Below are 57,671 nucleotides of genomic sequence, written 5' to 3'. Positions count from 1 at the left end.
CAAGTGAGACAACAATGCCTGCACCAAGGATTGCGAATGTAATACCGAGCGACCATGCCGGTGGGAACTTCTCCCAACCCATCAGGTCGGCAATGAACATCTTGGAGCCGATGAAGATCAGCAGAATGGACAATGCGTATTTGAGATAGGCAAAACGATGAAGGATCGCTGACAAGGCAAAGAACAAGGCTCTGAGACCAAGGATCGCAAAGATATTTGACGTATAAACGATGAAGGGATCCGTCGTGATTGTGAAGACAGCAGGCACCGAGTCTACCGCAAAGATAAGATCAGCAAATTCAATCATTACCAGTGCCAGGAAAAGCGGTGTCGCAAAACGAACCATCTTGCCTGTTTTGCCATCTTTGATGCGGACAAAGAACGAGTTACCATGCAGCTCATCCGTGACGCGCATATGCTTACGGGCAAAGCGCAACAATGGATTGCGGCTCAGATCAGGCTCTTCGTCATCCTTGGAGAACAGCATCTTGATACCCGTTACGATCAGGAAGACCGCAAAGATATAAAGCACCCAGTGGTAATTCGCGACAATAGTGGCACCAAGGCCAATCATAATACCGCGCAGGATAATGACGCCGAGGATACCCCAGAACAGCACGCGGTGCTGATACTTTCTCGGAATTGCAAAGAAACTGAAGATGAGCGCAATGACGAAGATATTATCAAGTGCCAGCGTCTTCTCAACAACGAAGGCTGTCAGATACTGAGCCGTTGCCTCACTGGTCATCTGCCACCAGACGAAACCCGAGAAAGCCAGTCCCAGCGTTATATAAAACGCTGACATTTTGAGACTTTCACCAATTTCAATCTCGTGGTCTTCTTTGTTGAAGACACCAAGATCCAGCACAAGAAGTGCCAGAACAATGCCGATAAACACCAGCCACATCCAGACCGGTGTTCCCATAAAGAGTGTAGTGAAAATTTCCATTTCCGACCTCTGTTTCATCTGACAAGGTCGGCGGGGATTTGTCCGGGCTGACCTCGAGCTTACTCGAAGTGGTCCGACATCACGGCTTCTAAGAAGCCGCCAGAGGGGCCCGGTCCACAGTGGTTAATTAGTAAGTGAAAATGACGTTTCAAGTTGGTCATGCGATTTTTTAGAAAAGAACCGTGTTAAAGGCGAAATCCCGGCACATTCTTAATTTTATAATGCGCCGGGCCGTTTAATCAGAAGCTCAAATCATCAAACGCCCGGATAATCGCATCTTTTGGGCTTTTGCTTGCAATGAGGCTCGCCAGAAGAATGCGCGCCTGACCGGGACGCAAAGTCTGCGAATGAACAGCACCCGCTGACACCAGATCATGTCCGCCACCGCCGCCACCATAGCCCGGCACCAGAACACCGGTTGGAACACGGCTTGAAACCACCACCGGGATATTCTGCTCGGTGCATTCCTTTACAGCTGCAACGATCGTTGCGTTCGCATTGCCAGAGCCCAAAGCGGCCAGCACAATGCCTTGGCTTTTAGCCTGAATGCTCGCCCGAAGATGCAGGTCGTCGCAACCGGGATGAATGGCAACAATATCGACCCGTGTTGTGCTGACAGATGCGGGCAGGCGGATAGCATCCGGTCTTTCCAGATCGCGCACTTCCCGAAATGCATCGGCGTGGTCACTGCTGAACTTGAATGCGCCCCATGCAGGCACGATCCTGCCGCCAAAGGAGATCAATACGCCTCTTTTGGCATTGGCCGGGTCTGTTGCGAGATTGATTGCAGTCGTCAGATTGTGTGGACCATCCGCATCGGGATGATCGGCAGTGAACTGCGCGCCGGTGAAAATCACCGGCTTGGAAAGATGGCGTTGCAAATGAACAAGCAGTGCCGTTTCTTCCATAGCATCCGTGCCATGCAGCACAACAACACCTTGAATTTCAGGATCGGCAATCTGGGTTGCAACCGCATCGGAGATTGTCTGCATATCGATCAGTGTCAGGCTGGATGAATCCTTGGCCATCAGATCAATGGGACGCAGCTGCGCGCCCACTTGCCCAAGCGTTGCAAGCAGATCGTCGCCATTGAGCGTCGGCGTGCTTGCGCCATCTTCCCCACGCTTGCTTGCAATAGTTCCACCGGTGGCGATGACCGCCACCAATGGTTTGAATTGCGAATTATTCACTCTGCCCCTCAATCAGTTATTTTTTGCGTCTCAGCTGCGCGTTCTGCCGCCAGACGATAGATTCGGTCACGCAAACTATACCAGCCAATAATAAGCGCGGGCACAATGATAATAAGCGAACCTATGGTGTAAGAGCCAACAGGATAATCTGCTGCCATCAGAACCAGAACGCCGAATAGGAAAAACAGCGTCAGAATGCCGGTGTAAGGTGCGCCAAACATACGAAAATCCGGGCGTGCAATCTCGCCTTTGCGCGACAAATGCCAAAGTTTGAGCTGGCAAAGAATGATAACGCCCCATGCCGTAATGATACCGAGCGAAGCGAGGTTCAACGCGATTTCAAAGGCAGCGGCTGGCACATAGGCATTGAGGACAACGCCGAACGCAGTCACGACCGCTGTGACAGCAATGCCGCCATAAGGCACACCGCTCTTGTTCATCTTGGCAAGCGCTGCCGGTGCCGAACCCGAAACTGCCATCGAATGCAGAATGCGTCCGGTCGAGTAAAGGCCCGCATTCAACGATGACAGAACCGCTGTCAGCACGACGAGATTCATGATGACGTCCGCACCCTGAACGCCAATCTTGCTGAAGAATGTTACGAACGGGCTTTCGCCACCCGAATAAAGCGTATGCGGCAGCAGCAAGGTGAGCAGTAGAACCGACCCGACATAGAAGACCAACAGGCGGAAGACGACTGTTTTAATCGCACCTGGCATGATCTTGCGCGGGTCCTCTGTTTCGCCAGCGGTGGTGCCGATCAGCTCGATTGAGGCATAGGCAAAGACGACGCCTTGTATGATCACAAGGGCGGGTAGAATACCGTTCGGAAAGAAGCCGCCGCTTTCACGAATGAGGTGGAACCCTGGCTGATGGCCATCAATCGGCGTGCCGGACACTACGAAATAAATGCCCACAACCAGAAAGATTACCAGCGATAGCACTTTGACAAGACTGAACCAGAATTCCAGTTCGCCGAAAACCTTAACCGAGAGCAGGTTCATCGACAGCACGAGAATGAGTGCGGTCATCGCAAACATCCACTGGTCGATACCTTCGAGCCAAGGCACGTAATGCTTGAAGAAATTCATGTAGAGTGCGACGGCTGTCACGTCTGCAATCGATGTCATGGCCCAGTTGAGCCAGTACATCCAGCCCGCGGCAAAGGCCATTTTCTCGCCGTAGAATTCACGGGCATAGGAGACAAATGAGCCGGAGCTCGGGCGATGCATGATCAGCTCGCCAAGCGCGCGTAGCACCAGAAATGCGAAAAAGCCACAGACAGCATAAACGAACACAAGGGATGGACCAGCCTGGGCCAGACGTCCGCCGGCACCGAGAAACAGACCCGTACCGATTGCTCCCCCGATGGCAATCATCTGAATCTGACGCGGCTTCAGCGCCTTGTGATAGCCGCGATCCTCTTCTGTGAAGAGTTCACGTTCGGCTGGTGTGACCTTGAAATTTTCCGTTGTCATCGCTCCTCCCTGAGAGCTCAGTTTTGAACAAGTTCTATAGCTTTTGCAGTGATCGCAATGAGTAACGGTAATGTTGAAACAGTCAGATACATGGAGCGCGCACGCGGCGCGGCAATGCATCTTTTGTTTTAATTGAAAGCATTGTTGAGAAAAGAAACCTCAGCACCATTATGGGCAGATTTCTTGTCACGCTTCAATTCGTTCCCATTGCATTTTCTGTAAAGCTGCATGACAGATTTAATGAAAGTCTTAACGCATATCAGAAAACGCGAGTCAAGTTCACAAGTGAGTTGACGATTGTCGCAGGGAGGAGTAACCGATTTCAATCTGTCATGCTGTCAGACAGATTTATCGTTTCGAGTTCAGGAGGACAAAGTGGTCGGAACGCGCATTGAACATGATCTGCTTGGTGCAAAGGAGGTGCCCGCAGATGCTTACTGGGGCGTCCATACGGCGCGAGCAGTGGATAATTTCCAGATCACCGGCGTCACCATTGGACGCTATCCCTATCTCGTGCGCGGCCTGACTTTCGTCAAAGAAGCCGCAGCACTGGCCAATCATGAGCTCGGCCTGTTGAGCGGCCAGCATCTGGATGCAATTGTAAGCGCCTGCCGCGAAATCCGCGATGGTGCGCTGCATGATCAGTTCGTGGTCGATGTCATTCAGGGCGGTGCGGGCACTTCCACCAACATGAATGCAAACGAGGTTATCGCCAATCGTGCGCTGGAATTGCTTGGGCATGAAAAGGGCGATTACGCGCATCTGCATCCCAACGACCATGTCAATCTCAGCCAGTCGACCAATGATGCCTATCCGACCGCAATTAATGTCGGTCTGATTGAAGCCATTGATGAGCTGGCTGATTGCATGGAACTTCTTCAGGCATCGTTTGAGCGTAAAGCGCGCGAATTCGACAAGATGCTGAAGGTTGGGCGCACACAGCTTCAGGATGCTGTGCCGATGACACTTGGTCAGGAGTTCCGCACCTTTGCAGTGATGCTTGGAGAAGATCGCCTGCGGCTGCTTGAATCGGCAAAGCTTCTGCACGAAATCAATTTAGGCGCCACGGCAATCGGCACCGGGCTTAATGCACCAAAAGGCTATGCGGCGCTAGCCTGTGAGCATCTTTCGCGACTGACAGGTCGCCCGCTGGTCACCGCCAGCGATCTGATTGAAGCAACGCAGGATCCGGGCGCTTTTGTGCATCTTTCAGGTGTTTTGAAGCGCGTTGCGGTCAAGCTTTCCAAGACCTGCAACGATCTGCGGCTTTTGTCGTCCGGTCCGCGTGCCGGTATCGGCGAAATCAACCTGCCAGCCGTTCAGGCAGGCTCCAGCATCATGCCGGGCAAGATCAATCCGGTGATCCCGGAAGTAGTCAATCAGGTGGCTTTTGCGGTCATCGGCAGCGACATCACGATCACCATGGCAGCCGAAGGCGGTCAGTTGCAGTTGAATGCGTTTGAGCCAATTATTGTGCGCTCACTCTCGGAAAGTATCAGCCATCTGGGTGCTGCCTGCCGCATTCTTGCAGAACGCTGTGTGGATGGTATAACCGCCAATCCGGAAATCATGGCGCGGCGTGTGGAGGAATCCATCGGTCTTGCAACAGCGCTTAATCCGCTGATCGGCTATTATGCGGCGACCAAAGTTGCACAGGAAGCGCTTGCCACTGGTCAGACGGTGCCGGAGGTCGTGCTTGCGCAGGGCCATATGACAGTGGAACAATTGCAGCAGGCGCTGAAGCCTGAGCACCTTGCCAATCTGGCGATTGAAGCCTGAGAATGAAGCGCATCGGACATTTAGTCTGATGCGCTTTTTTCTTTCGCCATAATGGTTGTGACAGCCAGCTTCACCTGACCGAGATGGCTCTGCATGGCCAGACGCGCCTGTTCTTCGGAGCCACTCTTTATCGCCTCGGCAATCTGGCGATGCTCGATGTTGGAAGCCTCGCGGCGGCCGGCCATCAGATTGACAAGTTCCGACTGGCGCGAAAGGGCCACGCGGGCATCAGCCACAATTTTCGCAAACATTGCATTGCCGGAAGCAGCCGCAATCATGCTGTGAAATTCGGTGTCGAGCAGCACCCATTTATACGGATCGGTCTGCTTTTCCATGCGATCGCAAAGATCAATGAGCTTTGCCATCTGATCATCCGTGTGGCGGATTGCGGCCCATCCGGCTGCTGGCACTTCGATGAAGGGGCGGGCCTCGATCAGATCGCGCGCCGAATAGCCGCCATAGCTCAGTTCCGGGCCGGGCGATGCTTTAAGAACATAGGTACCGCTTCCGGTGCGTGTATGAGTGAGGCCAAGCGTTTGCAGCGAGCGCAGAGCCTCGCGGACGATCGGGCGGCTTACACTGTATTTTTCAGCGAGTTGGGCTTCTGATGGCAAGCGCGTTCCTATGGTCAGTCGTCCATTAGCAATGGCCGAACGAATATCCTCGAAAACGATTTCCGTAGCACTTTTCCGGCTTACCGGACTGGAATCTGCCAGCCATTCAGTGACCACCTAAAACTCTCCCGCTTTTTAGCAACCTGTCTTACAGCTAGGCAATTTATGACAGCAGAGCAACAGTTGTTTGGGCAACTTCGTATTTAGTAGCAACTAAAAGAGGCTTGTTTCACGAGCTTGGTTCTGTATCAAAGGTACTCTAAGTGCTCAGATACGAATCCAGCTATCCGTTTGCGGATAAATTGGTAATGTCTGATTTACGAGCGTGCGGGTGGACGACGACCGCGCGGGATGAGGGACAACTACAGAAGAGTAACATTCATGTCTGTTCGGTTTAATCGGCTTTTACTAGCCTTTACGACTGCGTTCTGCTTTGCGACATCGTTAGGCGCTCATGCCGCAGAAACCCGGAAAATCGAGACCACGCAGGACGCTGATTATTTCGGCTTTGATCTGCGGACCGAAAAGAACGTCTCGCTCGCTCAATGTAAAAGCACCTGTCTTGGCGATAATGCCTGTCTGGCCTTTACCTATAATCCGAAGGTCAAGTGGTGCTTCCTGAAATCCGATTTCAATACGTTGAATGAATCTGTCGGCTCCATTGCTGGCAAGGTTGTGACAGAGGAAGCTGCCGCTGTTGCTGAAGCCGCAGCGGTCGCCGTTGAAGATATTGGCGCTGCACCTGCCATCTCGTTCTTCGCCGCTAATCTGGTTGACGAAGCCCGTCGCCTCAAGCGCGAAATGGCGGGATTGGAAAGCTCCGAAAGCCTGCGCACTTTGCGCAACGAAGCGGGGTCTGCTGGCCTGAATGGTGATCCACGCACCGCAATGGAAAAGTTCCGTTTGGCTGCCAGCATGTCGCCGGATGAAAGCCAGCTCTGGGCTGGATATGCGCTGTCAGCGCTTTTGACTGAACCGTCCAACGGACAGGAACGTTCCAAGTTCCAGCGCGATGCGACGTCGGCTTCATGGTTTGCCTATCAGACCTCGCGCACGAAAGATGACCGCGCACAGGCGCTTGCCGTCATGGCGCAGGCACTCGAAAAGCGCGATGCATCGCGCCCGGCCTTGCAAGCCTATGAAGCAAGCCTTGATCTCGTCAATTCCGCATCGGTTCGTGCCGTTTATGAAGATCTGAAAGCCCGCAAAGGCTTCCGCATCATCAATAATACGGTCGATAATGATAATGCCGCGCCGCGCATCTGCGCGCAATTCTCGGAAGAGCTGGTGAAAAGCGGTGTCGATTATTCGAGCTTCGTTACACTCGATAATGGCGCGCCAAAAGCCGTTGACGCCAAGGACCGCCAGATTTGCGTCGAGGGTTTGGAACATGGCCGCAATTATAATGTGACGTTCCGTCAGGGTCTGCCATCGGCTGTTGGTGAAGTGCTGCCAGCACCGGTCACATTGTCGATTTATGTGCAGGATCGTGCACCATCGGTGCGCTTTACCGGCGACAGTTTTGTGCTGCCTGCGAAAGCCCGTCGCGGCATTCCGTTGGTCAGCGTCAATTTGAATGCAGCCAAGGTCAAGCTTTATCGCGTTGGCGACCGTTCGCTGGCACAGCTTCTCTCCGGCTATCAGTTCCTACGCCAGTTGGACAGCTATGACATCAGCACGGTTTCCGAACAGATGGGTGCGCCTGTCTGGCAAGGCGAAATCGATATTGCAGGCAATGAGCTGAACAAGGAAGCAACGACCAGTTTCCCGGTTGATGAAGCACTGCCGGAACGCAAGCCCGGCGTCTACGTGCTGACTGCTGAGCCGCTGGTTCAGAAGTCCGATGATGAATATGGCACTAAGGCAACGCAGTGGTTTGTCGTTTCCGACATCGGCCTTTCGACTTATACCGGACAGGACGGCATCAATGTGTTTGCCCGCTCGCTGGAAAGCGCAGAGCCGCTTAAAGGCGTGAAGCTGACGCTGCTTGCACGCAACAATGAAGTGCTGGGCGAAGCGACCACCGACAGCGATGGCCGGGCGACGTTTACGCCGGGACTGACACGCGGCACAGACGGTATGGTGCCAGCGGTGCTGATGGCAAGTAGCGATGATGAGGATTTCACATTCCTCGATATGGCTCGCGCCGGTTTCGATCTTTCCGATCGTGGTGTGACGGGCCGTGCCGTGCCGAAAGCGCTTGATCTTTATGCATGGACAGAGCGCGGTATCTACCGCGCGGGCGAAGTTGTGCATGTAGGCGCGCTTGCACGTGACGATACCGCAACGGCAATTGACGATCTGCCGCTCACCTTCATCTTCTCGCGTCCTGATGGCGTGGAAGATCGCCGTCTCGTTTCCGATAGCAAATTGGCCGGTGGTCATGCCATCGACCTGACCTTGCCGTCGAACGCCATGCGTGGCACATGGTCGGTGTCGATCTATACCGATCCCAAGCAGCCAGCGATTGCCACGCAGATGTTCCTGGTTGAAGATTTTGTGCCGGACCGGATCGAGTTCGATCTGACGTCTGACAAGCCGGAAATCGCTGTGGGCGAAACCGCAAATATCACCGTGGACGGTCGTTTCCTCTATGGTGCGCCTGCCGCCGGTCTTGCGCTTGAAGGCGAAGTCACGCTTTCGACCAAGCGTCAGTGGGACCGCTTCAAGGGCTATTACTTTGGCCTCGCCGATGAAGAACAGGGCGAAGCCACACGCCTGCCGCTCGATGGCCTGTCAAAAGTCGATGACAACGGCAAGGCGACTTTCCCGGTTACAATCGATGAAATGCCGTCAACAACGCGTCTCGTAAACGCAGCCGTGACCGTTCGTATGCGCGAAACCGGCGGTCGCGCGGTTGAGCGCAAGATCGATGTTGCCATTCAGCCGGAAACCGATCTCATCGGCATTCGCCCGGATTTTGCTGGCGATGAAGTTCCGCAGGGCGGAACTGCAAAGTTCAGCATGATCGCCTCTGACAGCAAGGGTGATCGCAAGGCGCTTGATGGCGCACAATGGTCGCTGGTCAAGATCGAGCGTAATTATCAGTGGTATCGCAGTGGCAACAGCTGGAACTATGAGCCGGTCACTTTCACCAAGGCGATTGCCAACGGCAAGATTGACCTTACAACCGATAGCGAGGCTGAAATCAGTCTGCCGGTCGATTGGGGTCGCTACCGTCTGGAAATCGAAACAGCTGATGCTTCGGGTCCGGTCACAAGCTATGAATTTGATGCGGGCTGGTTTGTCAGCTCAACCTCGACCGAAACACCGGACGGGCTCGAAATCGCGCTCGACAAGGAACATTATGCGGCGGGTGACACGGCAGAACTGAAAATCTCCCCGCGTTTTGCAGGTGAGGTGCTCATCACCATTGGTGCGGAAAAGCTGCTTAAGACAATCACCGCAAGCGTGCCGGAGGGTGGCACGACCATCGATATTCCGGTGGGTGAGGATTGGGGTGCGGGTGCCTATGTAACAGTAACGCTGTTCCGTCCGGGTGAGGCTATTGAAAGCCGTATGCCTGCGCGTGCGATTGGCCTTAAATGGCTGAAGGTCGATCCTGCCGACAAGCAGCTTGCAGTCAAGCTGACCCCGCCTGAAAAGATCACACCGCGTTCCACACTTTCCATCCCGGTTTCGGTTGAAAATGCGGGTGGCGAGCAGGCCTATGTCATGGTGGCAGCGGTCGATGTCGGCATTCTCAATCTGACACGCTATCAGCCGCCGAACCCTGAAAACTGGTTCTTCGGCCAGCGTCAGCTGGGCCTTGAAATGCGCGATATGTATGGTCGCCTGATCGATGGTTCGCTCGGCGTCACCGGCAAGCTGCGCACAGGTGGCGATGGTGGCAATATGGCAGCGGAAGGCAGCCCGCCCACCGAAAAACTGGTTGCGCTGTTCTCCGGTCCGGTTGAACTCGACAGTGACGGCAAGGCAACAATTACTTTCGACATACCGCAGTTCAACGGCACCGCGCGCGTCATGGCGGTAGCATGGACCAAGAAGGCAGTCGGCCATGCGGTTGCGGATGTTATCATCCGCGATCCTGTGGTCATCACCGCTGGTCTGCCACGCTTCATGGCCCCTGGCGATCAGGCCAATATCCGCTTCGATATTGCCAATACGGATGCACCGGACGGCGATTATCGTGTGAGCCTTGAGACCACTGATAATCTCGGTGTTGAGGTTGGCTCCTATCCTGAAAGCATCGCGCTTAAAGGTGGCAAACGGCAGTCGATTACCGTTCCACTCAATGCTGTGGCCACGGGTGCGGGTGGTGTGACGATCCGGCTTTCCAACGATGCAGGCCTCAATGTTGAGCAGGCTTTGGCATTGCCGGTGCGTCCGGTCGATCTGCCGGTCACAAGCCGCCATGTCGTCAATCTCACGGCCAATGGCGGAAGTGTGAGAGTCGATGGTGGCCTTCTGTCTGAAAGCCTGCTTGATGGTGCTTTTGTCAGCGTTGGTGTGACGCGAAGTGCCGCATTTGATGTGCCAGCATTGTTGATGGCGCTCGACCGCTATCCTTATGGCTGCACAGAGCAGACCACCAGCCGCGCACTGCCGCTGCTTTATTTGAGCGAAATGGCTGCAGGTACGGAAGCGGCAGCGGGTCTGGAAAGTCAGGAAGAACTTAAAAAGCGCGTACAGGATTCCATCTTCCGCGTGCTCAACAACCAGTCTTCAAGCGGTTCGTTTGGCCTCTGGTCGCCGGGATCGGGTGATCTCTGGATGGACGCCTATGTGACCGACTTTCTGACGCGTGCCCGCGAAAAGGGCTATGACGTGCCGCAGCAGGCGATGCTGTCCGCACTTTCTAATCTGCAAAATGCGCTCGGCTATACCACCGACGTCAAGGAACGCGGCAACGACATTGCCTATGCGCTTTATGTTCTGGCACGCAACAAGAAGGCTTCAGTTGGCGATCTGCGTTACTTTGCCGATACCCAGCTTGAAAACTTTGCAAGCCCGATGGCCGTTGCCCAGCTTGGTGCAGCATTAGCGCTTTATGGTGACCAGCCGCGTTCGGAACGCGTGTTCAATGCGTCGCTCCAGCTCGCAACCAGCCAGTCCAGCTATGACTATAATCGCTCCGATTATGGTTCGCCGCTGCGTGATGGCGCGGCAATGCTGGCTCTTGCGTCGGAAACCAAGCCTGCGCCGAAAGTGCTGCCATCGCTGATTACGCTGGTCGAGTTCCAGCGCGAAAAGGCACGTTATCTCAGCACGCAGGATCAGGCATGGATGCTGCTTGCAGCACGCGGGCTTCAGGATGACAATGGCGCAATCAGCCTCGACATCAATGGCACAGCGCATCAGGGCGCGTTCTCCGAGCGTCTCAATGGTGCAGCCCTTGAAACGCAGCAGCTGGTCGTCACCAACAAGGGGCAAGGTTCGGTTGATGCGGTCGTCACGGCTGTTGCAGCACCTGCTCAGTCGCTGCCTGCGGGTGGAGAAGGTTTCAACATCGAGCGCACTTATTATACGCTTGATGGGGGAGCTGCCAATGTCACCGGGGTCAATCAGAATGAGCGCTATGTTGTTGTTCTGAAAATCGACGATCTGCAGGAATGGCAGTCGCGTCTGCTTGTGACCGATCTGCTGCCAGCTGGTTTCGAGATCGACAATCCGGGCCTTGTTTCCAGTGCCGATCTTGGCAATTTCCCATGGCTTGAAAGCACACAGGCAGCGCATCTCGAATTCCGCAATGATCGTTTTGTGGCCGCTTTCGACCGCTCTGCAGGCGAGAAGAAGCCGATTACGCTCGCTTATGTGGTGCGTGCGGTGACGCCCGGTCTTTACACCCATCCGGCAGCAACGGTTGAGGATATGTATCGTCCGCAATTTGCAGCGCGCACGGCGACAAGCATGATGGAGGTGGCGGCACCGTAAGCCATGATCCCGAAAAGTGGGAACCGGTTTTCGGACAAGTTCATGGCTAAACAAATGAAAAGGCGTTGGAAAATAGCAATTGGCGGTGCCGCGTTTCTCGGCATTGCCGCAATCGGAACCGTGGTCGGGCTTGACTGGCTCGACCGCGCTTTTCCTCCGCCTTTGCCGGAACGGCTGACCATTTCCACCGAAGTTATGGATCGCGACGGCGCTTTGCTGCGTGCCTATGCAACGCCGGACGGCTACTGGCGCTTGAATACGCGGATTGAGGATGTCGATCCGAAATTCGTGAAAATGCTGATCGCCTATGAGGACAAGCGTTTTTACGATCATGGCGGCATTGATTTCACAGCGCTTCTTCGGGCCGCGTATCAGCTTGCAGGGAGCGGCCGTATTGTTTCCGGCGGTTCCACACTTTCCATGCAACTTGCACGCCTTATCGAGCCGCGCGAAAGTCGCAGTTTCGGCTCCAAGTTCCGACAGCTGGCGCGAGCGATCCAGATCGAACGGCGGTTGAGCAAGTCTGAAATTCTCGAACGCTATCTAACGCTTGCGCCCTATGGCGGCAATCTGGAAGGTGTGCGGTCGGCATCACTTGCCTATTTCGGCAAGGAGCCGCTGCGCCTCACCACGTCGGAAGCAGCACTTCTCGTGGCCCTGCCGCAATTGCCGGAGCGCCGACGTCCGGATCGTGAGATGAAGAATGCTGTTGCCGCGCGGGATCGCGTTCTAAAACGCATGGTTTCGTCTGATGTTTTCACGAGCGAAGAAGCCGAGCGTGCATCGCGTGAGCGCATATCCGCGACGCGTCATCCCTTGCCTTCATTGGCCGCTCACTTTGCCGATCTCGCTTTGAAACAGGCACCGACCGAGGCCCGGCATCAGCTGACGCTTAAAAAGTCGGTGCAGGCTGGGCTTGAAGTTGTGGCACGCAAAGCTGCTGCGAAGCTTGGGCCAAAAGTATCGGTCGCCATGGTGCTGGCCGACAGTCGCAATGGCAATATTCTGGGTGAGGTTGGCTCCGCTGATTACTTCGATGGCAAGCGGCAGGGCTGGATCGATATGACCCGCGCCGTGCGCTCGCCCGGTTCAACGTTAAAACCTTTCATCTATGGGCTGGCCTTCGAGCAGGGACTGATTGCGCAGGAAACCATCATCGAGGACCGCCCGCAGGATTTTGCGGGCTATCGTCCGCGCAATTTCGATATGAGCTATCAGGGCGATGTCAGCATCCGTCAGGCGCTGCAAATGTCGCTGAATGTGCCGACCATCAGCTTGCTTGATGCAATTGGTCCTGCACGGCTCACCACGCGTATTCGACAGGCGGCGGTTAATCTGCAATTGCCGAAAGGTGAAGCGCCGGGACTGGCTATCGGCCTTGGTGGCGCGGGCATCAGCCTGCGCGATCTGGTGCAGCTTTATACTGGCCTTGCCAATGGCGGGCGAGGGGCAGCGCTTCGTGACGGCACCGAAGGTTCAGAACCTGTTCAACCATCGGCTCCTATTCTGAGCGAGCAGGCATCGTGGCAGATTGGCGATATTCTGGCTGGTGTCGTGCCGCCGCAGGGTGCTAAACGCCTCGGCCTCGCTTACAAGACCGGCACGTCCTATGGCTATCGTGATGCTTGGTCGGTCGGTTATGACGGGCGTTATGTGCTGGGTGTCTGGGTCGGGCGTGCCGATGGCGGCTCGGTGCCGGGCCTTGCTGGTTATGTTTCGGCAGCGCCCATCCTGTTTGAAGCCTTTGTGCGTTCGCGCATCGCGTCCGTGCCTCTGCCGCGTGCGCCTGTTGGCGCATTTCGCACAGCACGCGCCGATCTTCCTGTAACGCAGATACGCTTTTCATCGAGCAGCGATCCTCTGCCGGTTCTCAAAGCCACGATTGAGCCTGCACCACGTATTGTCTTTCCACCGGATGGCGCGCATGTCGAACTGAAAGCCCTGACCGATAATGCCTCGCCGCTGGTTCTGAAATTACAGGGCGGACGCGCACCGTTTCGCTGGCTTGCCAACGGCAAACCCATTGCCGAACCCAACCGCCGCCGCACAGCCACATGGCTACCGGATGGCACCGGCTATTCCACACTGACCGTTGTTGATGCAGGCGGACGCGCTGCCAGCGTGAAGGTTTTCATCGAGTGAAGGGATTTCCTAGTATGGCGAAGCCAAAATTGGCATCATTTTGAAGCATTCCTTGGAGCGAATTTCGGGTTCGCAGCCACACTAGGAGATTGTAATGCGGTTTGGTTCATATCTTACAGCTTTTGCCCTTACTTTACCGGTATTTACGTCCTTTGATATGGCACAGTCTGCAAGTGCTCAGGCAGTGGTTCCCGAAGAGGCAACAACCTGTGCATTCAGCGCATGGACGAGCAATAAAAAGCCTTTCATAGCAGTGCGCGGGGAGCCGTCCGATGCAGCGGAAATCGTCGGTCAGATACCGACAGTTTCAGATACTGCGGAGCCACAATATGCCTACAGCATTTATTTTGATGTGAAGGAGACCCGAGACGGCTGGCTTAAAATCGCCAATGCGAGCGATGCATATAATGAAGAAAGCGACGATTATGTTCCGCGCAAGATTTATAAGGGCGAGGGCTGGATCAGGTCAGACGAAGCTACAATCGGCATTCAGTCGGCAAGAGGATTTTTGAAGCCTGAAACTGAGAGCGAGCGTCTGCTTGATATCGGCAGCGACTGGCTGACGGAAATGGGCCAGATCAACAATATCCTCGCCTGCCATGAGGATTGGCTCTTGCTGGATTATACATTGTTGCGCAAACGTTTGCCCAGTGAGCAGCTTGTCGAGCTTTCAAGCGGTGAGCAATCGACTGGCCGAGCCTGGTTCAGAGGACTTTGCTCCAATGCTGAAACGACCTGTGATATGAAATCGGTCGATCAGTGACAATCAAAGCGGGACTCTAAGGCCGATCAAAGCCTCATCTCCATATGCGGCTTATTTAAATGCTAACCCTGTTCAGAAATTACCGCGGATCTGCTGGAGACTCGCTCCAGCAGATCCGCAGCTGTTTAAAATTTGCGGCTGAAAGAAACTTTCAGATTGCGTCCCGGCATAGCTGAAATGCCGTCGCTCAGATAAGGCTCGTAGTTTTTGTCGAAGACGTTTTCCAGAGCCAGCCGTAGTTCAGAATCCTTCATAACACCCTGTGTCGGCGTCCAGTTGAAAAACAGATCATGTACCGAATAGCCCGGAGCCTTGGGGCGATTATAACTCAGATCATCTTTGACATGAGAGGTTCTGTCCTGCTTGTCGACAAAGGTTCCTGTCCAGCCGAAATTGATATCCTGATCAGGCAGCTTATAGCCGAGTGTCGTGATCAGCGTCGTTGGCATGATATCGTTGATATAACTGTCTGGACCTTTGACGTTGTTGAGCGTGCCTTCGCGCCTTCCAATCATGTAGGTGAGGCTGGTATCGGCAAACATGAAGTTATTTTCATAATGTGCTTCAAGTTCGATACCGCGTGTATAGTAGGATGGCATGTTCCAGTAAAATGCTGCTTCACCTTCCTTCAAGTTCGCATTGTTTTTACTACCCACGCGCCGTCCAACCGGGTTGGAAATATGGTTGTTGAAGAACGACCCGCGCACCATCAGCATATCGCCGTCGGTAAACAAGCTATTGATCGCCGTATCTGCACCAATATTGATCGTGTTGTTGCGCTCAACGTTCAGATCCCGACTTGTGCCGGATGTCTTGGTCTGAATGCTCTGCGTTGAATAGATTTCATCAATGTTGGGCGCGCGCATCGCATAGGCCCAGTCTGCAAACAGACGCGTTGCAGGCGTGATCTGGTATGATGCGCTGACCGCCGGCGTGAAGCCATGATGTGAGGTGGCTGAATAATCGTGACCGGCGGCAGGATTATTATAACGAGGCGCAGCATTCGGAACGCCTTCCGAGCGCACATAGTCGTAACGAAGACCGGGCGTGATCGTCAGCTTGTCGGTAATTGCCATTTTATCGCGCACAAAGAACGATGTAACATCCTGTTTGCCAGCAGGCATGATCCATGGTGCATAATAACCGTAATTATACTGCGGATCTTTTGCATTGGCCTTATCGAACATCGTCACATCACGAACGTGATGGTTATACTGCACACCATAGTTCAGGCTGTGATCGATTCCACCCAATTCAAAATTTGAGGTGTTTTCAGCCTCGATATGAAAGTCCGAATATTTGGCATCGTTTTCTGTGCCGCCGAGTGATGCAGTGCCATTGACGCCGGGAAAGCGCTCTGCATGCATGTCGGTCGATGAATAGCTTGCCATAATGCGCGTATTCACCAGATCGCTGTCACCGTCATAGGTATGTTCCACAACGGAGGTGAAATCTTTGAGTTCGCGCCAAGCAAGGAGCCTTTGGATCGCTGCCTTATATGCTGGTGTACCAGGCACCAAAGCATTGCTGCTTGGCTCAAACTGTCCACGAATGGCTGCAAGTGGGCCCCAGTTGGCGCTTTCTCCATAAAGAACAGACGCTTTTACCGCATGGCCACCATATTCGCCGCTGAGCTTGCCGGAAAAGGATGTCAGTTCGGAGCTGGAATAGTTGTAAACATCACCACCGCCGACGCGCATATTGTCGCCCTTGCGCCATGTCAGGCTCGCAAGACCATCAAGATTTATGCCAGTTCCAAGATTGGAGCGGCCATATATGGCGCCCGTTTCAAGAAACTGTTTGTTTGCAGTCTGATAGCCGGTTTTGGCCCAAGCGCCCCAGTTTTCGCCATCACGCAACATATCGGCCGCGTCTTTGCTCTCAAGCTTGATCGTGCCGCCGAAACCACCATTGCCGTAGCGCACGGTGGTCGCGCCCTTTTCGATTTCGATGCGCTTGAGAAGTTCAGGTTCAACGAAGATCGTACCCTGATCGTATTTCTCAAAGTTCTTTGGAGCGCCATCGAGCAAGATACGAACGTCAGTCTGGCGTGAAAAGCCGCGGATGGCAATTGATTGACCTTCTGTGCGTACGCCGCCCAGCATCGAAACACCGGGTGTCCTCTTCACAAGTTCTGGAATAGTTGACGCCTGTGCCTGCTCAAGCTGTTCGGTTGTGATCTGCGACACGCGCGGGTCAAGCTCGGAAAAATTTACGCCAGTGATGCGGGCGATGTTGATTGTATCAAGCTGAAGGCTGCCATCGGTGACAGGGGCAATCGCATTATTTGCAGCGGTTTCGCGCTCCAGTCGAACAGTTTTGCTGCCAGTGAAACGGTATTGGATGTCGGTATTGCGCAGCAAGGTGGAAAGCGCTTCCACTGGCGTCATCGTTCCACGAACGCCTGATGTATTCAGGCCGCTGGTAACGGAAGCATCAAATGCGATTTGCAAGCCTGTCTGAACAGCAAGGCGATTGAGGCCGGTTGCAAGTGTACCTGCTGGAACGTTGACTGCAACAGCCTGCGTTGTTGCTTGCGCCATGGCGGGCGCGCTCAGAAGTGGTGTCAGAACTGTGCTGCTTAGAAGAACCGAGGCAAAAACGGTGCGTGCGCAGGTCGCAAGAATGCACGAGGCGGAGCTTTTCATTTCGTATCCAGTCTCAACGTTCAAGGCGTTGAACATTTGATGTTGAAGCAGTTACGCTCGCCGCGCAAACTGCCTTTCATGGAGTGGACGAATGAAATTGGCTGGCTGGGACATTCTTTTTAAAATTAATTGTGCAACACTGTTAGCAAGGAACCAACCCGCACCGCTTTGAGATCAAATGCATTGATGAAATCATCAAGTGCGGTTGATGGCGCTGACAGATCGAAAGTGCCGGTTACGCGGCGTTCTGCCAGATCATTGCTCGCAATCATCACGCGACCGGGAAGATGACGCGCAATATCCTCGATCACATGACCAAGCGGCTGATCTTCGAAGATAAGTCGTCCTGTGCGCCAAGATGCGGCCAGTTCCGGGTCTACTTTTGTAATTTTTCCGATGCCACTGTCACTGTCGTAAAAAACACGATGACCTTGCTCAAGGCGAAGGCTTTGATCAGCACTGAACATCGCTTTATCGGCGCTGGTCTGCACTTCAACAGCATGCTCGGTGACAACAACATCGGCGCCCTGACCTTGCAACTTAACATCAAACTGTGTGCCGAGCGCTGTCACTTCGCCATTTGCGGCGATAACGGTGAACGGACGCTGCTTGTCAGGTGCAACGGTGAAATAGGCTTCGCCCCGCAGGAGATAAACGCGTCTGCTTTCCTCTGTAATGTCAAAAGAGATCGCTGATCTTGAATTGAGCTGGACGGTAGAGCCGTCAGAGAGTTTGACGAATGGCATTTCGCGGCTTGCGGACATAACATCCGCGCGCAGACGCATCGGTCCATCGAAAGCGATGAATCCGCCTGCAATACCCACAAATATGACCATTGAAGTGACCGCTGCTGCAACAGGGAAACGTGGTCTTCTGGCCGCTGTTTTTGCAAAATCGGTATCCTGAAGCAGCAAGAAACGTGAGTCACTGAAAACACGCGAAGCTTTTGTAAATGCTATTTCATGACGGCTATCTTGCGCGCGCCATGCGGCGCACGCTTCAATCAATACCAAATCTTTGGGCGATGACTGTAACTGCATAAGCCAATCGACAGCCTGTTCACGGATAAGCCGTTCAGACTTTTCCGTTTTGGTTTTTGATGCACGCATTATGCCTGATCCAGTTCGTCGAGTCTGTAAAGGCAATGAATGAGTGCCTTGCGAAGATGCCGGTCTACCATGTTGCGCGTAATTCCAAAACGCTGAGCAATTTCGTCGGGCGACAGGTTGCCAATGCGGTGCGCAATAAAAATTCGGCGCTGACGATAGGGTAGTTCCATGATTGCATTTCGCAGGCAGTTGAGACGCTGCGGCATGTCAAGAGCGGTATCAGGATCGGTTTCAGCGCCGATGATGTTGGCGGCTTCTTCCTGAGTGCCCGAAAAGATTTTAGCTTCAAATTGTTCGCGTCGAAACCGATCAAATCCCAAGTTGATCGCTGCTCGCTTCAGAAAGGCACGGAGTGAAGATTTGCCTTCTAAATCGGTCTTCCGGTCTTTCAGCCTTACGTAGAGATCATGAACAATTTCATTGGCATTTGATGACGCGTGACCGCGTCGACGAACCGTGCGGCACAGTTCATCGTAATATTCGGTAATGGCCAAGTCGACGTCGACAATCTCACGCAATTGGAGAGCTGATGGCAGGTTGGATTTATCAGAGTGGTTCAAGGTGGGCACCGGTTGTGTGTGGCGGCACCATAGTGATGTGGGAAGCGAAACGCAATAATATATGAGCGATGCACTCATCTTAAGGCACTGCTGTTGCAGTTGGCCTACAGTCAGGGAACGACTGCGTTCGCAGCATGTCGGTCTGCGTGCGTGCAATCGACTCACATATTTTTACTCTTGTAATTTCAAATATACATATGTATTGATAGCGAGAGTTCGCTATCGGGTCGAAGGCAGAGGAGCCTTCCCGGGTGATCTTTTAATAGTCAGACGGGAGGAAGTTTCGTCTGATTTCCAAGGGAGGAATCTATGAAGAAGCTTGCTTTGCTGGCGGCTGTTGCTGCCTTTTCAGTACCTGTTTCGGTCATGGCGCAGGATGCGCCGGGAACTGTCAAAAAAGACAGCTATCGCTTTGTCATCGTGCCAAAGGTCGTGCATCCTTGGTTTGATAAGGTGAATGATGGCGCGCAGCAGGCTGCGGCTGCCCTTAAGGCGCAGACTGGCGCCAATGTTGAAATCGTCTACTCCGCACCACAGAGCGCAGACGTTGTTCAGCAGAACCAGATCATCGACAGTGCGCTTGCAACCCGTCCGGATGGCCTTGCACTTGATCTGCTCGATCCATCGGGCAACCGCGCATCGCTTGAAGAAGCACAGAACCAGAAAGTTCCGCTGGTCCTGTTCGACTCCGTGCCGCCTGAAGGCATGAGCATCACCCATATCGGTTCGGATTTCTGTGAGCAGGCCAAGATTGCTGCCCGTCGTCTGGTCGAAGTGCTCGGTGGTGAAGGCGAAGTCGCGATCATGATGGGCGTGCCAACCGCACCAAACCATTCAATCCGCGCGGATTGCCATCGCGAAGTGTTCAAAGAACATCCGGGCATCAAGGTCGTTGCTGAAGGCATCGACAATGATAGCATCGAAATCGCGCAGCAGCAGGCAGCTGCCATTATGCAGGCCAACCCAAACCTTAAGGGCTGGGTTGCTTCGGATGCGGCTGGCCCGATCGGTATCGGTCAGGCGATCGTTGAAGCTGGCAAGCAGGGCAAGGTTACGCTGGTCGGTCTCGACAATCTGCCAGAAATGCTCGACATGATCCGCAATGGTGTTGCTGACAGCTCGTCCGCATCGCAACCTGAACTTCAGGGTTACTGGTCGGTCATGACACTTTGGGCACAGGCAACTGGCGCTCCGGTTCCGGGCTATATCGACACCGGCAATGCATTCCTGACCAAGGAAAATGTAGGCAATTAATCCGTTCTGGACTTGTTGCAGGAGCACGGGTTCTCCCGTGCTCCATTCTTTCCTGTCCTATCGACTTTGACCGGCAGTTTGCCGGAAACGCAGCGATAGTTTTCCAAGGTGTCCATCATGGCTTATCTTGAAACAAGCGGATTAGGCCGGGATTTTCCGGGCGTAACCGCGCTGGATGGTGTTGACCTGAAAATTGAGCTGGGTCGCACACATATTCTTGCTGGCGAAAACGGTGCCGGCAAATCTACACTCGTTAAAATTCTGACCGGAACCGACAGCGCTTCGCGCGGTCAGGTGCTGATTGATGGCCGCGATCCGGTTACTGACGCAGCACTTTATAAAAACGTCGCCTATGTTCCGCAGGAACTTACACTTTTCCCGCAGATGAGCGTTGCTGAAAATCTGTTCATGCCGTTCAACAGAACCGGCCATGGCGGCTTTACCGTCAACCGCAAGGCGTTGCTGAAAGAAGCGAAATCCTATCTCGACCGCTTCGGAATCGAAGCGCAGGCAGATGATTTGGTTGCCAATATCTCCGTGTCCGATCAACAGCTTTTGCAGATTGCACGCGCCTGCACAAATGAGCAGATGAAGGTGCTGATCCTTGATGAGCCGACATCCTCGCTGACGCGGGTTGAGGTCGAACGTGTTTTCAAGGTTATCCGCAGCTTGCTTGATCGCGACCATGCGATTGTTTTCATCAGCCACAAAATGGAAGAAGTCTTTCAGATTGGCGATGATTATACGGTTCTGCGCAATGGAACGAAGATCGAAAGCGGTCACATCAAGGACGTAACGGAAGCGGATCTGATCCGCGCCATGTCTGGCCGTGACCTCTCCTTTGATGAGCATTTCCGCCCGTCAAAGCCTACCACTGAAACCATCATGGAAGTGCGTGGACTGTCCGGCTCTCGCTTTGAAGACATCAGTTTTGATCTGCGTAAGGGAGAGATTCTTGGCTTTGCCGGACTGGTGGGCGCTGGGCGCTCCGAAGTGATGCAGACGATCTTTGGCTTTCTGAAAGCCAAAGCAGGCGAGGTGAAGGTCGAGGGCGAAAGCTGGGCACTGAATGACACGTCGCGTTCGGTTGCCAATGGAATGCTTTACCTCTCGGAAGAACGCAAACATCACGGCATTCTGCCTCTTCTGTCGCTACGCGAAAATATCGGTATTTCGGTTTTGTCATTGACCAGCGGAAAGCTGGGCATCTCGGATAGTCGCGAACGCAATATCGTGCAGAAGATCATCGATGATTACGGTATCCGCACGTCGGGCATGGGTAAGCGCATTTCGCAGCTTTCTGGTGGCAACCAGCAGAAGGCGATTATCGGTCGCGCAATGGCTACTCGTCCGCGCGTACTCATCTTCGATGAGCCGACCAAGGGCATCGATATCCGCACTAAATCCGAAATTTATCGCATCATGAAAAATCTTGCCGAAGAAGGCGTGGGTGTCATCCTCGTTTCTTCCGAACTCAACGAACTGCAGAAATGCGCAAGCCGTATCATCACCATGCATAACGGCCATATCACCGGTGAGTTTTCCACCACCGATACCAACAATGAAACACTCGTGGGCGCGATCTTTGGAACAGAGGTAAAAGCCGATGCAAACTAATCCCCTTTCCAATCTCATCCGCACGCCGCTGGCCGGTGTTTTTGTGGCTCTGCTGGTAATCTTCGCCCTTTCAGCGATCATGTCGCCCTACTTCCTGACGACTTACAATCTGTCGGTTGTGGCGCGCGGTTTGGCCTTTGTCGGCCTCATTACCATTGCACAGTCGATGCTGATGGTGCTGGGCGAGCTTGATCTGTCGCTCGGTGTTATTGGCGGATTGAGCGGCGTCGTCTCCGGCATATTGATGATGCGGATGGGCTTCGAGCCTTATTCCGCCATGCTGCTGGCTATCCTGCTTGGACTTTGCCTCGGCCTGTTCAACGGGTTCCTCGTCACCTTCCTGCGGTTGCATTCGCTGGTGCTAACCATCGGTACGGCAGGCATCTTTGGTGGAGCCAATCTGGTGCTGACGCGGGGTGTTGCTATCACCGGTATCCCGCGCGAAATTCACTTCCTTGGTCGTGGCGACTTTTTTGGAATTCCTGTGCCGTTCCTGATCATGTTTGTGGTGCTGTTGATCGCTACTTTCGTGATGCTGAAAACCCCGTTCGGACGTTACATGTATGCCATTGGTAACAACCGCGACGGTGCACGTATGCTGGGCATTCGCGTGGATCGCGTGCGTCTGATGGTGTTTGGCTTTGCCGGTGCCATTGCAGGGCTTGCTGGCGTTCTGATGGTTGCGCGTCTTGGCACTGCTCAGCCGTCGATTGGTGATAGCTGGGTTCTGGCTCCAATCGCTGCTTCGGTTATTGGTGGTGTTGCTACAACTGGCGGCATCGGCAGCCCGATTGGTGCGATCTTCGGTGCGGGTATTATCGCTATTATTGAAAACATTATCGTTCTGTTCGGTGTCTCTCCTTATTGGCAGGGCATTGTTTCGGGTGCAATCGTCGTGCTGGCCATCTCATTCGATGCTATATCGCGTCGTTATCTGCGCCGGGATGCGCACTGATCAGGCAATAAGTTTAAGAAAGCCAAAACTATGAGTGAACAAGTCAAAACGAAGAAGCTGATCAACGCGCCTGAAAATATCATCGCAGAAATGATCGAAGGCATGGTTGGCGCGCATCCTGATATCTTGCGCGTCGAAGGCGAGACAGGTCGTGCGGTTGTTGCGGTCGATGGGCCGCGTGAAGGCAAAGTCGGTATTGTTGTGGGCGGTGGCTCAGGCCACGAGCCAGCTTTTGCGGGTTATGTCGGTCGCGGTCTTGCGGATGCAGCCGCTGTTGGCAACGTGTTTGCTTCTCCATCGCCTGCACATATTGCGGAAGCCGCACGCGCTGCCGATGGCGGTGCTGGCGTGCTGATGCTTTACGGCAATTACACAGGCGACGTTCTCAACTTCACTATGGCTGCTGAAGAACTCGCACAAGACGGCATGGATGTGCGTCATGTCGCAGTAGCGGATGACGTAGCTTCTGCGCCACTTGATCGCAAGTCGGAGCGTCGCGGAATTGCCGGTGATTTCTTCGTATTCAAAGTTGCGGGTGCTGCCGCTGATCTGGGTGAATCCCTGCCGCGTGTGGAAGCGCTTGCACAGGCTGCGAATGAGGCGACCCGCTCGATGGGCGTGGCGCTTAGCCCTTGCTCGCTGCCACAAACCGGCAAGCCAAACTTCTCCATCGGCGACGACGAGATGGAAATCGGCATGGGTTTGCATGGCGAGCCGGGCATCCGCCGCCAGAAGCTTGCACCTGCCGATGAAGTGACTGACGAGCTGGTAGCAGCCGTTTTAAAAGAACTTGAACTCAAAGCTGGTGATCGCGTTGCTGTTCTGGTCAACGGCCTTGGCGCAACCACGCATATCGAGCTTTACCTGATCTTCCGCCGCGTGAAGCAGATTCTTGATGGTCGAGAAATTCAGATCCATGCCTCATGGGTCGGTGAGTATGCGACATCGCTCGAAATGGCTGGCGCTTCGGTAACGCTGATGAAGCTTGATGCCACTTTGCAGACACTGCTTGATCATCCATGCCACACGCCAGCTCTGACTGTCGGTGCTGTACAGGCAAGCGACCGTGAACCAGCTTCACACCGCAAGGCAGCACGCACTGTTGAACATAAAGAAGCAACATCAGACGCGCCCCGCTTGCTCATCACCGATGGCGATGTGACACCTGCACTGTTCAAGGCAATGATGATGAATGTCGGCAATCAGATCATTGCCGAGAAGAACTGGCTTTCGGAACTTGATGGCGTGATTGGCGATGGCGATCATGGTATCACCATGGAGATCGGCTGGAAGGCTGTTCAGCATGCGCTCGAAGACGAACAGGACGATGAAACCATTGAAGCCATCTGCAAGCGCATGGCGAAAGCGTTTCTGGACGCGGTGGGCGCTTCGTCCGGCCCGCTTTATGCGACAGCATTCTTGCGTGCAGGCACTGCCGTCAGCAACCGTTTGAACCTTGATGGAACCGGTATTGCTGAATGGCTTGCAGCGGCATCGCAAGGCATCCAGGACCGGGGCCGCGCGGCACCGGGCGACAAGACGATGATCGATGCCTGGGTTCCGGCGGTTGAGGCTGCAACAGCGGCGGCACAGGCTGGAAAATCCACGCTCGACGTGCTGATTGCGGCGCGCGATGGCGCGGAAGCGGGCATGAAAGCGACGGCTGCAATGGAATCGCGTCGCGGACGTTCAGCCAAGCTTGGCGAGCGATCCATTGGCCATATCGATCCCGGTGCAGCGTCTACATTTGTAACGTTGCGTGCCATGGCCGAAGCGCTGCAGAACCGCGCCTGACAAAAAATCGTTTAACTGTGTGATACAGTGGCAAACTGTGTTTTTTGGAACCTTTTGGCTTGCAATTCAGGTTCCTCCATAAAAACAACACGATAGAGTGTCGGCTGTGTTCTCCTTGAACGCAGCCGTTTTTTTCGTCAACGCTTTGCCCAATTCTTCCTGTGTGTAAGGCATGAAAATTCCAGATTCGCTGCTTGCCAGCAGGTCGGTTTTTCATGTGTCTAGGTGTCTCTAATAAAGCGTGTTGGAGTTGATTCGCCGTTCAGATTATGTACGGTTCGAATGAGGCCCTCTTTATTTTATTGCAGGGATTTTAGGCATGACTCTCAACTTGATCCATCTTCCAAATTTCAGGAAGACGTTTTTCGGAACGGCACATCAGACTGATATCCTTGCCAGAATGGTGCGCATTCGTGATGAGATCGGTTGTCGGCATATCATGCATGCCTACCGCAATCGGTTAAGCAACAGCTCCCGGAACTTTTCGTCTGATCTAACCGTAGTGACCTCCGCGCCCACCAGTTGGATGGTGAAATATGCGGCTACAAATTATTTTTCCGTCGATCCTTTATTTCAGGAAGATGCGCCTTTTTTCCGCAGTGACGTCCATGGGCTTGTGCATGATCTCAAACGCGATGCTGATAAAAGTAAGCATATAGCGGATATGTTTCGCGATGCGGAGAAGCAGGGCTTAGGCAATGTCCATGTAGCTGTTTCTGCCCGTACACCTAAAGGGATTGCTGGCTGTTCTCAATTCAGCTTCCAATTGGATACGCTTATTGATCGTCAAGAATTTATAGCAAATTTGCGGCCACTGCTGATCAGCGCTGCCGGTCATCTTCATCACACGCTTTGCGATGGGCGAGAGATGAGTGCTGCCGTTGCTCTTTTGACCCAGCGTGAGTTGGATTGTTTGCGCTGGGCTGCAAATGGCAAAACAGACGGCGAAATCGCAGAAATTTTGAACATCGCGCGCTGGACGGTTGTGACCTATCTTCAGAACGCAAAAATCAAGCTCAATTGTTCAAACAGAACATCGGCAGTTGCAACGGCGTTGTCGCTCGGCATTATCGATATGCCTGAAGTCCAGCATCTTTTCTGATATGCCTACGCTTATTATCGGCCATCGCTAGGCAATTTTGCGCAAGGAAAGCTTTGCATCATCGATTGCGTCAGCCAGTCGGGCTGTGTTGTGCGTCGGGTTCTCATCCGGGTTGTCAAAGACGATATGGTTGAGTTCTACGCTTGCGGTCTTACCGGAAAGAGTGAGGCGGAAATAAGCATAGACACCCTTGTTGCGGAATTCCATGTCCAGAGTAACGGATGGGTTGCTGAACCAGTCGCAAACAAAGTCGCAGCCATGACCAAGGGTGAGCGTGCCGGGATAAAAGTAAAGTTCTGTCGCGGAATTGACGATGTCGGCAATATTGGCAAGCAATTCGCATCTGATGAATGCAATATAATCTGCTGGATCAACAAGACGAAGATCTGCAACAACGTCACGGATATTGCGTGCTATTATCGCTTCACGTTCATTTGAAAACTGCATGCTTTTCATCGTGTTATCACCAGTATTGAAGAATTGAGATATACTATATTAGTGAATAATGATTTCATTGAAAAATTGTTCAATTTATTGTTCGTCGAGTATTTATAACACGAATAAGTTCAGCGACGGCCTTATAAAATTCTGGTGCAATCATTTGATCAACATTGACTTGTTTGTAAAGAGCACGCGCCAGCGGAACGTCTTCAAATACAGGGATAGAATTTGCCGTTGCAATTTCTCTAATCTTCAATGCAATCAGGTCCTGACCTTTGGCAACGACAATAGGGGCAGCGTCTTCATTGGGCTTATAGCGCAAGGCAACGGAGAAATGCGTTGGGTTGGCGACGATCAGCGTTGCTGTTGGTACAGCGCTTATCATGCGGCGGCGGGCGCGATCACGAGCGAGCGAGCGTAGCCGGCCCTTTACCAGTGGATCGCCTTCGGATTGTTTGAGTTCGTCTTTTACCTCTTGTTTGGTCATGCGCAGTTCTTGTTTCCAATGAATGCGCGACCATGCAAGGTCGAATGCGGCAATCGCTGCAATTGCTAAGAGATTTGCCACCAGCAACCGAACGAGGTTTTCGCGTAAAAACTCTGGCAGGCCGCGAGGGTCGGTCGCGATGGCTTGTGTGAAGAGATCGTTGCCCTTGAAGAAGACGAAGAAGACTATTACGCTTGCTGCGGTGAATTTTGCCAGAGACTTTAGAAACTCGACCTGACCTGATCGTCCGAAAATCCGCTGCCAACCTTTGATAAGCGATATGCGTGAGGCCTGCGGGCGAATACGCTCACCCACCATGCTCGGAGCATTCTGAAAAGCGGAAGCGGCTATCCCGGCAAGCGGAATGATAATAAAGACTGGCACCAATGCCAGACCAATAGCCAGTGCCGCGAGCGTGAAAAGCTGGCTGGCATCTTCTGCACTGTTGAGTAGCCAATCCTGCGGACGATCAATGAGTTCACGCAAAAATGCAGTGAGCTTTGCCGTCGCGGGAGCGGCTATGAAGACGGCAATGACAAGAAATGAGGCAAAACCGGCAAAAGCGGGGATTTCCCGCGAAAACGGCATGTTGCCTTTTTCAATGGCATCCCGAATTTTCTTCTCGGTTGCTTCCTCGGTTTTGCTCTCTTTGTCGGTATCATCAGACATGGGCTAAGTGGGCCTTATTCGTCTGATTCAAGCGTAATAATGCCGCGTTCCGACAAATCGATTGCGATACGAGCAATCGCGCGACGCGCATCGGTTATATTTTGGCTCGTTATATTGCCTTGTTCTGTGGTGAGCTCGCTTTCGACCATACGGCGACCACGTGCGGACAATGACGAGAGGATCGTTTCCTGCAGTGACGCATCTGCGCCGCGTAGCGCTGTCGCGATCTGCTCCGTCTGGACTTCATCAAACAGCAGAAGCCGGGCACGTTGCGAAAGGCGTTCAATATTTTCAAAGCTGAAAAGCTTGGCTTGAATGCGCGCTACATCGTCATGGCTGAGGTCTTTAAGGCTTGCCATGAGCTCTTCCATCTCCTGACGGTCGAGCTGATTGAATATATTGGCGATCTGTCCGTGATGCGCTTTAACCGGTCCAGTATCGCTGCGACCTAGAAGATCGCGTCGCAAAACATCTTCCAGAAGCTCGGAAGCGGCAGGCGCAACATTGCCAATGTGAAGCGAACGCTGCACGACCGCGCCACGCAATTGTGGCGGCAGGCCCACGAAGATGCGCGCAGCCATGTCGGATGGAAGTTTGGAAACGATATAGGCGATGATCTGCGGATGCTGGTCCGCAAGATAATCCTGTAAGTTCTCAACGGACAGACGTGTGATCTGAACCCAAACGGATTCCTGCACGAGCTGCGGCTGAACACGCTCTTCAAACACGGCGTCCGCTTCTTCCTGCGGCAACGCTTCGCGCAGCAACCCTTCAAAGCGTTGTGCCGCCTCAGATACCGGTGCGCCTTCCGCAAATGAATCTTCAAACTGCTTGACCAGCAGTTCAAAGTCTACCGGAGCAATTGGATCAAGTGTCCGTGCGTGCCCCGCAAGCTTGCGCAGATCATCAGAATTAAAATGCTTGAGCAGTTTTGAGGCCGACGGGCGTCCGATGGCGACAAGAATTGCAGCCGCCTTTTGCGGGCCTGAAAGTGTATCGATCAGTCCGCTTGCGCTATCGTCGGAAGACTTTTGCTGTTCATTGTCGGCCATGATGAATCCGTTACTTGCCGATAATTTCGGTGAGGCTGACGCCAAAACGTGAAGAATCGTCTTCAAGAACGATCACTTCGCCGCGCGCAATGACACGTCCGTTGACGACGATGTCGACTGGATCACCGATCTGCTTATCAAGGGTGATAACAGCACCGCGTCCAAGTTTCATAAGGTTGGCGACTGGCATGGTTGTGCCCCCCAGAACCACCTGAACATCGACGGGAATACCCATGATGAGTTCGAGATTGGGCTTGGAACCACCCGCCTTGGCAGCGCGGGGCTTGTCTTCGCGCAGCTCTTCAATTGCTTCGTCAAGTTCGTGCTGCATCTTCTGTTCCTTGCTGCCGCTATTCATGCTTTTGCTCGTCACGCTTGACCTGCGATTTCAATGGTTGCCTTCTTCACTGCGCGGCGCACAAAAACTGGCAGAGCTTTCTTTTCAATCGGTGCCTGCATAGTGGTGTGTTCAGGCGTCGCATTTTCTTTGCGAATAGATAGCTCTGAAACATTGCGCGCATGTCGAATATCGCGGGTCAGCGCCTTGCGCAGGCGGTTCAGCTCTTCAATAGCCTCATCCATCTCACGGCGCACACGTGCGGTTTCGCCAAGGCGTGCCTCAAGACGTGCTGTTTCGTCAGTCAGATCTGTTCGCTGGCTGCGCAATGATTTTGCGACCCGCTCAAGCCCGTTGGATGCGGCGGCAACGCGCAGCGTCAACAGTTTGCCGAGCTTAATGGTTTCGTTTGCTTTGCGTCCAACCACAATCAGCGCACCAAGTGAAGCGAGGGCCATGAGTGTTGAAAGAATGTTAGCCAGCAACAAGCTCATCGATAAAATCCTCTTCCTGATCGACAGGATCGCCAATCTTGACTGTAAAATGAATGCCGGACTTGCCGAGTGAGCATTTGAAAAGTTGCTGGGTGCCCGCACGCAGGCGCACTTGTTCCATCGCGTCGGCTGGCAATTTGAGCACCTGACCGACTTCAAGCCGGGAAAGTGCATCAAGGGTCAGGCTGCCTTGCTGAATGAAGGCCTCCAGATCAATGCGAGCACGGCTGACTTCCTGTCGCATCCTCTTTGCCCATGCCGGGTCGGCTTGATTGACCGGGCGGCGCAGAAACGCTGTAACAGCATCCTGCATCGGCTTATGGCTGCTGCGTGGCAGCAAAAGATGTATAAAGCCAGTCTTGCCTGCCGCAGCCACTTCTATCTGGCAATTGAAAAGGCGGGACTGATCCAGATCATCACGGTTGAAATCCGCGGTATCAAGACATTCCCCAGCTGTGAAAACTGAATTGCCATTGCCCGTGAAAACCTGATCGAGAGCCTTAGCGAAGTAAGATGCAATAACACCCGAAACCTTGCGCTCCATCATACCGAAGGGACGTTCAAGGTCAGTGCTTCCCAGATTGCCCTGTGCACCAAACATGGCCTCAATAACCGCAAAGACCAGTGTCGAATCCGCTGTTACAAAGAGCGAGCAACCCCAATTATCGGCTTTCAAAGGCGCGATGATCGCTGCCTGCTCAAGGATCTGGCTTAGTCTGTCATTGTCGGTTATGTCGACAGAACCTGCATCGGAGGAAAATGCGGCAGCCGAGCCTTCTGCAAGGTGAGAGCAAAAATGCAGGGATGCATCTTTAAAAACATGCGCGAGTGACTTTAAATCGTCGCCGGAAAGTCCTGCTGCTCGGAGCAGGTTGTCAGCAAGGACATCACTCTTGCGGCTTTGGCTGAAGCCCGTCATGTCACGCCGCCTGCTGGAGCGGTGTGCTCGACATTGTTTCTTGTTCAACTACATCAATGCTTGGACGCTCATAGGCCGAAATTGTCTTGCGACCATATTCCAGAGCAATTTGTGGCAGCGAACCGTTCATGTAGGCCAGAAGGGTTTGCTTCACGACAACATAGAGCCGATTGTTCTTCTCGCGCGTCATTTTGATTTTCGTAGCAATCGGCGTGACGACGCCATAAGAAAAGAAGATACCGGCAAATGTACCAACAAGTGCGGCACCAATCAGACCGCCAAGCACTTCTGGCGACTGGTTGAGCGCGCCCATGGCCTTGATAACACCCAGAACAGCGGCAACAATACCAAGAGCTGGCAGCGCTTCGGAAATGCTGACCATTGCCTGATAGGGCTTGAGGCGGTCGCGGGAGATTGTGTGAATTTCTTCGTCCATAAGAGCTTCGATTTCATGCGGACGAACATTTCCGACGATGATCAGACGGCAATAGTCGCAGATGAAATGCATCAGATCTTCATTTTTCATGATGCTGGGGTAAGCCTGAAAAATGGGAGATTCTTTTGGGTTGTCGATATGAACCTCAACTTCATTGCGCGATTTAGCGCGCAGTTCGCGCATCAGGCTATAGAGCACACCAAGAACGTCGAGATAATCGCGTTGTTTTGGGACTTTATTGGTAAATGCTTCCATACAGGCACGGCCTGTGTCCTTTACCAGCGATAAAGGATTGGCGACGAAGAACGTGCCAAGAGCAGCACCCAGAATGATGACGAATTCCCACGGCTGGATAAGCACACTGACGTGACCGCCCATAGCGATAAAGCCGCCCAGCATACAACCGAGTGTGATGGCAAGGCCGATGAGAATACCCAAAGCTTAAAACCCCAAAATAAAATTTCTTTAAATGCACTCTATGGTCGTCGCCTTGCGCGAAGCTTGCCATCAGGCACGGTGTGAAATCAGCTTCGGACAAGCTTGAGCTTTCATAAAGAGCCAAACACCAGCAGGGGGTCTTTGCCAATGGTCGATACGATGACAAGTTATCGTCTGATAGCGTCTGACATGACGCGGTCATTGCAGCGCGTATCGAAAGAACCTGTGGTTGAGCGCGAAACCGCCTACTACAAAGAGAACATTGGCAATGTGAAATCGATTGATGATTTCATGTCGGATACACGATTGTTCAATTATGCGATGAAGGCTTACGGCCTTGAAGATATGGCTTATGCTAAGGCCTTCGTTCGCAAAATCCTGACCGAAGGTGTTGTCAGTGATGATGCCATGGCCAACAAGCTAACCGATAAGCGCTACAAGGAATTTGCGACTACCTTTGATTTTGCCGCTAAGGGCGACAAGGCGACTGAAGCTACTGCCGCACAGCAGGGCGTCATTGATAAATATATGCGCCAGACGCTTGAGAGCGACGCTGGTAGCCAGAACGAAGGCGTGCGTTTGGCGTTGTATTTTGAGCGCAAAGCATCGACCCTGACCAATGCCTATGAAATCCTTGGCGATAAAGCATTGTTGTCGATGGTGCAGGCAACTTTTGGCTGGCCTGCTTCTATGTCTAATGCGGATATCGATAAACAGGCAAAGATGATCGAAGAGCGGATCGATTTCGATAAGATGTCTGATCCCGATTATGTGTCAAAGTTCATTTCCCGTTTCACGGCTATGTATGAAATGAACAACCCGACCAGCAGTTCGCCCGCATCGATCGCTTCGCTGCTATTGGGGGGAACATCATCGGTTGGCATTTCGATGGATATTTTAAGCACCTTGCAAAATTTTAGGCCGGGCGGACGCTGACCGATGCAGAATAACTCGATCTATGTTGGCTTGTCTTCGCTGGTTACGCTTGAGCGGCGCATGGATGCTATCGCGCATAATGTCGCCAACGTCTCTACTGTTGGCTTTCGCGGCGCGGGCACCAAGTTTGAATCGATCGTTTCAGGCAAGACCAATGATGCGGTGAGTTTTGCAAGTGCGGGTAAAAGCTATATTCGCACCGAAGCCGGTCCAATGATTAAGACCGATAACCCACTTGATGTTGCCGTAAAAGGCGACGTCTGGATGGCGCTTTCTACCCCGCAAGGCCAGGTCTACACGCGCGACGGTCGCATGAAAATGATGGCGACGGGCGAACTCGTTTCAGTGATGGGTAACGCTGTTCTCGATGTGGGCGGCGCGCCCATTATGCTCGACGCGAATGCCGGTGCTCCAAAGATTTCAAGCGATGGCGCTATCTATCAGAATGGCGCGCAAATCGGCCAGATTGGTCTCTATTCTATTCCTAAAGATGCTGAACTGAAATATGCGGGCAATTCCGGCGTCGTTTCAGATAAGCCAGCTGTTCCGGTTGTTGATAGTAACAGTGTGGGACTGGTGCAGGGTATGATTGAAGGCTCCAATGTCGATGCCATGTCCGAAATGACTCGATTAATCAGTGTCAGCCGTGCTTTTGAGCAGGTCAATAATCTGTTGAGCCAGCAAGAACGCACCGTCGCTGAAGCGATTAAAACACTGGGCTCCAAAAACGGATGATAGCTGATCTGCCGCTCACACGTCTTGCTGCTTTAGTTCGCCAGCAGGCATTTGCACCGAGACCACTTACCGGTCTTGGTGGTACGGTGAGCGATGTGTCGCGTTCTGCGATTGCGGTTCGTGGACTCTCACGAAAAGCGCACCTTGGTGATGTGGTTGCCATTCGTGCAGATAGCGGTCAAAGCCGCGCAGAAATCATTCGCGTGGCGGATCGTCAAGTGCTGGTAAAGCCCTTCGATGATCGGATCATACCTGCTTTGGGAGCAGCTGTTTTCGAGGAAGGGCCGCTGCGTATTTGTCCTTCGCCAGAATGGCGGGGGCGGGTGATCAACGCCCTTGGCGAAGCGGTTGATGGAAAAGGGGCTATGCAGCCCGGTGCTCACGCGATGGCTTGCGAAAATCTGGCACCGGCAGCCTTGCGCCGTTCGCGTGTGGATCGTGGTCTTCGGACCGGCGTCAATGTCATTGATATTTTCACACCGCTTTGTTTTGGCCAGCGTATTGGCATTTTTGCGGGTTCAGGTGTGGGTAAATCCACGCTGCTCGCTATGATGACGCGTGCTGCGGATTTTGACACGGTAGTACTGGCACTAACCGGTGAGCGCGGTCGCGAAGTGCGCGAGATGCTCGAAGAAACAATGGCCGGGCATCTCGATAAGACTGTAACGGTTGTTGCAACGGGCGATGAAAGCCCAATGATGCGTCGACTTGCACCCAATACCGCAACGGCAATTGCCGAATATTTTCGTGACCTTGGTCAGAATGTGCTGTTGATTGTCGATTCCGTCACACGCTTTGCGCATGCAGCGCGTGAGGTGGCAATTGCGGCTGAAGAGCCGCCCGTTTCGCGTGGTTATCCGCCAAGCGTATTTAGTCAGTTGCCACGCCTGCTCGAGCGCGCTGGTCCCGGCGTGAGCGATGCGGGTGGGAGCATAACCGGCATTTATTCGGTGCTGGTGGATGGCGATGATCATAATGATCCGGTGTCCGATACCATTCGCGGCACGCTCGATGGCCATATCGTGCTTGACCGGGCTATTGCAGCGCAGGGTCGCTTTCCAGCGGTCGATATTCCTGCGTCGGTGTCGCGCCTTGCAAAGCACAACTGGTCTGCCGACCAGCGCAAGCTTGCAGGTCAATTGCGGGCGATGGTAGCGCGGTTTGAGGAAACCCGCGATCTTCGCGCGATTGGCGCTTATCAAAAAGGCAATGACGGCCTGCTTGATCAGGCTGTTGATCTGGTGCCGAGAGTTTACGAAGCGCTGCAACAATCGCCAGAAACAAACGTATCCGATGATCCATATTTAGACCTTGCCGCTGCTTTGCGCGGCGAGAAGCAGGCATAAGGCGCTATGAAGGGCTTTAACAAAAATAAAGAGGATCAGGTTCTGGCCAAGCTTGCCGCTGAGGTGGAAGCTGCGACCTTGCAAAATACTGAGAAGAAGCCGCAAAGTCAGGTGGACCACTATCTGAAAGTCAGTGCAATCGCCCTTGCGGTGGTCTGTGCCATGCTTCCGGTGGTTACTTATTTGCAGCGTGTCGATCTTAGTCTTTCAAAGAAGAATGATACCAAGATTACCGATCCTCTCAACAGAACGGATCAAAAGACGGTTCGTCATTTTCCCTCATTTCGCCCAAATGAAGAAGCGGCGTCAAATGAGGGCATCGACACGATGAAAACCGGTTCGATTATGTCGAATGGTAAGGGATTGCCGGGCGCTACTGATGGGCAGGGCGGTGAGGGAAGCAGTGAGGGCAAGCCATTGCCAAAGCCAGTTTTCGCGTTACGCGAAGTTGTTGGCAGTATGGCAATGATCGAGGACATATCAGGCTATTGGTTTGTGGAAAAAGGCTCGCTTTTACCCGATGGGAGCCGTCTTGTTTCGATCCGGCGCGGCCAGAGCGGCGGCAATTGGCAGCTCACGACGTCTACAGGCGGCGTGATTGATATGCGTCGATAGAGGATATCTTTTTAAAGTTTACTCAGCGCAAGCTTGACGCAAGTTCCGACCTTTAAGTTAATCGAAGGTAAATGCGGGACACTCGCGGGAAATATCATGAGCTCAATCCATCTGCTAGATTTGGCGGCAAGGCAGGCACAATGGTTGTCAGTAAGACAGGCAACGGTTGCTGGAAATGTTGCTAACGCCAATACTCCGGATTTTCGAGCGCGCGATGTCCAGCCTTTCGCGGATGTGCTGAGCAAAACCCAGCTCACTATGGCTGCAACCAATGCACAGCATTTGGAAGTCGAAGCCAACGGCATCGCTGGCGCGCGTTTGCGTCCTGAAAGCATCACTGAGCAGACCCATTCCGGCAACACCGTTGATGTTGAGCAGGAAATGATGAAGGCCGGTGAAATCTCGCGGGATTATTCGCTCAACACAAGCATCGTCAAAGCGTTTCATCGCATGATGCTGTCGGTTGCAAAGGGATAATCCATGTCATCTGACGCTTTGCAAAATACGTTAAAGATTGCCGCCTCCGGTCTGTCGGCACAGTCGACCCGACTGCGCATTGTTTCCGAAAATATTGCGAATGCACAATCAACGGCAAAGACCGCCGATGCTGACCCATACCGCCGTAAAACAGTTTCGTTTCGCACGGAGCTGGAACAGACGACGGGTGCGGCGCAGGTTCGCGTAACCGAAATCGGTCACGATATTTCGCCCTTTGTTGAGCAATATGATCCAAGCCATCCGGCGGCGGATGCACGTGGCTATGTCCAATACCCTAACGTCAATATGGTCGTCGAAATGGCGGATATGCGTGAAGCAAACCGTTCATATGAAGCCAATCTACAAGTCGTCAAGCAGGCGCGTGAATTGATCTCAATGACCATCGATCTGATGAGGAACACATAATGTACGACTCAATCATGAGCATTTCGGCACGCAATGCTCTGTCGCGCCTCACTGAAACGGTTGCGCAGAATAATGTCGGTTCCACGCAGGCTCCGCAAGCTGTCCCAACCGCGCCGGGTGCATCTTTTGGTGATGTGCTTTCGCAGATGACGGACTCAGTCGGTCAGAAATTACAGGCAGCAGAAGCAACCTCGATTCAGGGCATCAAAGGTGATGCACCTGTGAGCGACGTTGTAAACTCGGTTATGGAAGCGGAGCGCTCGCTGCAAACAGCAATCGCGATCCGCGACAAGATCGTACAGGCCTATCTCGAAATCAACCGCATGCCAATTTGATCAGAGCCTGATCAGATCAGCATAACGGAGTTAAGGACGCGCTATGAAAGCCCTGACGATTGCAGCAACAGGCATGAATGCCCAGCAGCTTAATCTGGAAGTGATTGCCAATAATATTGCCAATATCAACACGACTGGTTTTAAGCGTGCGCGCGCCGAATTTTCTGATCTGCTTTATCAGGCTGAGCGCTCTGCCGGTGTTCCCAGTCAGGCCAATCAGGCGGTTGTGCCAGAAGGCGCGCTGGTTGGTCTTGGCGTTCAGACGGCTGCGGTGCGAAATGTGCATATGCAGGGCAGCTTCAACCAGACAGGCAATCCACTTGATCTGGCGCTGACGGGTAAAGGCTGGTTTCAGATCCAAAGCCCGACCGGCGAAACGCTTTATACGCGCGCGGGTGCATTCAATACAAATGCTGATGGCCAGATGGTCACGATGGACGGCAATCTCGTTCAGCCTGATATTACCATTCCGGCCAATACGATTGAAGTCGTGGTCAATGATTCCGGCGAGATTTTTGCCAAGGTTCAGGGAAATGCTGGCATTGAAATCGGACCGGCAATTGGTCGTTTAGCACTGGCTAACTTCACCAATGAAGCAGGACTTGAGCCACTTGGCGGCAATCTCTATCGTGAGACCGAAGCATCGGGCGGACCGATTGCGGGCAGCCCCGGCGACCCGGGCTTTGGCACCGTCAAACAAGGTTATCTGGAAGCATCTAACGTCGATCCGGTGAAGGAAATCACCGATCTGATTTCGGCTCAGCGCGCCTATGAAATGAACTCAAAAGTCATTCAGGCTGCGGACGAAATGGCTGCAACTGTGTCCAAGAATATGCGCTGATGGTGAGTGGGATGATGATGCGCGTGAAGCAAGCTATTCGAAACACAAGCGCGGCAATCCTCGCCGCTTTTGTGATATTGAGCGCTCCGGTTGCCAACGCTGCCGAACGCATGGCTTTCTTCGTGCCGTCAACAACCGTCTATCCCGGTCAGGTTGTAAGCGATGTTTCGCTTGTGGAGAAGAAATTCTACATCAGTCCGCCTGCCGCCAGACAATATGTGCTCTCGCCTGAGCAAGTCACTGGCAAGGTTGCTCGCAGAACCCTGATTTCCGGCAAGCCTATTTTGATTGCGGCTCTGTCAGAGCCGTCGCTGGTTACGCGCGGCGTACCAGCCTTGATGGTTTTCACATCCGGCCCGCTGACCATTACAGCAACCGGCACGCCGCTCGAATCGGGTGCTGTTGGCGACTTCATTAAAATTCGCAATGCCGATAGCGGCCTGATTGTATCGGGAACCGTGCTTGCAGATGGTCGGATTCAAGTGGGGATGCAGTGAGAAAATACGTCACCACACTGATTGCCTGCCTCACACTCTTGGTTCAGCCAATGAGTGTATTTGCCGATGAAGCCTCTAAAAATGCGCGTGAATTTGGCTCTGCGGTTGACGCGGATGCGGATTGGCTTGGCTCGGGTGGCGATCCATCGAAGATGGCCTATGCCGATCTTGGCCGAGGCAGTGCGGTTGCACGCCTGAAAGATATCGCCACTATTCAAGGCGTTCGTGAAAACCAGCTCGTAGGCTATGGTCTGGTTATTGGCCTGAATGGCACGGGCGACAGCCTGCGCAACTCGCCTTTCACTGAGCAGTCGATGCGCGCCATGCTCGAAAATCTTGGCATCAACGCACCACGCAACTCCACACGCGCCAAGAACACGGCTGCGGTGATTGTGACCGCCAATCTGCCGCCGTTCTCCGGTGCCGGATCACGCATTGATGTGACAGTATCTTCGCTCGGTGATGCGACCTCGCTTCAGGGCGGTACGCTGGTGATGACGCCGTTGCAGGGTGCTGACAATCAGGTCTATGCGGTCGCTCAGGGCAGTATGATTGTCTCCGGCTTTTCTGCGGAAGGTCAGGCAGCAAGCGTTGTTCAGGGTGTGCCGACATCGGGTCGTATTCCGAATGGTGCGCTGGTTGAACGCGAGGTCGCAGGCAATTTCGGCAAGGATGCCGAAATGATTGTTGAACTGCGCGATGCGGACTTTACGACCGCGGTGCGCACGGCTGACACGATCAATATTTTTGCAAAGCGTCGTTATGGACGCGGCGTAGCCCTTGCGCGCGATTCCAAAACCATCCGCATTACACGCCCGAAGAATGTGCCGCCTGCTCGGTTTCTTGCTGAACTCGAAGGTCTGCCGATTGTAACCGATGAAGTTGCGCGCGTTGTGGTCGATGAGCGCACAGGTACCGTGGTTATCGGTGACAAAGTGCGTATCTCCAAAGTCGCTATCAGCCATGGCAGTCTGACCGTTCGTGTGACGGAAACACCGATGGTGGTACAGCCTGATCCGTTCAGCTATGGCGAAACAGAAGTCGAGCCAAACACAGAAATCGCCGTCAATCAGGCCGATGCTAAGATTGGTATCCTGACGGGAGCCAATCTCGAAAATCTCGTGAAGGGTCTCAACCAGATGGGTGTGAAGCCAAACGGCATCATAGCAATCCTTCAGGCGATTAAGACGTCGGGTGCACTTCATGCCGAATTGGTGGTGCAATGATGGTGGAAAAAAATCTGACCCGCTATGGTTTTGCGATCACGCTGCTTTTTGGCTCAGCTTTTGCAGCATTTGCACAGCAACCTCTGCCACCGCAGCCTGTTGAGCAGCAGGCTCCGATCACCCAGCAACTTGCATCTGCGCCTGTCGGGAATCTTGATGAGATTCGCAAGTTTTGCGGAAATCTCGATAATCAGGCTTCAGATGCACGCTATGCGCTTCAAGCTAAGCAACTTGCAGAACTGAAGGCAGACGTTGAAAAGCGGATGCTTGCGCTGGAAGAAAAGCGCAAAGAGTATGAAATGTGGCTTAAGCGCCGTGATGACTTCGTAAACAAGGCGCAGGATTCGCTGGTCGATATTATATCGAAAATGAAACCGGATGCGGCGGCAGCGCAGATGTCACTGATTGGCGATGAAGCGGCGGCGGCATTGATCCTCAAGCTCAATCCGCGTGTTTCGAGCATTATCCTCAATGAAATGCCGCCAGAAAAGGCTGCTAAACTTGCGCGCGTTATTGTTGGATCGCAGCGCACTGCCGTAGCAGCGCCGCCCAAACGGGAGCAGCGCGCGCAGGCAGAAAACGGGAGTAGCGTGCAATGAAAACAAGCATGAACAAAGCTCCGTTTGCCGCTTTGCTGATGGTTCTGGTGGCCGGTTGTGCCACTAAACCGGAAGAGATTGGCCGTGCGCCTGATCTTTCACCTGTTGCGGCTAATCTTGGTGTGCAGAACAATCCGCAATATAGCGGCTATCCGGTTCGACCGAGCAAGGCGTCCTATTCGCTATGGGACCAGCGCTCGACGAATTTTTTCAAAGATCCGCGCGCGCAGGAACCCGGCGATGTGCTGACCGTGATCATCTCGATCAATGATCGCGCCAATATGGATAACAAGACGGATCGCGAGCGCATTTCCAAAGGTCTTTATGGCGCTGGCGCATCGTTTGATACCAGCAGCCTGTCGGGCGCTTTTGGCGGTGGTGAAATGGATGCTTCGGTCAACACACGTTCCAACAGTACCTCTAAAGGTAAGGGCACGATTGAGCGCAGCGAGGATATTCGTCTTCAGATCGCAGCCATTGTCACCGACACACTTCCAAACGGGAACCTGATCATTCGCGGTTCGCAGGAAGTCCGCGTGAACAATGAATTGCGCGTGCTCAACGTGGTCGGGGTTGTGCGGCCGCGCGATATTTCGGGTTCCAATACGATCTCGTATGACAAGATCGCTGAGGCACGCATTTCTTACGGTGGTCGCGGACGCTTGAGCGAAATTCAGCAGCCGCCTTATGGTCAGCAAATTCTCGACCAGATTTCTCCGTTCTAAAGCCAATGAGCATGAGCGACACCTCCTCTCAGAAAGATAGTAAGTCAAAAGGGTCTATGATGGGCCTTTTGGCTGCGGTAGCGATACTCACTGCTATTGCGGGCGGTGGTGGCTGGTATCTGGGAGAGATAATTTCTGCCGGACAGAAGGCAAATGCACCTGCCAGCGGCAAGGAAGACAAGCCAAAGCAGGGCGAATTTGAATCGCGCAGCATTGGAACTGTGGTGCCATTGCAGCCGATTGTCACCAATCTTGGCATCCCGCAAAACACATGGGTGCGCCTTGAAGCATCGCTTGTTGCTAAGCCTGGTCGTGAGATTCCGGCGGACATGGCTGCCAGTATCGGTGATGATTTTGTTGCATTCCTGCGCAGTGTTAATCTGATGCAATTGCAAGGCGCGGCAGGTCTTGCCTATTTGCGCGCCGATCTTGAAGAACGGGCGCGTCTGCGATCCGAAGGCGCAGTCGAGCGCATCTTTATTTCGACATTGGTCGTTGAATGAAAAAAGCTCTTGGTCTTGGCGCTCTCCTGACGCTTGTCTTTACTGTTTCGGCCCATGCTCAGCAGGGCTTGTCACTTGAAAACCTGTTGCCTGCGGGCAGTGGTGCTGCAAGCGGTCAGATCGTTCAGCTATTTGGCTTACTTACGGTGCTTTCAATTGCGCCGGGCCTGCTGATTATGGTGACGAGCTTCACGCGCTTTGCCATTGCGTTCTCACTATTGCGTTCTGGCCTTGGCTTGCAAACAGCCCCTGCCAGCATGGTGATGATTTCGCTTGCGCTTTTCATGACGTTTTATGTGATGGCACCGGTTTTTGACCGGGCGTGGAACAATGGCGTTGAGCCGCTGATGCGCAATGAAATTACGCAGGAAGTGGCGTTCAAGGAAATTTCGTCACCGTTTCGCGATTTCATGATGGGCCAGGTCCGCGACAAGGACTTGCGGCTATTTGAAGACCTTGCAGAACCTTCATTCCGCACGGGCGAGGATGGTATTGTTGATTTTCGCGTGCTGGTTCCGGCTTTCATGATCTCGGAATTACGCCGTGGGTTTGAAATCGGCTTCCTGATTGTGCTGCCGTTTCTTGTGATTGATCTTGTTGTGGCAACGCTGACCATGTCGATGGGCATGATGATGCTGCCGCCAACCGTTATATCACTGCCGTTTAAAATCCTGTTTTTCGTGTTGATTGATGGCTGGAATATTCTGGTCGGAAGCCTGATACGATCATTTTCCTAGCATTTTTTTGGGAAAATACGCGATCCGTTAAAATGCGGACCAGCATATTAATATTCTGTTAACAATTGCCGCATAGTAGTGATGGCATGATGGGTCCCGCGCGTTTCGCGGTGACAGGCATGATGCCGCTCCACCATGCCGGTAATTTTTGAATCCGGCCTGTCCCTCATCCTGTTTTTTTACAAGGGGCACTACGATGTCTAGCATTCTTACAAATTCGTCGGCTCTGACCGCTCTCCAGACACTTTCGTCGACCAACAAGTCGCTGGAAACCACGCAGAACCGCATCTCGACCGGCCTTCGTATCGGTGAAGCTGCTGACAACGCTTCTTACTGGTCGATCGCAACTTCGATGAAGTCCGATAACAAGGCCAACTCGGCTGTTCAGGACGCTCTCGGCCTCGGCGCTGGCAAGGTTGACACTGCATACACTGCAATCAACGACATCAAGGACCAGGTTGACAAGATGAAGTCGCTTCTGGTTAGCGCGCAGGGCGCAAGCCTTGAAGACCAGCAGAAGGTCGCAACGGAACTTAAAGCCATCCAGTCGCAGATCAAGTCGTCGGCCAGCAACGCGAACTACGCTGGCTCGAACCTGCTCGTAAGTGCTGCGAACACTGATGGTTCGGATGATCTTAAGGTTGTCGCATCTTACAACCGTACTGGCACCACTGTAACGATCGACACTGTTGACGTTGCCGCTGCTGACGTACAGGTTTTTGCAGCTGCCGACGGTACAGGTGGTATTGCTGGTGGTCTGGTCGCCACAACCTTCTTCGATCCTTCGACGACACGCGTCGATGACGCTGGCATCAAGACTGCACTTGACGCAGTTGAAACGGCTCTGTCGGAACTCACCACTGGTGCGGCTACGCTTGGTGCTGCTAAGGCACGTATCGACACCCAGAAGAGCTTCATTTCGAAGCTTTCTGACTCGGTGGAAAAGGGCGTTGGCGCATTGGTTGATGCTGACATGAACAAGGAATCGGCTCGTTTGTCGGCTCTTCAGGTTCAGCAGCAGCTTGGTGTGCAGGCTCTCTCGATCGCTAACTCGTCGAGCCAGTCGATCATGTCGCTGTTCCGCGGCTAATCAGCTCGTCTATATAATTTACAGTCAGGGGCGCGGGATTTATTCCGCGCCCCTCTCTTTTGCGGCTCTGCATTTCCCGCCGCCACTTTCGCGCAAGCTTCGCGATCTATTTTGCGTTCATCAGGATGGCGGTGGTGTGAATGCAGCAGAATTTCCAACAATTGATCGAACAGCTTAGGGGAACGCTCGGCAAGCTTGGCGCGCGAAAACTTATAGCGCTCGGACTTGTCGGTGCTGCGCTGATGGGCACGATCCTCTACACCAGCTTTTATCTCAGCCGCCCTTCCTATGAGACGCTTTATGTGGGCCTTTCGCGTGATGACGTGAACCGTATGGGTCTGGCGCTTGGCGAAGCGGGAATTGCCTTTGATGTGAAATCGGACGGCTCATCCATTCTGGTGCCAATTGGCAAAGCTGAACAGGCGCGTATGTATCTGGCTGAAAAAGGCCTGCCAACGTCGAACAATGCCGGTTACGAACTGTTTGATAATATGGGGTCTCTTGGCCTCACGTCATTTATGCAGGAAATTACCCATGTGCGGGCGCTTGAAGGCGAGATCGCCCGCACCATTCAGGCTATTCGCGGTGTGAAGGCCGCACGTGTTCATATTGTTCTTGCAGAAAAAGGTTCGTTCCGCCGTGGTGATCAGAAGCCGTCGGCTTCTGTTGTTATTCGTGCGGAGGGTGGTTTTGCAGCCGAATCCGCACAGTCGATCCGCCAGCTCGTGGCTGCGGCTGTCCCGGCACTTGCCGCATCGGATGTAACTGTTCTCGATACCAATGGACGTCTTCTCGCATCTGCGGGTGAAGCCGCGAATGGTGCAGCATTGATGACCGCCTCGCTTGAACAGCAGGTTGCGGGCAATGTCGACGAAAGCATCCGCAAAGCGTTGGCACCCTATCTTGGCATTGGTCATTTCCAGACCAGCGTTCAGGCTTCGCTTGATACAGACCGTCGCCAGACCAATGAAACGAGCTTTGATCCTGAATCGCGTGTAGAGCGCTCAGTGCGCGTTGTGCGTGAAAGCGGCGATAACCGTAATTCACGTAGTGATAATGCCGCTGGCGTCGAGCAAAATATTCCGCAGGAGGAAATAGCGAGCCGCAACGGTGAAAGTTCGACTGAGAAGACGGATCGCCGCGAGGAACTCACCAATTACGAGATGAACACCAAGACTGTATCGACAGTCAGCGATGGTTATTCCGTCAAGCGGCTTTCGATTGCAGTCGTAATTGATCAGGCGCGTTTGCTCGCAACCGCTGGGACAACACCGCCACCAGCCGATTTTGTTGACCAGCAGATCACAAAAATACGCGATCTGGTCGCCACGGCAGCTGGGCTTAATCTGGATCGCGGTGATGTTATCAATGTTACGGCGGTCAATTTCATGAATGCTTCCGGTGCCGATATGGAGCCGGTTTCAACGCCATGGTCAGATACGCTGCTGCGTCAAAGCGGGTCCTATGTGAATGCGCTTGCAATCCTCGGTGCAGTCGCATTGCTGATCTGGTTTGGCCTTCGTCCGCTTTTGCGTGAAACAAGTGCTAAGCCGGCTGGAACGGAAGTTGCAATCCGTGAGCCGGCCGAGGTGGCAGTCCCGAATTTTTTTGCCGACACGCATAATCTCGTGAGTTCTGAATCGACAAAGGCTGTCATTGGTGGGCCAGAAGCCTACGCCGATCAAATGAAGAGCAGCCTTAGTGATCTGCGCCAGCGCATGCGTATGCCTGCAAAGCTGCGCCTTGAGCAGATGATTGAAATGGATGAAGAACGAGTGGCAGCTGTTCTCAAGCAGTGGATTCATGAAACATCTTCCCATCAGCAAGCCAGTCAAACAGGGCGTGCCGCAATGCCGGAGCTTGAGGCAGCCTGACGATGAACACGCTCGCGCTTAGCCGCTATTTGCCTGATTTTTCAACACATCATATCGACGATGAGGTGATTGAAATTATCGCGGCCCCGGTTGCAAGGGCGCCGTTGGTTGCAGACCCGCGCGTTGATTTGTCGTCAAAACCTCTCGCAGATAAGCCGTTTAAAGATGAGCAGGCCGAAATTGCTCAGATCCTCGCTTTTGAGGAAGAAAAGCGTTTGGCGTTTGAGAGCGGGCGTGAAGACGGACACAGGGAGGCGGAAGCGCTTTATGCGGCGGAAAAGGCACGCCTACTGCGCGAGCATGAGGCTGAAATTGAAACACTGCGCGCCGGATTTTCTCGTGAACAAGCAACCCTTCTGGCAGTTGGGCTGACGCAAGGTATGACTTTGCTTGAACGTAATTTATCGCAGCAAATGTCAGAAATTCTTGGTTTTCTTTATGCTGAGAAACTCGAGCAAGATGCTGTTCTGGAATTTGCGCGACGCATTAGTAAGCTTGCACTCGAAGGCGAAGCGCCTGAAATTCATGGTCCCGTGCATTTGCTGGAACCATTGCGTCACCACGCCGATCTATTGCCTTATGGCTGCCAGTTCATTGAGAACACATCCAGCGAAGTTTCATTTTCATTTGGAGAACGGGTGCTTGAAACACGTATTGCTCCAATTCTTGAAGAGTTAAAGGCAACCGTCCGATGAGCATTGATCCGGAGACTAAGCGCGAGATCATCATTGTGCGTCGCGGTAATCGGGACGATGATGACGGACATCATGGTGGCGTCTGGAAAATCGCCTATGCCGACTTCATGACGGCTATGATGGCCTTCTTTCTTGTTATGTGGCTTATCAATGCTGCTAACGAGGAAAGTAAGGCGGCTGTCGCCAGCTATTTTAATCCGGTTAAGCTGATGGATCGACATTCCAGCCCGAAAGGCGTGCAGGATGTTGACCAACAGGAAGGCCGTGTGCGTTTCGATAGTGACCAGAAGGTGGATGATAGCACGAAGGTTATCAATGAAACCTCGTCAAATGCGGTGAGCCAGCAGGAAGAAAGCCGGATGTTCCGCGAACCTTACGCTGTACTTTCTGAACTTGCCCATGAAACGGGTGTTTTGCAAAATCAGTCTGCCAAAGGCGAGGGCGGCATTGCGCAATCCGGACCACAAACTGGCTCGGATGGCGGTGACGCTTATCGAGATCCGTTTAGCCCTGATTATTGGTCTAGCAAAGCTGCGGAAACGCTGACCCAGCCGGAAGCAACACCTGCCACGCCGCCAGAAAAAACAGCGGATGCAGAGGTTGAAGAAAAGCCAGCAGAAAGTCAGGAAGAGCTTATTGCCGAATTAAAGCAAGCAGCGACCGGGGATACATCAAAAGCGGAGGGTGACACTCAGAAAACTGAGCCGATGCCCGATGTCAGCGTCGTGCCAGTGGATGGTGGCGTGATGATCCAGCTGACTGACAAGATTGATTTTGGCATGTTCACAATTGGCTCTGCAAAGCCTGATGCACGCGTCGTGGCCATAATCGAGCGCATTGCACAGGTGATCTCCCGTCAGCCGGGTGAGGTCATTATCAGCGGTCATACCGATGCACGACCGTTCAAGAGCGCGAGCTATGATAACTGGCGGCTTTCTTCAGCACGGGCACAAATGGCTTATTACATGCTGGTCCGTGGAGGGCTTGATGAGAAACGTGTGCTGCGTGTCGAGGGATATGCTGATCGGCAGCCGAAAAATGTGAGCGACCCGAACGCCGCTGAAAATCGACGCATCGATATTTTTCTCAAGTCTAATCCATGAAGAAGATCATTGTTCGCACTGGACTGGCGATGCTTGTGGGATTGCCACTGCTGTCTGGCGCAGTGATCACATCGGCAAAAAGCGCGCCCAATGGTGAACAGCCGCAGTTTCCGGTGCTTGAGCCTTATAAGCTCGTTCGTTCTCTGCGCATGCTTCAGGATCAGCTTGTCACAGGCAAGCCTGAAGCCGTTGTGATGCTCAACAGGCTTCTCAGCTTTGTCAGCGCGGATATGCAGCGTGCTCCCGACGCCTTCTGGGAAAAGCCAGAAAATATCTATGCTGCTATTATCTACCTGTTTAATGGTGGTAATCCGGGCGCTGTACGCACGGTCCTTTCTGGTACGAAGGATGGTGTGGTTCCGGCTGAACTCGTTAAGGGCGCTTTGGCCTATGCTTCCGGGCAAAATATTGAAGTGGTAAAACTTTTTTCAGTGCCACTTGCTGCCGATGTTCCGGTTGAACTTAAAGCTTCTATCGTTTTGGTTACGGCCAATCAGATGGCAGCATTTGATGCTGCCACGGCTTTACAGCGATTGGATCAGGTGAGGCTTAGCAGCCCCGGGACGCTCTTTGAAGAGGCTGCGATCCGCAGATCTATGCCGATTGCAGCAAAGCTTGGTGATGCCGATAAAGTCAGGCTTCTGTCGAGGAACTATCTGCAACGCTTTCCCCGCTCGCCCTATATGCGCGATTTCATGCAACAATTTATTGATGCGGCGCTGAAATTGAATGATCGCATCGACAATGCTGAATTGGTCAAGCTGGTTGGAACTGCTGATCCGGTTATGCAATATTCGCTTTATCTGCAACTCGCGCGCGGAGCACTGGTTGACGGACAGACAGAACGTGCGCGGTTCATGTCGGCAAAGGCACAGAAATTTGCAGATATGCTCAAGGACGACCCGAGCCGGGCTAATCTTTATGCGGCTGCAAGTGGGGTCGCCTCCAATGAGGCCGGGGTCGCCTTGAATGAGCTTTCACAGATTTCGCCAGACCGTTTGCAGGAGCGAGACCGTAAGTTGTTAAATGCAGCGAAAGCGATTGGCTCAGTGGTAACGCGCAAGCCTGATGCGGATAATGAGGAAGCGGAAACTACAAAATTAACCACCGTTCCCGTAATGCCCGTTGCTGATGATAAGCTGCCTTCTGAAACGGTGGTTCGTGCGCAGCCAACACCCTCTGCGAATGCGGGTTGGGCACCCGCGCCCAAGCAATCAGAAGATGATCTTCAAAAGACCTTGGAAGATGCGCGCAACAAGATTGCAGAAATAGATGCTTTGCTGGGAAAGAACGTTCAATGAGCATGGATATTTTGACCGGAGCGGGCGGGCGCGTATCATCACCGACAAAAAGCACTGCCGCTCAGAGCGGTAAAATCGACACGGCTGATCAGGAAATGTCTGATCCGGCAAAACTGTTTGGTGCATTGCTGGAGAAATCAGACAGCAAAGAGACCGATCGATCAGAGCAGAATGACGAAGGCGAGGTGGATGACAGCGATATTGCCTCCCCAGATAGCCCGCGTCAGTCACAAACCTATTTTATATCGCAACCGCTTTTCAGTCTGACAAAAGACTTCTCTGCACATGCTGACAAAGACGCTGCGTTACAAGCCGTTGGCGATAGCAAGACTAACGCTCTCCTGGCGATGCATTCTGGATCAGAAGGCGAGTCTCGCGGTACGGCGATAGCTGATGTGGCTAATACGAATATGCAAGAAAAGGCTGTTGCTTCTGGCATGAATTCGCTGGCGGCTGATTTTGGCAAAAAGTCAGCCACTGCTGCCGCCACACAGAATAAAACCGATGCCAAGTTGGGATCTGAAAGTGCGCCAGACAGAACTCAAGTCAACGGTGCTCTTAATGATGCTTCGCCGATAGAAGGCATGCCAGCAGAGCAAACGGATGCGCCAGATAATAGCTCTGTGGCTGCATCTTTCGCAGATGGGGGCAACGTGTCGGAGCGTATGGGTGTGCAACAACAGCCGCAGGTATCGCGCGCTCCTGTTCCGCTTGAGGTGAAGTCCGCGCCCACAAGCCCTCAGGCTGCGGTTCGCATTGATGATGTTCAGGTGATTTCTGAGCGAAGCTTTGGCGCGGTTAAAACATTGCAGATCAGGCTTGATCCCGTTGATCTTGGTCAGGTAACCGCACGCATTCGCGTGGTTGCCGACACTATTGAAGTGCACTTGATTGCAGATAAGCCGCACGCTGCTGAAGCGCTGGCTGCTGATCGCTCTATGATAGAAAAGGCACTTAAAGTCGCTGGAGTGACGGATGATTCAAAGATTACCGTCAGCGTTGCTGAACGAGGCGCGGTCAATGTGCAGCAATCCTCATCAAGCCAGAATGCAGCACAGCAACAAAGCAATCAATCCCAGGGCCAACAGGGTCAGCAAGGATTTGGTATGCAAAGTGGAATGGATGGCCGCAACGGATCTCAGGGTGGTTCGCAAGCGCAGTTTCTGGGCGGAGAAAGCAGGCAGAATGGTCATTCCGCTCAACAAGAGCGTAGCGATTACGACGCGCGTCGTGGGAGTAGTGAGGCAGCTAACGAAGCTGGTCTTGTTACTAACGGCCGCCGCAACGGTTTGGTTGTGTGAAGCATCTCAAGCGCGTGCTGAGAATGTCTGCGAGCAGGAAATGCATCGCGCATCCGCCCGTTATGACGTGCCTTTGGGGATACTCTATGCCGTCGGTTTGACGGAAACGGGACGAAAAAATTCGCTCCAGCCTTATGCAATGAATATCGAAGGCCGTGCTGAATTTTTCACGTCACAATCGGCTGCGTTGAGGCGCTTTGAAGAAGTGCATTCACACGGCGTTAAGCTCATCGATTTGGGGTGCATGCAGATCAATCACTATTATCATAGTGAGGCTTTCCCATCGGTTGCTGCAATGCTGCAACCATCAATGAATGTCGATTATGCAGCGCGTTTTTTAAAACGCCTTCGCGAACGTGAGGGCAACTGGACAATGGCTGTTGCGCGCTATCATGCAGGGCCGAATAATGACCCGGCTCAGAAGCGATATGTTTGCCGCGTTATGACGAATATGATCGCGACAGGCTTCGGCAACTGGACAGAACCGGCGAAAAAATTTTGTGCGGGGTGATAAGCGGTCGCTAAAAAATAGGCGCCTCAACCAAACAGGGTAATCGCATCAACTTTAGGCTTACAACTTATGAGTGCACTTATCCTTTAGTCCAATTATATCGATTAAATTCGCAAGCCCTTGTAATGAATCGTTAAACTCAATGACGTGTTAACTATTTGTTAACGCTTTGCGCACAGTAATGTCATATGAGATGCAATCTCAGCGATTCCCCCAATATTAAATCTAACTAATTCACCTCCCAATTTATTGGTAGCTAGTAGTTGTAATTGTCGCTGACTCCCCCCGCCAGTTAGGTCTGTAAAAGACGGGTTAACATATTGATTCGGAAGGCGGGCCGATGATCGTAGTTGTAGATGAGCGGGATATTGTGACCGAGGGGTACTCCTCTTGGTTTGGTCGTGAAGGTATCTCCACGACTGGCTTTCGCCCATCTGATTTCAACGATTGGGTAGAAACAGTTCCCCACCATGACATCATGGCCGTTGAAGCATTTCTGATTGGCGAATGTGCTGGACAAAATGGTTTGCCATCCCGCATTCGTGAGCGTTGCAAAGCGCCCGTTATCGCCGTCAATGATCGCCCTTCACTTGAACATACGCTAGAGCTTTTTCAATCAGGCGTTGACGATGTTGTGCGCAAACCCGTTCATGTGCGCGAAATATTGGCCCGCATTAATGCCATACGCCGCCGGGCTGGTGTGTCAGGCTCTAGCACAAATGATGGCACAGTTCTCGGTCCAATCACCGTCTTCTCTGACGGGCGCGATCCGCAAATTAGTGGTGCCGATTTTATCTTGCCGCGCCGCGAGCGTCGCATTCTGGAATACCTGATTGCCAACCGTGGTCGTCGTCTGAACAAATCGCAAATATTCAGCGCGATTTATGGCATTTTCGATAGTGAAGTCGAAGAAAACGTCGTCGAAAGCCATATCAGCAAGCTGCGCAAGAAGTTGCGAGAGAAACTTGGTTTCGATCCGATCGATTCCAAGCGTTTTTTAGGCTACAGCATCAACATAGAATAAGTATCATATCCCCCCAAACTTGCATGAACATGCCAGGACGACAGTTTCACGCAAGCGTGGAGCGCTAGCCTTGTCGCAGATTTACGATTTTTCAGGAGCTGCCAATGAGCCTCTACGGTATGATGCGGACCGGTGTTTCAGGCATGAACGCACAGGCCAATCGCCTGTCAGCGGTCGCAGACAATATCGCGAATGCCAGTACTGTAGGCTATAAACGCGCAGATACGCAGTTCTCCTCGCTGGTGCTGCCGAGCACGTCTGGTCAGTATAACTCCGGCTCCGTTATGACCGATGTTCGCTATGGTATCTCAGATCAGGGCGGGATTAGGTCCACGTCTTCCACGACAGATCTAGCCATTGATGGCAATGGTTTCTTTGTTGTGCAAGGTGCTGATGGTACAAGCTATCTGACACGTGCCGGTTCCTTTGTACCTGATAAGGACGGTTTTCTCGTTAATACAGCAGGATATTATCTGCTGGGCGCCGGTGCTGATGAAAGTGCTGGCGGACTGACCATGGCAGGGCTTGGAAAGATTAATGCCAATGCGGCTGATCTGAAGGCCGAGGCCAGCACATCAGGAACTTTCACCGTTAGTCTGCCATCGGGTAGCGCAGTTCCGGCTGCTGGTGCATATAATCATAAGACTTCGCTCGTTTCTTATAATTCTCAGGGCGAAAAAATCACGCTGGATGTCTATTTTTCGAAATCAGCAGACAATACGTGGGATGTCTCGATTAAGAATGCTGCCGATGGTGTGGAAGTCGGTGCAACGACGCTGACATTTGATCCAGCCAACGGCAATTTGCTGACCGGCGGCAATGCAACCGTTGATCTCACTGGCTATAATGGTTCATCGCTCAGTCTCAACCTTGGGGCGTCAAAAGAAGCTTCAGGCGATTATACAATCTCTCAGGCCGTCATTAACGGTCAGGCAAAGTCCTCAATGAAGAGCGTTGATGTCGCCAATGATGGCTCTGTTGTCGGGATCTATGAAAACGGAACACAGGTGGTTCTGGGGCGCATTCCGCTTGCCAAGGTTGCAAGCCCGGATCGCATGACAGTCGTCAGCGGTAATGTGTTTCTCGCCAGCGCTGACTCTGGCGAAGTGACACTTGGCTTTCCGCAGACCAGCGGTATTGGCAAGGTAATGTCGGGAACGCTTGAAGAGTCCAATGCTGATATTGCGCAGGAGCTCACGGACATGATCGAAGCCCAGCGGAGTTATACGGCCAATTCCAAAGTTTTCCAGACTGGCTCAGAACTCATGGATGTTCTGGTCAATCTCAAGCGCTAATCGAAATGATTTCCCGGGGCAAATATTCGGGAAATCAAGTCATGACTTCGTCGGAATCCATTCTGGCACACGCGTAAAACGGGTTTCGGTCCTACGACTACGAAGTAAATTAACACGTATAGCGGTTCACTCTGTCCAAGCGACAAAGCGTTCCGCCGGTAAATGGGGAAAAAATGTCACTTAGTTCTGCTCTATCGACAGCCAAAAGCTCGCTTGCGGCAACGTCCAAGCAGACTTCGGTTATCTCCCGTAATGTTGCGGGCGTAAACGATCCTGACTATTCTCGTCGCTCGGCATCATTGGTGTCTGGGCCCTATGGTTCCCTTTACGTCAATATAAGCCGCTCGGCCGATACGGCGTTGTTTAACCGCTACATTCAATCCAATAGTGCGGCATCATCTTCTTCTATTCTTGCAGGCGGTCTTGACCGCCTTTCATCAATTTATTCAGCTGATAAATATTCGTCTTCGCCGTCAGCGCTGATCGGTGATTTGCGCGATGCATTGCAGACCTATGCCTCTTCACCGTCCAATTCAGCGCTGGGTAACAGCGTTGTTTCTACCGCTGAAGCACTTGCCAATGCGCTGAACGATGGCACCAAGCAGATACAGTCACTGCGCAATGACGCGGACAATGAGATTGCGGATTCTGTAGCCACAATCAATGATGTGCTGGCTAAATTTGAGAAGGTCAATCAGCAAATTCTTGGCGGAACGCGCGCCGGAACCGATGTTTCAGATTTCCTCGACCAACGCGATTCACTGCTCAAGCAGCTTTCTGGCGAGATCGGCATCACAACGATGACTCGCGGCGATAATGACATGGTCATATTCGCTGAAAACGGCGTGACACTGTTTGAAACCTCGGCGCGGAAGGTGAGTTTTACGCCTTCGAACGGTCTGTCTGCCGGTGCTTTGGGCAATGCTGTTCTGGTCGATGGTGTACCGTTGTCGCATGAGACATTCGACCAGCCATTCGGTACGGGGCGGCTGAGTGGCCTTCTGCAACTGCGTGATCAGATTGCACCGCAGTACCAGATGCAGCTTGATGAAATCGCGCGCGGTCTGGTCAATATGTTCGCCGAAACCGATCAGAGTGGCGCGGGTGGTTTAAGCAAAACGGGTCTGTTTAGCTGGTCAGGTTCTCCAGCGACGCCTGGCGCGGGCTTTTCATCCGGTCTTGCAGGTACAGTGAGTGTTTCGTCTGCCTTTATCTCATCGCAAGGTGGTAGCTCTCTCTTGTTGCGCGATGGTGGTGCGAATGGTGCCGATTATAAATATAATAGTGATGATGCAGCCGGTTTCAGCGACCGGCTTCGGGCTTTGAATGAAGCTTTCAGTGGATCAATGACGTTTACCGGCTCGACGGGGTTGAATTCGACCGCCAGTCTGAACGATTACAGCGCATCATCAATTAGCTGGCTGGAAGGCAAGCGCCAGACCGCCAACTCGAATTTTTCTTATAATCAGACAGTTGCAGTGCAGGCCGACCAGGCTTTGTCCAACGCCAATGGTGTCAATATTGATACCGAGATGGCGTTGCTTCTTGATCTGGAACATTCTTATCAGGCTTCAAGCCGGGTGTTGACGACCATCAACTCCATGCTTGATGACCTTCTCAACGCGGTGTGAGTTTCATGAAAGCGCAATCGATTTCGACATATGGTGCGTCTGCCGCACTCAGGGCTTTGGTGAACCAGAATAAGGCTGAACTGGTCAAAGCCCGTCAGGAAGCGACGACCGGGAGCGTCTTTGATGTAGGCCTGTCGCTGGGCGCGAAATCCGGACAGACGATATCCTTGCGCAAAGAATATGATCGTCTCGACGTGCTCACCGATATGAACAAGCTTGTTCAGCAGCGCATGACAACAACGCAAACCACCACGACCGCGATTATCGAGAAGGTTCAGAATTTTCTTGGCGACCTGACCGGCGCGAGTAACACCGCTGAAAGCATTGCGACGTCGGCACAGTCGGCACGCGCTATGCTTGATTCAGTCACCGGACATCTCAATACCAGCTATAATGGCGAGTATATCTTTTCCGGCGTCAACACCGATGTGAAGCCGCTTAACGACTATACGCAAGGTGGAGACGCTCAGAAGGCTGTCCAAAAAGCGTTTGCAGATCATTTCAACTTTGCGATGGACGATGCCCGCGTTGCTGACATCACAGCAGATCAGATGAAAAGCTTTCTCGAAGGCGATTTCGCTGAACAGTTCAACGACACCAATTGGGATCTGAATTGGTCCAATGCGTCTGATACCGTTATCAAGAGCCGTATTTCGCCAACGGAAACAGCATCAACATCGATTTCTGCCAATGCCGATGGTTTCCGTAAGGCAATCATGTCAGCGGTTATGATTGCAGAATTCGCCAATATCGGTCTTAATAGTTCCGCATTTGGTGCTCTGACATCTCAGGCTTTGACGACGACCTCGCAGGCAATCACCCAGACGACCTCCGAACAGACGACACTTGGTCTCGCTCAGTCGCGCACAACGGATGCGATAACACGCATTGCCGCGCAGCAGAAAATTCTCAATGATTCAGTGAATAATCTTGAAGAGGTCGATCCATATGACGCATCAGTGCGTGTTAACGCATTGATGACCCAGATGGAAACATCCTATGCGCTGACGGTGAAGTTGCAGAATATGAGCCTGCTCAACTACCTCAAATAATCAATGTCAGGCGCGCGAGCGCCGACAAATAAGCCCGGTCTTCGTGAGAGCATGAGGCTCCCGCAAGTAAGGGTATTGATAAGCGGAGATGCCATGTATCAGATGCGCTACGAAGATGTCATGAATGACGATATGGCGAGCGCCAAAGAACGCGAGCAGATGCTTTTTGACCGCTCAATTAGCATGCTTGAGGCGGCAAAGCTGAATGGTTCGGGCTCACGCGAAGGCATCGATGCGGCTTATTTCGTTAACCGGCTTTGGACTGTCATTATTGAAGATCTGGGATCTGTTGAAAATACGCTCCCGAAAGAGCTAAAAGCTGCAATTATTTCAGTCGGCATTTTTATTATTAAAGAAGTCGAGCGAATCCGACAGGGCGAAAGCGACGATTATGATACGGTGATTGAACTCACCAGTTCGATCCGGAACGGTTTGTGAAATGGTCGATAACGCCAAGCCAACAATCCGTCTATCGCTTCGCTCAGGCGAGAAAATTTACATCAATGGCGCAGTTTTGAAGGCAGACCGCAAGGTCTCTCTTGAGCTTCTCAACGATGCGACATTCCTTCTTGAAAACCACGTCTTGCAGCCTGAAGATACAACGACACCGCTGCGTCAGCTTTATTTTGCAGCGCAGATGATCCTGATTGAGCCTGCAATGCGTGAGCAGGCACATAATGCCTTTGCGCATATGCTCAAGAGTATGTTTTCAACGTTCAGCGATGCATCCATTCTCAAAGCTCTCAAAGAAATTGATGAGCTTGTCCATAATGGACGTGTGTTTGAGGCGATGAAATCTATCCGGGCACATTACCCGCGCGAAGCAGAACTTATGAATATCGGGGCACCAATCGTGCCTGTCAGCAAAGCAGATAATGCGGTGGAGGCAAGCTTATGACGACGACGCCTGCTGTCGGAAACAACACGACAAATACGACCAACACTTCCTCCAACAGTTCGGCTGCGGCAAAGGCGAGTGTTGATTATAATTCGTTTCTAAAGCTGCTGGTCACCCAGATGCAAAATCAGGATCCAACGGCTCCGATGGATGCGACGCAATATGTCTCGCAGCTGGCAACCTTCTCAAGCGTAGAGCAGTCTGTGCAGATGAACTCCAAGCTTGAAACGCTGATTGCTAATTCGTCACTGTCACAGGCAGAGGGCTGGATTGGCCGCACGCTGACCAATGCCGATGGTTCTGTTTCGGGTGTGGTAAAGTCTGTAACGATCCAGTCAACGGGTATGCTTGCTGAACTCGCAGACGGCAAAACCATGTTGATCGGGCAGGGCGTCAAAGTAAGCTAGAGCGTGTTTTGATCTGATTTATCAGATCGAAACGTCTCAAGTGTTTGTTTGAACATGTTTCTTATCCGAAAACCGGTTCCCGTTTTTAGGGATGCGCTCTAAAGGCAAAAAAGTGAACGAAGCGGATGCACTAGACATTGTCAATTCGGCGGTTTGGACCGTGTTGATGGCAAGTGGTCCTGCTGTACTGGCTGCGATGCTGGTCGGTATTGGTATTGCATTGTTTCAAGCATTGACCCAGATTCAGGAAATGACGCTGACTTTCGTGCCGAAGATTGTCGTCATTTTCGTTGTTCTGGCTTTGACAGCGCCTTTCGTAGGCGCACAAATCAATGCTTTCACGCTGCTCGTCTATTCGAGGATCGAGAAGGGCTTTTGATATAATCTGCGAGCGCGACGAAGCCCTCGCGCAAGCTTCGCATTCTATGGTCCGTCTGACAATAGGAGACGGACGTGCAGCAGGCAGTAGCTAAGCCTTTCACAAAACGCGGAATTTTGACTGGCAGCGACATGGGTCTGGCTGCTGGTATTATCATTATTCTGACGGTGCTCTTTTTGCCTGTTCCGGCGGTCTTTCTGGATATTGGGCTTGCCTTTTCGATCGCCTTCTCTGTCCTAATTCTGATGGTATCGCTGTGGATTCAGCGCCCACTTGATTTCTCTGCTTTCCCGACGGTGCTGCTAATTGCAACGATGATGCGCTTGTCGCTCAATATTGCGACGACGCGTGTGATCCTCACCCATGGTAATGAGGGTTATCTCGCGGCTGGCCATGTTATTCACGGATTTTCGCAATTCGTGATGGGCGGCGACTTCGTTATCGGCCTTGTTGTTTTCACGATCCTGATCATCGTCAATTTTCTCGTCATCACCAAGGGCGCAACGCGTATTGCGGAAGTAGGCGCACGCTTTACGCTCGATGCTATCCCCGGCAAGCAGATGGCGATTGATGCTGATCTGTCGTCGGGCCTTATTGATGAAAAAGAAGCGCAGCATCGCCGTCGCGAACTCGAAGAAGAAAGCTCGTTTTTCGGTTCGATGGATGGTGCATCGAAGTTTGTTCGTGGTGATGCGATTGCCGGTCTGATTATTACGGCGGTCAATATTTTCGGTGGCATTATCATCGGTGTAACCCGTCACGGAATGGATATTTCGCAAGCGGCGGACGTTTTCACAAAGCTGTCTGTTGGCGATGGTCTCGTGACGCAAATTCCAGCGCTGATCGTGTCACTTGCAGCGGGTCTTCTGGTTTCCAAAGGCGGGACGCGTGGTTCTGCCGATCAGGCGATTTTCGGTCAGCTTGGTGCTTATCCAAAAGCACTTTTGATCGCTTCATTCCTGATGTTTGTGCTGGGCATTTTACCGGGTCTTCCAGCATTCCCATTCTTCTTGCTTGGTAGCGTGATGGCTTTTGTGGGCATTGCAGTTCCGCGCAAGCAGGCAAAGCTGCGTGATGCGCAAGCTGCGGAAGCGGAACTTAAACAGCGCGAAGCGGATGAAAGCGAACGCAACTCCGTCAAGGCGTCGCTGGAAACAAGCCAGATTGAACTCTGCCTTGGCAAGCAGCTCTCAGCCCGCTTGATGGCATCGCAGCAGGAACTGGCGCATCGCGTTGCCAAGATGCGCAAGAAATTTGCACAGGAATACGGCTTCGTCATTCCTGAAATCAAGGTGACAGACGATCTTTCACTGCCGCCCAAAAGCTACCGTATCAAAATCCACGGCACAGCCGTTGCAAACCATGAACTGCGCGTCGGCGAAATTCTGGTCGTGCTGGGCGAACGTCCAATCCCGCAAATTCCGGGCGAAGAAATGCGTGAGCCGGCATTTGGCATGCGCGCTTATTCTGTGCCTGAAACATTTGCATCTGATCTGCGACGCGACGGTTATATGACTGTCGATAATCTCTCGGTGTTGCTGACGCATTTGAGTGAAATCATTCGCAATAACCTCTCACAGCTGCTGTCCTATAAAGACATGCGTATTCTTCTTGACCGTCTTGGTTCGGAATATCGCAAGCTTCTTGAAGATATTTGCCCGGCAAACATTTCCTATTCCGGTCTCCAGGCTGTGCTGAAATTGCTGCTTGCAGAACGTGTTTCAATCCGCAATCTGCATCTGATTCTTGAATCGATTGCAGAGATTGCGCCGCTGGTTCGCCGCCCGGAAATGATTGTCGAGCATGTGCGTATGCGTATGGCGCAACAGATATGTGGTGATCTTTCGGATAATGGCGTGCTGAATGTGCTTCGGCTTGGTAATCGCTGGGATCTGGTTTTCCATCAAAGCCTCAAACGCGACAACAAGGGTGAAATTGTCGAGTTTGATATTGATCCGCGTCAGCTTGAGCAGTTTGGTACAGAGGCTTC

The 57,671-nt window shown here is 52.7% G+C and carries 52 protein-coding genes and 1 pseudogene (2 of these 53 cut by a window edge); 39 read left to right on the top strand and 14 right to left on the bottom strand.

Annotated elements, in window-relative coordinates; all coding sequences use genetic code 11:
• From WH356_RS17435 to WH356_RS17425, 3 genes are all read right to left on the bottom strand, one after another.
• Positions 1-949 carry the 5' portion of a TerC family protein gene (locus WH356_RS17435; RefSeq protein WP_339513055.1) on the bottom strand. Its footprint begins 47 nt before the window's first position, so 949 of the gene's 996 nt are visible here — the first part of the coding sequence; the start codon lies at positions 947-949; its stop codon lies beyond the left edge, outside the window.
• 239 nt (positions 950-1,188) lie between these two features.
• On the bottom strand, positions 1,189-2,139 hold the full coding sequence (locus tag WH356_RS17430; protein ID WP_339513053.1) for an asparaginase: 951 nt from the start codon (positions 2,137-2,139) through the stop codon (positions 1,189-1,191).
• An 8-nt stretch (positions 2,140-2,147) separates the two neighbouring features.
• On the bottom strand, positions 2,148-3,617 hold the full coding sequence (locus WH356_RS17425; RefSeq protein ID WP_339513051.1) for an amino acid permease: 1,470 nt from the start codon (positions 3,615-3,617) through the stop codon (positions 2,148-2,150).
• A gap of 375 nt (positions 3,618-3,992) precedes the next feature.
• Between WH356_RS17425 and WH356_RS17420 the strand changes: the two genes are divergently transcribed.
• Positions 3,993-5,396 (top strand): aspartate ammonia-lyase, encoded by a 1,404-nt coding sequence (locus tag WH356_RS17420; protein WP_339513049.1) that lies wholly within the window; start codon positions 3,993-3,995, stop codon positions 5,394-5,396.
• 20 nt (positions 5,397-5,416) lie between these two features.
• Here the strand turns inward: WH356_RS17420 and WH356_RS17415 are convergent, their stop codons facing one another.
• Positions 5,417-6,127 carry a FadR/GntR family transcriptional regulator gene (locus WH356_RS17415; RefSeq protein WP_339513048.1) on the bottom strand — a complete coding sequence of 237 codons (711 nt, stop codon included), beginning with the start codon at positions 6,125-6,127 and terminating at the stop codon, positions 5,417-5,419.
• Positions 6,128-6,391: 264 nt separating this feature from the next.
• Between WH356_RS17415 and WH356_RS17410 the strand changes: the two genes are divergently transcribed.
• From WH356_RS17410 to WH356_RS17400, 3 genes are all read left to right on the top strand, one after another.
• Positions 6,392-11,905, top strand: a complete 5,514-nt coding sequence (locus WH356_RS17410; RefSeq protein WP_339513046.1) for an alpha-2-macroglobulin family protein — start codon at positions 6,392-6,394, stop codon at positions 11,903-11,905.
• A gap of 42 nt (positions 11,906-11,947) precedes the next feature.
• On the top strand, positions 11,948-14,047 hold the full coding sequence (gene pbpC, locus WH356_RS17405) for a penicillin-binding protein 1C (RefSeq protein WP_339513044.1): 2,100 nt from the start codon (positions 11,948-11,950) through the stop codon (positions 14,045-14,047).
• Positions 14,048-14,141: 94 nt separating this feature from the next.
• The gene (locus WH356_RS17400; protein ID WP_339513042.1) at positions 14,142-14,810 is read left to right on the top strand and encodes a hypothetical protein; all 669 of its coding nucleotides are present in this window, start codon (positions 14,142-14,144) and stop codon (positions 14,808-14,810) included.
• 125 nt (positions 14,811-14,935) lie between these two features.
• On the opposite strand, the gene WH356_RS17395 is transcribed toward WH356_RS17400, so the two are convergent.
• The 3 genes from WH356_RS17395 to WH356_RS17385 form a co-directional block, all read right to left on the bottom strand.
• Positions 14,936-17,458, bottom strand: a complete 2,523-nt coding sequence (locus WH356_RS17395) for a TonB-dependent receptor (RefSeq protein ID WP_339513040.1) — start codon at positions 17,456-17,458, stop codon at positions 14,936-14,938.
• 125 nt (positions 17,459-17,583) lie between these two features.
• Entirely contained in the window at positions 17,584-18,567 is a 984-nt protein-coding gene (locus WH356_RS17390) for a FecR family protein (protein WP_339513038.1), read from the bottom strand.
• Complete coding sequence (locus tag WH356_RS17385) at positions 18,567-19,136, bottom strand: RNA polymerase sigma factor (RefSeq protein WP_339513036.1); 570 nt, start codon at positions 19,134-19,136, stop codon at positions 18,567-18,569. Before WH356_RS17385 ends, WH356_RS17390 begins: the two co-directional genes overlap by 1 nt.
• A gap of 300 nt (positions 19,137-19,436) precedes the next feature.
• Here WH356_RS17385 and WH356_RS17380 point away from each other — a divergent pair, with 300 nt between their 5' ends.
• From WH356_RS17380 to WH356_RS17360, 5 genes are all read left to right on the top strand, one after another.
• Positions 19,437-20,381, top strand: a complete 945-nt coding sequence (locus WH356_RS17380) for a substrate-binding domain-containing protein (RefSeq protein WP_339513034.1) — start codon at positions 19,437-19,439, stop codon at positions 20,379-20,381.
• 117 nt (positions 20,382-20,498) lie between these two features.
• Positions 20,499-21,998, top strand: coding sequence for a sugar ABC transporter ATP-binding protein (locus WH356_RS17375; RefSeq protein WP_339513032.1), 1,500 nt, complete (start codon positions 20,499-20,501; stop codon positions 21,996-21,998).
• The gene (locus WH356_RS17370; RefSeq protein WP_339513030.1) at positions 21,988-22,953 is read left to right on the top strand and encodes an ABC transporter permease; all 966 of its coding nucleotides are present in this window, start codon (positions 21,988-21,990) and stop codon (positions 22,951-22,953) included. The genes WH356_RS17375 and WH356_RS17370 overlap by 11 nt, the downstream gene beginning before the upstream one ends.
• Before the next feature lie 30 nt (positions 22,954-22,983).
• Entirely contained in the window at positions 22,984-24,747 is a 1,764-nt protein-coding gene (gene dhaL / locus WH356_RS17365) for a dihydroxyacetone kinase subunit DhaL (RefSeq protein WP_339513029.1), read from the top strand.
• A 319-nt stretch (positions 24,748-25,066) separates the two neighbouring features.
• Entirely contained in the window at positions 25,067-25,849 is a 783-nt protein-coding gene (locus tag WH356_RS17360; RefSeq protein ID WP_339513028.1) for a helix-turn-helix transcriptional regulator, read from the top strand.
• A 27-nt stretch (positions 25,850-25,876) separates the two neighbouring features.
• On the opposite strand, the gene WH356_RS17355 is transcribed toward WH356_RS17360, so the two are convergent.
• The 7 genes from WH356_RS17355 to motA form a co-directional block, all read right to left on the bottom strand.
• Complete coding sequence (locus WH356_RS17355) at positions 25,877-26,305, bottom strand: hypothetical protein (protein WP_339513027.1); 429 nt, start codon at positions 26,303-26,305, stop codon at positions 25,877-25,879.
• A gap of 70 nt (positions 26,306-26,375) precedes the next feature.
• Positions 26,376-27,446, bottom strand: a complete 1,071-nt coding sequence (gene flhB / locus WH356_RS17350; protein WP_339513025.1) for a flagellar biosynthesis protein FlhB — start codon at positions 27,444-27,446, stop codon at positions 26,376-26,378.
• Positions 27,447-27,460: 14 nt separating this feature from the next.
• On the bottom strand, positions 27,461-28,498 hold the full coding sequence (locus WH356_RS17345; protein ID WP_339513023.1) for a flagellar motor switch protein FliG: 1,038 nt from the start codon (positions 28,496-28,498) through the stop codon (positions 27,461-27,463).
• Positions 28,499-28,508: 10 nt separating this feature from the next.
• Complete coding sequence (fliN, locus tag WH356_RS17340) at positions 28,509-28,856, bottom strand: flagellar motor switch protein FliN (protein WP_339513021.1); 348 nt, start codon at positions 28,854-28,856, stop codon at positions 28,509-28,511.
• A gap of 11 nt (positions 28,857-28,867) precedes the next feature.
• On the bottom strand, positions 28,868-29,329 hold the full coding sequence (locus tag WH356_RS17335) for a BAB2_0123 family type IV secretion system effector (protein WP_339513019.1): 462 nt from the start codon (positions 29,327-29,329) through the stop codon (positions 28,868-28,870).
• On the bottom strand, positions 29,310-30,248 hold the full coding sequence (locus tag WH356_RS17330; protein ID WP_339513017.1) for a FliM/FliN family flagellar motor switch protein: 939 nt from the start codon (positions 30,246-30,248) through the stop codon (positions 29,310-29,312). The genes WH356_RS17335 and WH356_RS17330 overlap by 20 nt, the downstream gene beginning before the upstream one ends.
• A 1-nt stretch (position 30,249) precedes the next feature.
• Positions 30,250-31,122, bottom strand: coding sequence for a flagellar motor stator protein MotA (gene motA / locus WH356_RS17325; RefSeq protein WP_339513016.1), 873 nt, complete (start codon positions 31,120-31,122; stop codon positions 30,250-30,252).
• Between the two features lie 147 nt (positions 31,123-31,269).
• Here motA and WH356_RS17320 point away from each other — a divergent pair, with 147 nt between their 5' ends.
• The 30 genes and pseudogenes from WH356_RS17320 to flhA all read left to right on the top strand — a co-directional run.
• The gene (locus WH356_RS17320; protein WP_339513015.1) at positions 31,270-32,058 is read left to right on the top strand and encodes a DUF1217 domain-containing protein; all 789 of its coding nucleotides are present in this window, start codon (positions 31,270-31,272) and stop codon (positions 32,056-32,058) included.
• A gap of 3 nt (positions 32,059-32,061) precedes the next feature.
• Complete coding sequence (flgF, locus tag WH356_RS17315) at positions 32,062-32,793, top strand: flagellar basal-body rod protein FlgF (RefSeq protein ID WP_339513013.1); 732 nt, start codon at positions 32,062-32,064, stop codon at positions 32,791-32,793.
• Positions 32,790-34,139: a flagellar protein export ATPase FliI gene (fliI, locus tag WH356_RS17310; protein ID WP_339513011.1), complete on the top strand. Its 1,350-nt coding sequence runs from the start codon at positions 32,790-32,792 to the stop codon at positions 34,137-34,139. Before flgF ends, fliI begins: the two co-directional genes overlap by 4 nt.
• Before the next feature lie 6 nt (positions 34,140-34,145).
• A complete protein-coding gene (locus WH356_RS17305) occupies positions 34,146-34,754 on the top strand; it encodes a hypothetical protein (protein ID WP_339513009.1) in 609 nt (202 codons plus the stop codon).
• 96 nt (positions 34,755-34,850) lie between these two features.
• Positions 34,851-35,231 (top strand): flagellar basal body rod protein FlgB, encoded by a 381-nt coding sequence (flgB, locus tag WH356_RS17300; protein WP_339513007.1) that lies wholly within the window; start codon positions 34,851-34,853, stop codon positions 35,229-35,231.
• Between the two features lie 3 nt (positions 35,232-35,234).
• On the top strand, positions 35,235-35,657 hold the full coding sequence (gene flgC / locus WH356_RS17295) for a flagellar basal body rod protein FlgC (protein ID WP_310013654.1): 423 nt from the start codon (positions 35,235-35,237) through the stop codon (positions 35,655-35,657).
• Positions 35,657-35,992 (top strand): flagellar hook-basal body complex protein FliE, encoded by a 336-nt coding sequence (locus tag WH356_RS17290; RefSeq protein ID WP_339513004.1) that lies wholly within the window; start codon positions 35,657-35,659, stop codon positions 35,990-35,992. The genes flgC and WH356_RS17290 overlap by 1 nt, the downstream gene beginning before the upstream one ends.
• Positions 35,993-36,035: 43 nt before the next feature.
• Positions 36,036-36,833 carry a flagellar basal-body rod protein FlgG gene (flgG, locus tag WH356_RS17285; protein ID WP_339513003.1) on the top strand — a complete coding sequence of 266 codons (798 nt, stop codon included), beginning with the start codon at positions 36,036-36,038 and terminating at the stop codon, positions 36,831-36,833.
• A 14-nt stretch (positions 36,834-36,847) separates the two neighbouring features.
• Positions 36,848-37,330, top strand: coding sequence for a flagellar basal body P-ring formation chaperone FlgA (flgA, locus tag WH356_RS17280; RefSeq protein ID WP_421565701.1), 483 nt, complete (start codon positions 36,848-36,850; stop codon positions 37,328-37,330).
• A 50-nt stretch (positions 37,331-37,380) separates the two neighbouring features.
• The gene (locus tag WH356_RS17275; protein WP_339513088.1) at positions 37,381-38,556 is read left to right on the top strand and encodes a flagellar basal body P-ring protein FlgI; all 1,176 of its coding nucleotides are present in this window, start codon (positions 37,381-37,383) and stop codon (positions 38,554-38,556) included.
• Positions 38,553-39,155, top strand: coding sequence for a MotE family protein (locus WH356_RS17270; RefSeq protein ID WP_339513001.1), 603 nt, complete (start codon positions 38,553-38,555; stop codon positions 39,153-39,155). Before WH356_RS17275 ends, WH356_RS17270 begins: the two co-directional genes overlap by 4 nt.
• Complete coding sequence (gene flgH / locus WH356_RS17265; protein ID WP_339512999.1) at positions 39,152-39,880, top strand: flagellar basal body L-ring protein FlgH; 729 nt, start codon at positions 39,152-39,154, stop codon at positions 39,878-39,880. Before WH356_RS17270 ends, flgH begins: the two co-directional genes overlap by 4 nt.
• Before the next feature lie 11 nt (positions 39,881-39,891).
• On the top strand, positions 39,892-40,383 hold the full coding sequence (locus tag WH356_RS17260; protein ID WP_339512997.1) for a flagellar basal body-associated FliL family protein: 492 nt from the start codon (positions 39,892-39,894) through the stop codon (positions 40,381-40,383).
• Entirely contained in the window at positions 40,380-41,120 is a 741-nt protein-coding gene (fliP, locus tag WH356_RS17255; RefSeq protein WP_339512995.1) for a flagellar type III secretion system pore protein FliP, read from the top strand. Before WH356_RS17260 ends, fliP begins: the two co-directional genes overlap by 4 nt.
• Before the next feature lie 196 nt (positions 41,121-41,316).
• Positions 41,317-42,210 carry a flagellin N-terminal helical domain-containing protein gene (locus WH356_RS17250; RefSeq protein ID WP_339512993.1) on the top strand — a complete coding sequence of 298 codons (894 nt, stop codon included), beginning with the start codon at positions 41,317-41,319 and terminating at the stop codon, positions 42,208-42,210.
• A 140-nt stretch (positions 42,211-42,350) separates the two neighbouring features.
• Positions 42,351-44,084, top strand: a complete 1,734-nt coding sequence (gene fliF, locus WH356_RS17245; protein ID WP_339512991.1) for a flagellar basal-body MS-ring/collar protein FliF — start codon at positions 42,351-42,353, stop codon at positions 44,082-44,084.
• Positions 44,085-44,086: 2 nt separating this feature from the next.
• A complete protein-coding gene (locus WH356_RS17240) occupies positions 44,087-44,779 on the top strand; it encodes a hypothetical protein (RefSeq protein WP_339512989.1) in 693 nt (230 codons plus the stop codon).
• The gene (locus WH356_RS17235; protein WP_339512987.1) at positions 44,776-45,882 is read left to right on the top strand and encodes a flagellar motor protein MotB; all 1,107 of its coding nucleotides are present in this window, start codon (positions 44,776-44,778) and stop codon (positions 45,880-45,882) included. Before WH356_RS17240 ends, WH356_RS17235 begins: the two co-directional genes overlap by 4 nt.
• A 104-nt stretch (positions 45,883-45,986) precedes the next feature.
• Positions 45,987-47,183 (top strand): annotated as a pseudogene (locus WH356_RS17230) (chemotaxis protein); the annotation flags it as partial.
• On the top strand, positions 47,180-48,484 hold the full coding sequence (gene fliK, locus WH356_RS17225; RefSeq protein ID WP_339512983.1) for a flagellar hook-length control protein FliK: 1,305 nt from the start codon (positions 47,180-47,182) through the stop codon (positions 48,482-48,484). The pseudogene WH356_RS17230 and the gene fliK, both read left to right, overlap by 4 nt.
• Positions 48,485-48,524: 40 nt before the next feature.
• On the top strand, positions 48,525-48,995 hold the full coding sequence (locus tag WH356_RS17220) for a transglycosylase SLT domain-containing protein (protein ID WP_339512981.1): 471 nt from the start codon (positions 48,525-48,527) through the stop codon (positions 48,993-48,995).
• Between the two features lie 340 nt (positions 48,996-49,335).
• Entirely contained in the window at positions 49,336-50,019 is a 684-nt protein-coding gene (ftcR, locus tag WH356_RS17215) for a flagellar transcriptional regulator FtcR (protein ID WP_339512979.1), read from the top strand.
• 104 nt (positions 50,020-50,123) lie between these two features.
• Positions 50,124-51,314, top strand: a complete 1,191-nt coding sequence (locus tag WH356_RS17210; RefSeq protein WP_339512977.1) for a flagellar hook protein FlgE — start codon at positions 50,124-50,126, stop codon at positions 51,312-51,314.
• Between the two features lie 173 nt (positions 51,315-51,487).
• A complete protein-coding gene (gene flgK, locus WH356_RS17205) occupies positions 51,488-52,945 on the top strand; it encodes a flagellar hook-associated protein FlgK (protein WP_339512975.1) in 1,458 nt (485 codons plus the stop codon).
• Positions 52,946-52,950: 5 nt separating this feature from the next.
• Entirely contained in the window at positions 52,951-53,997 is a 1,047-nt protein-coding gene (locus WH356_RS17200; RefSeq protein WP_339512973.1) for a flagellar hook-associated family protein, read from the top strand.
• 93 nt (positions 53,998-54,090) lie between these two features.
• Complete coding sequence (gene flaF / locus WH356_RS17195) at positions 54,091-54,435, top strand: flagellar biosynthesis regulator FlaF (RefSeq protein WP_310013606.1); 345 nt, start codon at positions 54,091-54,093, stop codon at positions 54,433-54,435.
• A gap of 1 nt (position 54,436) precedes the next feature.
• The gene (gene flbT / locus WH356_RS17190) at positions 54,437-54,895 is read left to right on the top strand and encodes a flagellar biosynthesis repressor FlbT (RefSeq protein ID WP_339512971.1); all 459 of its coding nucleotides are present in this window, start codon (positions 54,437-54,439) and stop codon (positions 54,893-54,895) included.
• Positions 54,892-55,302 (top strand): flagellar hook assembly protein FlgD, encoded by a 411-nt coding sequence (gene flgD, locus WH356_RS17185; protein ID WP_339512969.1) that lies wholly within the window; start codon positions 54,892-54,894, stop codon positions 55,300-55,302. Before flbT ends, flgD begins: the two co-directional genes overlap by 4 nt.
• Before the next feature lie 112 nt (positions 55,303-55,414).
• Positions 55,415-55,681: a flagellar biosynthesis protein FliQ gene (gene fliQ / locus WH356_RS17180; RefSeq protein WP_310013600.1), complete on the top strand. Its 267-nt coding sequence runs from the start codon at positions 55,415-55,417 to the stop codon at positions 55,679-55,681.
• Positions 55,682-55,755: 74 nt separating this feature from the next.
• On the top strand, positions 55,756-57,671 hold the 5' portion of the coding sequence (gene flhA / locus WH356_RS17175) for a flagellar biosynthesis protein FlhA (protein WP_421565667.1). Its footprint extends 175 nt past the window's final position; the window shows 1,916 of its 2,091 coding nt (coding positions 1-1,916); its start codon is at positions 55,756-55,758; its stop codon lies beyond the right edge, outside the window.

It is taken from the genome of Ochrobactrum sp. MYb379 (assembly GCF_037479515.1).
Classification (GTDB): domain Bacteria; phylum Pseudomonadota; class Alphaproteobacteria; order Rhizobiales; family Rhizobiaceae; genus Brucella.
The sequence above is the reverse complement of the archived record's forward strand: the minus strand, read 5'-3'. Positions and strand labels throughout refer to the sequence as shown.

Bases quoted from the DNA above. Each gene is read 5' to 3' on its own strand.
- WH356_RS17380 (WP_339513034.1), top strand. From the start codon at position 19,437: ATGAAGAAGCTTGCTTTGCTGGCGGCTGTTGCTGCCTTTTCAGTACCT.
- WH356_RS17330 (WP_339513017.1), bottom strand. From the start codon at position 30,248: ATGACGGGCTTCAGCCAAAGCCGCAAGAGTGATGTCCTTGCTGACAAC.
- WH356_RS17220 (WP_339512981.1), top strand. From the start codon at position 48,525: ATGCATCGCGCATCCGCCCGTTATGACGTGCCTTTGGGGATACTCTAT.
- WH356_RS17375 (WP_339513032.1), top strand. From the start codon at position 20,499: ATGGCTTATCTTGAAACAAGCGGATTAGGCCGGGATTTTCCGGGCGTA.
- dhaL (WP_339513029.1), top strand. From the start codon at position 22,984: ATGAGTGAACAAGTCAAAACGAAGAAGCTGATCAACGCGCCTGAAAAT.
- flbT (WP_339512971.1), top strand. From the start codon at position 54,437: ATGGTCGATAACGCCAAGCCAACAATCCGTCTATCGCTTCGCTCAGGC.
- fliF (WP_339512991.1), top strand. From the start codon at position 42,351: ATGCAGCAGAATTTCCAACAATTGATCGAACAGCTTAGGGGAACGCTC.
- flgK (WP_339512975.1), top strand. From the start codon at position 51,488: ATGTCACTTAGTTCTGCTCTATCGACAGCCAAAAGCTCGCTTGCGGCA.
- WH356_RS17250 (WP_339512993.1), top strand. From the start codon at position 41,317: ATGTCTAGCATTCTTACAAATTCGTCGGCTCTGACCGCTCTCCAGACA.
- WH356_RS17210 (WP_339512977.1), top strand. From the start codon at position 50,124: ATGAGCCTCTACGGTATGATGCGGACCGGTGTTTCAGGCATGAACGCA.
- flgG (WP_339513003.1), top strand. From the start codon at position 36,036: ATGAAAGCCCTGACGATTGCAGCAACAGGCATGAATGCCCAGCAGCTT.
- fliP (WP_339512995.1), top strand. From the start codon at position 40,380: ATGAAAAAAGCTCTTGGTCTTGGCGCTCTCCTGACGCTTGTCTTTACT.
- WH356_RS17320 (WP_339513015.1), top strand. From the start codon at position 31,270: ATGGTCGATACGATGACAAGTTATCGTCTGATAGCGTCTGACATGACG.
- WH356_RS17240 (WP_339512989.1), top strand. From the start codon at position 44,087: ATGAACACGCTCGCGCTTAGCCGCTATTTGCCTGATTTTTCAACACAT.
- flgD (WP_339512969.1), top strand. From the start codon at position 54,892: ATGACGACGACGCCTGCTGTCGGAAACAACACGACAAATACGACCAAC.
- WH356_RS17390 (WP_339513038.1), bottom strand. From the start codon at position 18,567: ATGCGTGCATCAAAAACCAAAACGGAAAAGTCTGAACGGCTTATCCGT.
- WH356_RS17400 (WP_339513042.1), top strand. From the start codon at position 14,142: ATGCGGTTTGGTTCATATCTTACAGCTTTTGCCCTTACTTTACCGGTA.
- WH356_RS17360 (WP_339513028.1), top strand. From the start codon at position 25,067: ATGACTCTCAACTTGATCCATCTTCCAAATTTCAGGAAGACGTTTTTC.
- fliK (WP_339512983.1), top strand. From the start codon at position 47,180: ATGAGCATGGATATTTTGACCGGAGCGGGCGGGCGCGTATCATCACCG.
- WH356_RS17355 (WP_339513027.1), bottom strand. From the start codon at position 26,305: ATGAAAAGCATGCAGTTTTCAAATGAACGTGAAGCGATAATAGCACGC.
- WH356_RS17200 (WP_339512973.1), top strand. From the start codon at position 52,951: ATGAAAGCGCAATCGATTTCGACATATGGTGCGTCTGCCGCACTCAGG.
- flhB (WP_339513025.1), bottom strand. From the start codon at position 27,446: ATGTCTGATGATACCGACAAAGAGAGCAAAACCGAGGAAGCAACCGAG.
- WH356_RS17270 (WP_339513001.1), top strand. From the start codon at position 38,553: ATGATGGTGGAAAAAAATCTGACCCGCTATGGTTTTGCGATCACGCTG.
- ftcR (WP_339512979.1), top strand. From the start codon at position 49,336: ATGATCGTAGTTGTAGATGAGCGGGATATTGTGACCGAGGGGTACTCC.
- flgC (WP_310013654.1), top strand. From the start codon at position 35,235: ATGTCATCTGACGCTTTGCAAAATACGTTAAAGATTGCCGCCTCCGGT.
- WH356_RS17290 (WP_339513004.1), top strand. From the start codon at position 35,657: ATGTACGACTCAATCATGAGCATTTCGGCACGCAATGCTCTGTCGCGC.
- WH356_RS17275 (WP_339513088.1), top strand. From the start codon at position 37,381: ATGAGTGTATTTGCCGATGAAGCCTCTAAAAATGCGCGTGAATTTGGC.
- flgB (WP_339513007.1), top strand. From the start codon at position 34,851: ATGAGCTCAATCCATCTGCTAGATTTGGCGGCAAGGCAGGCACAATGG.
- fliI (WP_339513011.1), top strand. From the start codon at position 32,790: ATGATAGCTGATCTGCCGCTCACACGTCTTGCTGCTTTAGTTCGCCAG.
- WH356_RS17335 (WP_339513019.1), bottom strand. From the start codon at position 29,329: ATGAGCTTGTTGCTGGCTAACATTCTTTCAACACTCATGGCCCTCGCT.
- WH356_RS17260 (WP_339512997.1), top strand. From the start codon at position 39,892: ATGAGCGACACCTCCTCTCAGAAAGATAGTAAGTCAAAAGGGTCTATG.
- flgH (WP_339512999.1), top strand. From the start codon at position 39,152: ATGAAAACAAGCATGAACAAAGCTCCGTTTGCCGCTTTGCTGATGGTT.
- WH356_RS17425 (WP_339513051.1), bottom strand. From the start codon at position 3,617: ATGACAACGGAAAATTTCAAGGTCACACCAGCCGAACGTGAACTCTTC.
- flaF (WP_310013606.1), top strand. From the start codon at position 54,091: ATGTATCAGATGCGCTACGAAGATGTCATGAATGACGATATGGCGAGC.
- WH356_RS17305 (WP_339513009.1), top strand. From the start codon at position 34,146: ATGAAGGGCTTTAACAAAAATAAAGAGGATCAGGTTCTGGCCAAGCTT.
- WH356_RS17345 (WP_339513023.1), bottom strand. From the start codon at position 28,498: ATGGCCGACAATGAACAGCAAAAGTCTTCCGACGATAGCGCAAGCGGA.
- WH356_RS17410 (WP_339513046.1), top strand. From the start codon at position 6,392: ATGTCTGTTCGGTTTAATCGGCTTTTACTAGCCTTTACGACTGCGTTC.
- flgA (WP_421565701.1), top strand. From the start codon at position 36,848: ATGATGCGCGTGAAGCAAGCTATTCGAAACACAAGCGCGGCAATCCTC.
- WH356_RS17235 (WP_339512987.1), top strand. From the start codon at position 44,776: ATGAGCATTGATCCGGAGACTAAGCGCGAGATCATCATTGTGCGTCGC.
- WH356_RS17395 (WP_339513040.1), bottom strand. From the start codon at position 17,458: ATGAAAAGCTCCGCCTCGTGCATTCTTGCGACCTGCGCACGCACCGTT.
- pbpC (WP_339513044.1), top strand. From the start codon at position 11,948: ATGGCTAAACAAATGAAAAGGCGTTGGAAAATAGCAATTGGCGGTGCC.
- flgF (WP_339513013.1), top strand. From the start codon at position 32,062: ATGCAGAATAACTCGATCTATGTTGGCTTGTCTTCGCTGGTTACGCTT.
- fliN (WP_339513021.1), bottom strand. From the start codon at position 28,856: ATGAATAGCGGCAGCAAGGAACAGAAGATGCAGCACGAACTTGACGAA.
- WH356_RS17370 (WP_339513030.1), top strand. From the start codon at position 21,988: ATGCAAACTAATCCCCTTTCCAATCTCATCCGCACGCCGCTGGCCGGT.